Raw genomic sequence first — 57,671 nt, 5'->3', positions numbered from 1 at the left:
GAATGCGGTTGGTATGCGATGAGTCTTTAAATGCTTCTGCATTTCCTCGCACCATAATGCGTGGGTTAATTTGCCCAGCAGTGTCGACATAGGTTTGTGCGAGGTTGGCAATGATGCTTGGGTGTAAATAGTTGTTATCGAAAAAAGAAAGCTGTCTTAAGATTTTTTGTTGGGACTGTTCAATAATTTCAACGAATTTGGGGTTGCTATACACTTTCTTTTCGAGTTGTAAGAGTGCCATGGCATAGGTCATGGGAAGTTTAGCAGTAGATAATTTTGGAATTCGAGTTTTGGGTGAGGTATTAAAGGGCTGGGTAATGCTACTTTCTAAGGTTTTCAGTCCTAAGGAGATGTCCGCCAGCTGATGAAAGAAGTCTAAAGTTTGCCCGCTTTGGTTGCCCTTCGGTCGGATATTTAAACTGGCTTTAATCAACTGCTCTAAATAGAAGTTACCGCTTTCCCCAATACTTTGTTGACCGCTCAAGGCGGTCATATGCGTCAGTTGCGCGGACTGAAAAACAGCCGCCAACGCCAAAGCTCGGTTTTGGCGTTCGTTCAAAGTTTGAGGCTGTTGAAACGGTAACTCAGCCATGTCTTAAAATCCTTTAAATAAAATCAGGTTTAGGAGCATTGGTATGATGAATCACACCACCGCCTAAACAAACTTCACCTGAGTAGAATACGACACTCTGACCCGGAGTCACGGCACGTTGGGGTTCATCGAACTCAACACGTACGCCACCTGGGGTAGTCGGATCATTAAAGATCACACAATCTTGGTCATCTTGGCGATAGCGCGTCCGTGAGGTACAACGGAAACCTGTTTCAGAAATCTGCATTTCACCTGCGACCCAGTCAATCGTTTCACTCCAAAGCGCAGTGCTTTGCATCAGTGGATGTTCATGACCTTGACCAATCACCAAACGGTTGTTTTCAATATCTTTATGTAGAACGAACCATGCGCCTTCAGCTACACCTTTCAAACCACCAATACCAATACCACCGCGTTGACCGAGCGTATAGTACATTAAGCCGTGATGTTCACCAACCTCTTTGCCATCATCTAAGACGATTTTTCCAGCTTGTGCAGGTAAGTATTGTTTTAAGAAGTCATTAAAACGACGTTCACCAATAAAACAGATGCCTGTTGAGTCTTTTTTCTTCGCTGTGACTAAGTCATATTGTTCCGCAATTTTACGCACTTCAGGCTTTTCAATTTCACCGACAGGGAACAACGTCTTATTAATTTCACGGCCATGCACAGCATGTAAGAAATAGGTCTGGTCTTTGTTTTTATCTAAACCACGCAGTAAAGGTGCGTATTCCTCACCTTTAGAGTTGGTCATAGTTTCGCCGCGACGCGCATAGTGACCAGTCGCAATAAAGTCTGCACCCAGTTGCATAGCATGATCTAAGAACGCACGGAATTTGATTTCTTTATTACATAAAATATCTGGGTTTGGAGTACGGCCCGCAGCATACTCCGCTAAGAAATGCTCAAATACACGATCCCAATATTCCATAGCAAAGTTAGCGGTGTGTAGCTTAATCCCTAGTTTGTCACAGACGGCTTGAGCATCGGCTAAGTCTTCCATAGCCGTGCAGTATTCCGTACCGTCGTCTTCTTCCCAGTTCTTCATGAAAAGACCTTCAACTTGATAACCTTGTTGAAGAAGAAGAGCAGCAGAAACAGATGAATCTACACCACCCGACATACCGACGATGACACGTTGTTGCATAGGACTAGGCATCCAAACTTGAAATAAGGGGAGTATTTTGGTGCTCATAAACGAGCGATAAAGGATATTTTTGACCCGCGAGTGCGTCTTGAACCGCTTTAATCACCAATGGGCTACGTGCACGAGCCGTTTCGAGTAGTTCATCCAAAGTCATCCATACTGCACCCACGATACCCGTATCGAGTTCAGCGGTTGGACTGTGATGAAGTGACTGCGCTAAAAAGCAGAAACGATAATACGTGCGGTCTGGAAACATGGGTGGTGTATAGGTATAAATGCCCAATAACGCATCTATAGACACTTCATGTCCAGTTTCTTCCATAGTTTCACGAATGGCAGCTTCGATGAGTGTTTCACCTGATTCAACATGGCCTGCAGGCTGGTTAAATACAGTGTGTGTCACACCCGCAGTATGCTCTTCTACAAATAGAAATTTTCCGTCTTTTTCAACAACAGTTGCGACGGTGACGTGAGCTGTCCAAGCGGTCATGTAAAAGCACCATGGGGTAAAAGGAGTATTCTACAAAATTTAGCAGTGCGTGGCTATGGAGATTTGCTTTGGTTTGAGAAGTGTTGGGAAGTGGTTAAGAAAATAAAAAAATGACAAAAGGGCGCTTGTAAGGTAACACCACATAGACATTATGCAGCATCGACAAAATATTATGAGGCAGAATGCAAGCCAAGCGAGTGCTGAAACTGGGTTGGATTAGGGGAAATTTATCGTTTAAATATTTGTCTAACCCAATTTTCCAATTAACTCCACCAATATCTAAGTATATGAAAGAAAATAGGTGCAGAAAAGCAAATAGAATCAATGCGGTCTAGCATTCCGCCATGGCCATGAATGAGTTGCCCCCAATCCTTAACACCACGATCACGTTTAATCGCAGACATAACGAGACCGCCAAAAAAGCCAAAGATACAAACAACTAATCCAATACAAGCAGCTTGAACATAGCTAAACGGCGTTAACCAAGCCATTGCAGTTCCTAAAGCTGTGGCTAAGAAAATACCACCGAGTAGGCCTTCGACTGTTTTTGATGGGGATAAAACTGGTGCAACTTTGTGCTTGCCAATTAATTTTCCACACACATACTGCAACACGTCAGAGGCTTGAACCACCATAATTAACCAAATGGCTAGCCAAATCGGTTCACCTTTAAACTCTGGGAGTTTCAAATTCAACAATGCTGGAACATGTGAAATACAGAATACGCTGACCATGAGCCCCCATTGAATTTTTGAACTACGTTCTAGAAAATGGGTGGTGTCTTCTTGTTTTAAGCTGGCAATAGGAATTAATAAAAATACATAGAGTGGAATAAAGATTGAATACAGCCCATACCAGTCGGTATAAATCAAATAATATTGATAGGGAATAACAAAATAGAATGCAATTAGTAATGGAAAATAATCGCCCCGTCTGGTCGGCAGTAAGCTAATGAACTCACGTAGGGCAAACAAAGAGATAATTCCAAATAATACAATAAATGCGGTTTTTCCCAGTAAAACTGCAGCAGCAATCACGATGAGCATGACCCACCATGCATTGATTCGTGCATTTAAGTTATCGATAACTGGTGAAGATTGAGAGCTTACTTTTTGTTTGAGAATAAAACCAACAGTTGAAGCAAAAACTAAAATGCCTGCAAAAATAGCAAATAGGACATAGGTTTTATTAAGGTTGTCTAACATCATTGATTTTCAACCTCTTTTAATTTTAATAATTGTTTTTGCGCATAATCTATAAAGATGTCCTTATGCATGTCTAAATGTTGTTCTAAAGGGCAACCAAAACAAACTGTAGAAAGTAACGGTAGAGGGATAAATGCACCTTTGGGCATAACTCGTCTTAAATTTGAAATCCAAACGGGAACAATTTCAATGTCTGGAAACTGCTTGTGTAAATTGTACAAACCGCTTTTGAATGGTAGTAATTCAATATCATCATTCAGATTTCGAGTCCCTTCAGGAAAAAAGATAATCGAGTAACCTTGTTCAAGTGCATCTTTAACGGGTTGTAATGGATCAGTATGATCATCTCGGTTGCGTTGAATCGTTATACCATTGAAGGTATCTCTAATAAGGAATTGGCGAAAGCCATCTTTCAGCCAATAATCAGAAGCAGCCACTGGCTTGGTTTTCCGTCGCATGATTGTCGGCAAAGATGACCACAGCAGTATAAAGTCGATATGGCTATTGTGGTTGGCGTAATAAATCCGCTGTTTGGGCACAGGCTGACAACCGATCCATAAACTACGTGTACCCGTTAGCAGACGCGCTCCACGCCGTGTAAAAAATGCAATTAAACGGGCAATAGAATGAGTCGCAAAATGACTTTGAGTTTGCTCTAAAGCTGTTTTTTTCTCGTTTTGAAGCGGAGTTTTATTCATTGCATAAACCAATTTTATCAACAATTTCAATGGACTTTTAGCCAGTAGAAAGAGGTTTATTGTGTCAATAATTTATAAATTAGAATCATTAGAACTATATATTGTATAAACAATACAGTTATTTGCAGTTTAAACAAACGGAAACAGCCTGCAAAGCGCAAAGACCAATCTCGGCCCACTTTCGATTTTGGTATGAGCTTAAATTGCAGTAATGATTGATCAAACTGTTGCGTTAAGTCTTCGATGGCCACTGTATCAGATTGTTGCGCAATCACTTCAATGAGTTCAGCATCAAATTTCAACCTGAGTGCTAGGTAATGCTGTATCGCCATCAAACCGAAACATAAAAAAATTAATATCCAAAACTCAAGAGATTGCCAGCTTTTAAGTAGTATAGCCAAAATGGTTAAGACAAACGCGACATAGCCTGAAAATAACAAACCATACGTTGTAGATAAAAGTTTTGCCGCCACATAAAAGTGCATTTTCATGGGGCTGATCCTTTGAGTTTTAACTGATAAGTATTGAGATTTTTGATTTGTACCTCGTTCAGTCTAACCCATGGTCTAGCGGATTGAACTATTTGAATGGCCTCATTTACCTGTGTTGCAAGCTGCTTTTGCATAAGCCAAGCGCAGAGAATAGCACTACTTCTGGAATAACCCAGCGCACAGTAAATTAATACATGCTGTTGTGTGCTCTGGCTTGAAGCTGCTGCCATTAATTGGTTGAACACTTCAACCGCACGTTGAAGTTGGTCGGCCTGTAAAGGAATTAAGTCTAAACTTGAGTATTGAAAATATGAATTTTTTGAATTCACTGGCAACTCTGCAACACAATCAAAAACGGCCTGATATTTTTGTATTGTAGAACGTGTTGGGATGCGCCCTAAAAAAATGGTTGTGTTTTCAATTTTTAAAATTTGGGAGTCTTTGGGATGTTTCTTTGTCCAGATTCGACTGTTCAACCACGCAAAGATTAGGTAAGGGGCAAATAATATTGTAGCGGCAATGCTCAAACTTCCATCTGCTTGCTTTTGGAAGAAATGAGGGCGAACTAAATAGTAGCTTAAAGCAACGCCAAATAGACTGATTGCTGGATAAAGTAACCATAATCCCCAAGGTTGGAACAGATAGGCCAAGATTAGGAAAAGTAATGCGGCGCATAGGTAATAACTTCCTAACTTTAAATGCTTCGGCGTTAAAGTCTGCAAACCATCTTTTTTAAAGGGTGATTTTGCCGTAATTGGAAATAACTACAAACATAATGCACCTGCCAATAAACCTGTTGGAATATCGATAAAATGATGTTGCCATGTGGTGAGTACCGATATGCCAATTAAAAATGACCAAAGGTCGACAAAGTATCTCCACTGACCTGAGCTATGTCTGCGGAAGAAGTCCCAAAGGATGACCAATAAAACGATATGGAGAGAAGGTGCTTGGTTAAAAGGTTTATCAAAACCCATCAAAACATCAAACCATAGGCCAAAAAAGCCATCTAAAGGTGGTCGTTCAAAACTAAATTTGAGTGGAAAAAGAAGAAAGCAACTGATTGAAATGAGCTGTGTGCTAAATAGCCGAAGTGCATGCTGTTTCAGCTCAAATTTATTCCAACATAACAGCAAAGATAGACCGTAAAAAAGATCAATGGACCAATATGGCACGATGCTCCATGACCAAAGCGGGATGTGTTTTTCCCAGTCATAGACAATACTCGGCACATTGGGCAGTTGCGATGCATAGTGATTTGCAAATCCATAAGTGAGAAAGAAAAACGGTGCAAGGAAAATCAAACACAGGATTCCCCATTTCCAAGTGCCTGTTTCTTTTTTCAGTATTTGCATAAAACGTCCACAGATTATTATTTTAAAGTTTTACATGGATGACATGATCCAAAGACTGATCATGTCATCCTGTGATTTTAAAGCTTTTGGGCAACGGACACGGTAAATATTCCAAACTCATCGATACATTGATCCACTTTTTTAAAGCCTGCTGCTTCAACGAGGGCATCCATTTCAGCCTGAGAACGTAAACGCATGACCCATGCATCACCTTCACGATGTGAGGTTAGGGCGCGTGCAATAAATTCTTGCTGAGGATGCCAAATTTGACCTGTATAAATTAAATAACCATCTTTGAGGATGGCTTTGTTTAAGCCTTCCAGTGATTGTCTCAGCAGGTCATTATCACTAAACAATTCATATAAGCCAGAAACCACAGCCAACGTCGGTTTTGGTTTGACTGAGGCGAGTGATTGCGTATCAAAAGCATCTGCTTGTACAAATTCAGCGACATCACTTAAGCCTCGTTCTGCAATCATTTGTTGCCCAGCTTGGACATTAATATCACTATAATCGCGCAATAAAATCGAGTCTGGGCGTTTCGGAAGTTGTGTAACCGCATCTAAAATATAACGACCGTGTCCTGAAGCAATATCCATAATTCTGAGTGGTTTACGTTTTTTGATAAGAATGTCAGCGTATTTCTGCACCAGATGTTCAATGTTCTGTTTACGGACACGAATACCACGCCAACCAATCGCATTGAGATATTGTCGGTCAATGATTTTACCGATTGGGTTGCTACTTTCAGTTTGATTGCGATAAACGAAGTCTAAAGTGCTACCTGAGTCATAGCCTGTATCTTCGCCAATTTTTAAGCCTTTAGACAATTGGCTACCGATTTTCAAATTCTTTTTGGTGATTTCCCAAAATGCATTCTTCATGGATTTCACAGGCAATGGAGAACTTAAGTTTTCAGCAATGGCACAACTTGAACCAATTTTATCTGCATTTAAAAGATCAGGGGCTTGATATTCCACAGCAAAACATTGCTGAATAAAACGACGGATTTTTTCAGTCGCTATATGACGGTCTTTTTCACCCAAAGTATCGTGAAAGAAGCCATCTAATATATGAAATTCTTTTTTGGGATGCGGTAGTTTTTGATAAAACTGTTGCTGCGGTTTTTGGAAGACCACAAAATCTGAGCCTGAACATAAAACTTGTGTTGGAACAAAGATATTTTGTGCATCCGCGACAATACGCTTTGATGCATCATACAGCCCCAATAACATTCTCACTGAAATGGCTTTGGCAATTTTAGGGTCGGTATCATAACTCTGCGCGCGTTGTTTATCATGCGTGAGCATATTGGCTTTGACATAACTTTGTATAAAGAAATTACCACGCAACTTTGCCATAACTCTTAAGCTTGGTTCAGCAAAGGGTACATATAATTTAATATCAAAAGCAGGAGAGGCTAAGCAGAGTGCACGAATTCTAGGCGCATAATCATGCACCCAAGTTGCAGCTAAAACAGCACCAACACTTTGAGCGACTACGGCAATATTTTCCGCAGAAATGGCATATTGTTGTTCAATATGTTGTACGAAAGCTTGAATGTCTTTGACACATGTAGAAAAGCTTGGCGCATCACCACGTTCACCGGGCGAATGACCATGGCCGCGTGCATCCCATGCAAAGAAATCGAAATCTGGTAAATTAAGTTCGTTAACTAAATGCGCCATACGCCCCGAGTGTTCATGGCCACGGTGAAAGAGAATAATGGCTTTTTTTGTTGTAGATGGTGTAGCCGTTGCCCAGTGTTGGTAAAACAGTTCGGTCCCATCATGACTGGTAAAGGTGTGTTGACTATTGTTATACATCGATATTTACCCTAAATAATAATATTACGGAATTGTCTTTAAACTATTTTTAATTCGGTTAAATATGGTGAGCAGAAGCAGTAGAGCAATGAGAATAAGAATGCCATTACAAATTCTACCGAGAAGTTGTAAATTTGTACTGACGTATGGAAATATCACAATAATAATAGCAATTAAACTGAGCCAAAAAGCGCGATCACTTTTACCCATTGGGCCATCGTAACGTCGTTCTTGGCCAATAAGTGGCGCCATTACACCTGTATATTCGCTGAGCAGGGCAAGAAAAACGACAAGCAATAATAGTTTTGCATTAATAAAACCAAAGGCAATAAAACAAAGATAGAGTGCAGTATCGGAAATAATGTCACACAATTCATTATAATAAGCGCCCAAGTTGGACTGCTGTTTAAACTCACGTGCTAACATGCCATCAATTGCATTGAAGGCCATACGAATGAGCATCCACAGTGGAAATAACAACAATAACCATGAAATAGGATGAGTTAGATAATAGCAATATAAGAAATAGCCTAAGCAAATTGAAATAAACATCGCCAATAAAGTGACTTGATTTGCTGTAATTCCAGATTTATATAACAGTTGTACAAAAGGTCGTAATAGATTTTGAAATGCTGGTTTTAATTGATAGATAGATGGCATCGTTTTAATAATTAATAATAGTTGTTGAAATTCTAGTCAGATTGCACAAGGTTTATCAAGTTCTATTAAGAGGCTAAAAATTAAATGATTTCCTTGTATGAGTTTTCGGTGTTTATATTCACAGCATCGTCAGGCAATATGATATGCGAACAAAAAAGCTCAAAGGCTTTGCAGCAGATTCTAAGAACATTATTGTATCTGTCAAATGCGGGGGAAATACCCCCAATGATTATGACTCTAAATAATGCCCCGATACTTTGACATAGTTTTGTGCTGAATACGGTAAAAATGCCAACTCTTTTTCTGTCAGAGGTCGAACTTTTTTGGCAGGACTACCGACATATAAGTAGCCACTTTCCAACACTTTCCCTGGTGGAACCAGTGTTCCTGCACCAATCATAACATCGTCAGGAATGATGACATCGTCCAAAACAATGCTATTGATACCAATCAAAACACGGTTGCCGATGGTACAGCCATGTAAGGTGACATGGTGACCAATGGTAACATCTTCACCAATGATTAAAGGCGAGCCATTTGGTTTATCTGCTTTTTTATGACTAACATGCAGCATTGCATGGTCTTGTACATTCGAGTTTTTACCAATCCAAATATGATTTACATCACCACGAATCACAGCAAAAGGCCACACAGAAACATTTTCAGCCAAGATGACATCACCAATCACTACCGACATTTCATCGATATAGCAGTTGTTGCCAAGCTGTGGAGTGCTGTTCAAATAAGGGCGAATATTTTTAGCCATTTTGGTGTTCTGCCTTTGCGTAGGTGCCCATTATAAAATAAAAAAGCACCCAGACCGAGGTGTGGATGCTTTAACTTAAGTCTAAATGTTGCTTAGAATAAGTTTGAGAAGAATTGTTTGATGTGGTCAAGCATACGTGCAAAGAAACCTGCTTCTTCAACATCTTTTAGCGCCACAAGTGGTTTTTCAGCAATTACTTTACCATCAAGGCTTGCTACATATTTACCAACCACTTGACCTTTTTTCAACGGTGCAGTCAGTTTCGGTTGAACCACCAGTTGTGTTTTGATTGCGTTGGCTTGACCTTTAGGCATAGTCACGTTAAAGGTTTCAGCTAAACCAATTTGTACGTCACTTTCTTTACCAAACCACACTTTTGATTTTGCTAAAACTTGGTTCGCAGCTTGAACATTTTTAGTTTCAAAGTTTGCATACCCCCACGCTAAAATTTCACGTGTTTGCGTTGCGCGTTCTTGCATGCTTGGCGCACCAAAAATCACAGAAATCAAACGCATTGGGCCACGTTTAGCCGAAGTTGTTAAGCAATAACCCGCTTCGTCAGTATGACCAGTTTTTAAACCATCGACACTTGGGTCAGTATAAAGCAGGGCATTACGGTTGCCTTGTTTGATACCGTTAAAAGTAAATTCTTTTTCAGAATAAATCGGATAATATTTTGAACTGTCGTGAATGATGTGCTGTGCAAGCGTTGCCATGTCTTTAGCAGTGGAGTAGTGACCTTCAGCAGGCATACCTGTTGAGTTCATGAAGCTGGTATTGGTCATGCCAATACGTTTTGCTTCAGTGTTCATCATGTGAACGAAAGTACCTTCGTTCCCAGCAATGTGCTCAGCCATAGCTTTAGATGCATCATTACCCGATTGAATGATAATGCCGCGTAACATCTCTAATGCAGTCGCAGTACCATTTAATGGCACATACATACATGATTCTGAACTACTACCACGACACCAAGCAGACTCGTTCATCCGAACTTTTTCATCTTCGGTTAGCTCACCCGCCAACAACTTTTGCTCAATAATGAAACTTGTCATCATTTTTGTCATTGATGCTGGTGCTAATTTTTCATTTTCATTTTTAGATGCGAGGATTTGCCCAGTCTCATAATCCATCAGCACATATGATTTATTATTTAGTTCTGGTGGTGAAGATAAGACAGTTGCTGCAAATGAAATGCTTGGTACGAGTAATGCCGCAGCAAGGGCGCTTTTTTGAATCATTCTAAGGGGTTCCGATTTCTTTAGTATAAGCACGAGAGCTTTGCATTTTAGGACAAAGTTCTGCCGACTTCTACGGGAGAAATCGGCTTATTTCAAAGATATTGTAACCAATTGGTATTATTTGCTGTAAGTGCTCAATTCTTTACAAATTTCTTGGTTTTTCGCTTTGCCTGCTTTTTTCGCATCGGCTTGAGCTTCGGCTAAAATAGGCTTAAATTTTTTCTCTTTGCTAAGACTTTTAAGGTATTCAGTCGGGTTTTTCTGTTGCGGTAAATACTCTTTGGCCAAAGTATTGTAGCCATTTTCAAACTGACTCTGGTCTGAAACGAGACTTGGACAAACTTCTGATAGGACATAAATTGCAGCCAACTCTTGCTGCGTCACTTGTTGCAGTGGAGTCACTTCAATATTTTCGTCTTTATTGGCTGCATGAGCCGAACCGATGGCAATCAAAGAAGAACCACAAACTGCCAAAATCACTTTTTTCATTACATTCAAATTCATTCTAAACCCTAAGTGCATACATGTTGTTGCCATAATAGGATGAGCTTAAACAAATTTTAAGTAAATGTAAGCGCAAAAATGTATAGAAGCTGTTGAAGTCGCTTCATTGTTTTTACATTTTTCCGTCCAATAAAAAAAGGATGAATAACCCCATTATTCATCCTTTTTTGCGATATAGATGTAGAACTTGAATTAACCTTCAAAGTTTACAACGTCATCACATACTGACTTTTGTTCTGCTTTGTCAGTACCCTTTGCATCTGTACGAGCTTCTTTCAGAATCGACTGGTATTCGCTGTCTGACTGTAATTTTGCATAGGTCATCGACTTATCTGAGTAGTCTTGTAAATAGGTTTGAATTAAAGTTTGAATGTTGCTTTCAATTTTAGGGCCTTGACCCACCAAAGCAGGGCAAAATTCGGTCATGACTTGCGCTGCTGCAATATCTTCTTTCACGATGGTGTTGGCTTCTTCTGTGCTTAATCCCTCTAGTGCAAAAGCAGATTGAGAAATCATGATAGCCATGCCTAATCCGAAGAAATTACGTAATGTTAAGCTTTTAATCATTTCTAAAATCACATATTTATGGTGGATGCGGAGACTCAATATATATATTTTCAGTTAGAATTCAATGAAAAGTTCTGACCAGTCATTTTTTAATAAAGTTTTTTGTTTTGGACCTTTTAATCGCCGATGATCATCCTAACGACTTCTAATCTTCTGTTTTGGCGGTCTTTAGGATGAGCTGCTTGTTGGTGCAGGAATCATATTTAGGGATAAAAAATACTGACGATAGGTAAGCAGTGAATCCACAATAGCCCTTAGATGAGAGCTACTGAGTCTTGAGTTTGATAGTCACCATGTTCAAGATTGGAGAGCTAAAAAGCACTATAAGCTTCGAATAGCCGTAATCTCATCTTGTGTCATGTCGAGTGACTCTAAGAATTTTTGATGCCACTTAATCATATCTTCTTTTGATAAACCTGCTGCGATCATAATCTCTACCCATTTGGCTTTATTCACGAACTTTTCCTTTAATAAAATGGACTTTTTCAATAACTCAATGATAGCTTTTTGATGAGCTCTTAAGTTATTGATCTCTTGTTCCAATGCACGAAAATGATTTTCCAAGATCTGCCCTTGGGATATGCTAAGTGGTTCTAAAAGCAAACGAATATCTGAAATGGATAGTCTGTAAGAACGGTAGGAGATGATGCTTTTAAGACGCTCACTTTCACCGTACCACCGGTATCCATTTTCAGCGATTAAGCTTGGTTTTAATAAACCCTGTTTCTCATAACAGAGAATAGTCGTTCTGGATAACCCGAGTTTTTTCGCTAAGCGAGATACAGTAAGCATAGTTTCCATCATTCGTTCATTGTTCCATTAAGTTAAACCCTTTACTTATAGACGGGTCAATCAGGTAAATTCAAAAATATCGCAAATTAAATTGATGCGAACAGAACATTTGTCATGGCTTATTTTACAGCTGTCTTTACGAGTAGCGAGCGACAACATGAGCTTAGCTGTTTAACGCAACTCAGCTTGGTTTCATGGTCAATATACGATTTATAAAGCGAATAAAAAGTCTATAGATGTTGTGGTGTTGAAAGCCATAAACAGCCTTTATGGGCGAGGTCTTTGAAATTTAAGATTGATTTCAGTTGTGAGCACTATTATTCAGCATAGACAAAAGAATAAGGTTTGGTGCGTATCATGACTGAGGAAAAAACACTGCATGAGGTGCTGAGCAAAGTACCTGAAGTCACTTTGCTGTTTTGGATTATTAAAATTGCGGCAACAACACTGGGTGAAACAGCGGGGGATGCCTTATCCATGTCGCTTAATCTGGGATATATCGTAAGTACGGGTATCTTCGCCGTTATTTTTGCAATATTCGTCGCAGCACAGATTAAGGCCAAAAAATATAATGCATTTTTTTATTGGTCTACAATTATTGCAACAACAACTCTAGGGACAACTATAGCGGACTATGTTGATCGTACCTTAGGACTGGGCTATTTAGGTGGCAGTCTAATCTTATTTGGTTTACTTATTTTATCTTTATTGGCATGGTACTACAGCAGCGGGTCAATTGCGGTACAAAGTATTCAATCTTCTAAAAGTGAAGCGTTTTATTGGCTGACCATCATGTTTTCCCAAACATTGGGCACAGCGCTAGGGGATTGGACAGCAGATACGCAAGGGCTGGGCTATACCAGTGCAGCACTTATCTTTGGCGGTTTACTTTTATTGCTGACGATGCTTTATATGTGGACCAAAATCTCTAGAACTTTCTTATTTTGGGCTGCATTTGTACTCACGCGTCCATTAGGTGCCGTATTGGGGGATTTCCTAGATAAGCCCATTAGTCACGGAGGGTTGGATCTGAGTCGATTTGGCGCATCCTTTGTTCTATGTGCTTTTATCGTTTTTTGTTTGGTGGCTTTTAAACCCAAAGCAGCAGCGATTGCTCACTAAATAAGATATCAGGTTGAACATCTGCTCAATGGAAGATGATCAATACAAAAATCGCTATTATTCATTGTGTTTCTTAGTGCAGAACATTTTTAAATTTTATGATCTGAATAGAGAGGGCTTTCATTTGAGGGCTATTTCAAGTTTTAGTCATAGATGTGTCATTTTATAGCTAGAAACTTGAACCTTATTCACCCTCAGATATTTTGTACTGCCGTTTAATGTTTTGCGTTTTCACTCCCCAAATGGATGAGGCCGTTCTACTTTGGTGATGCTTAAAACTTTTTATGCTATCAAACACTTCCCGCACCTCCCAGATAAAAGGGTCGAGGCTTTGCTTGACCTCAAAAGAAATGCAACCTTCTTCTTGATGAGTTAATTCAATATGTGCTGGAAGGAGTTCTATCACCATACGGACTTCTTCTTTAGACACACAGATTAACAGGCCATTGAGTTTAACCATAGGACTCCTTATTGATCTCCGACATTGTTAGCGTTGGTTTGTTTAGCCGAATTCATCTCATGTCTGACGCGACTAATCTGGTCATATATGACTTTGCGCATTCGGTTTATCGCACCCAGTGGTTTATGTTCAGCTAATGCATGCCATGGTGTAAAGGATAGATTTTCACAAAACTTATTTTGCTCAGGGGTATCAAAAACTTGCTGAGGAATACGAATTGTAGCCACCTTATAGAAAGGAGCTTGGTCTTCTTTCCATTCCGTCATCGAGTCTTCAACAGACATTGAGCTGGATGTCCGATGTTGTACTAAAAACTCCATGCAAGCATCACGATCTTGTAAGGTCGTTCGAAGTGCCGCTCTTAAAAAGTCCTTTTGAGGAGTAGCTGGAATCGGGCTAACAACGCTTGAACATGCACGAGCAGAGTACTTTACTGCTTGACGATGCGTGCCGACTCCTAACTGATAGGGCACCATAGACCAGTATCTGGTTTGCAAAGGATTTGAAATTTTATTTCTAGTGCTCAAGGCAATCCAAGTTCCTTTGGCCCCTAATGCAAAAGGGACATGCAGTTTTTTTAGAAATCGATCGCTATTGATATCTTGCATAAATGATAGATAACGAGCGGGGTCATTTACAAAGAATACAGGGTGATTGATCATAACGAAATCTTGCGTAGACGCAGGTTCATCTAAAAGGTTTTTCTCTGGCACGGCTAAAAGTTTGATTGCCATGCCACGTGCATCTTTTTTTATATCCGCTTGTTTTGCATTACTCGATCCATTCGAAAAACGAATCCACGCTTGATAAGTTTTTCCCGGAATAAAAACACCATGGGCCATGTTTTGAGGCAATGTCTCATTTATCTTAAATTCTGCGCGTACGCAACCATGTGCTTTAGGATGCGCATCACGTAGCGCGATATCTGTGGAATATTGTTTTCGGATCGTCATTTCAATGATGTTCGCGATTTCCTTAGCGGTAGCGGCCTCATTCGGATAAAGACTTTCATTTAGACCATGATCTACATCTGGGTATATAAAATCTTTAGGAGAAGTCAAAATTACAGGTGGTGTATTCGCTTCTACGTTAGCGGTGATACCTGTGAGCAATATGGCTTGAAAAAGTAGACCTAAACGCATAGGTTTTGTGGAGTTAGGCATTGATTGTCTCCTTGCTCTAAAGCTGGATTTTTTAATTTTTAGCCTGATGATATGAACTTGTTTAGCCTTATTTAATACACAGAATCATGATTATATCTGTGGCATTTTTTTATTCCTGGCTACTGTCTAGAAAAATCTTAATGAGGGGCTACTCTGAGAGGTGATGAAAATTTGACATTGGTTTAAAATTTATTCGATGATGTTTATCTCCCCTAAAACTTATAATGATTATAAAAGAGAACGAGCATGAGCGAAAAAAATCAATGTCATGAATGTTTAGTCTGTGGGCAGAAACTCCTCATTAAAAACCTCATTCCTATGGAGGCAATACGAAAATCTATTACCGAAGAAATTTCACATGATTTTCCAGAATGGTCGCCTCAAAGTTATATATGCCAAGCAGACTTAACCAAATATCGAATTCAGTATGTTCATTCCCTGTTAAAGTCTGAAAAGGGGGAAGTGACTGATCTTGAATATGAGGTGATTAAAAGTTTGCAACAACATGAAGTGATCACCAAAAATGTTGAAAATCAGTTGGATCAAAATTGGACTTTAGGGGAAAGGCTGGCAGATAAAATTGCGACCTTTGGCGGTAGTTGGGCTTTTCTCATGTGCTTTGCGACTTTCCTAGCCATTTGGATTATTGTCAATACAGTGGTCATGGTTACGCACCCTGCCGATCCATATCCCTTTATTTTATTAAATTTAATTTTATCCTGTATTGCTGCGGTTCAAGCTCCTGTGATTATGATGAGCCAAAATAGACAGGAAGCCAAAGACAGATTGCGTTCGCAAAACGATTATAAAATTAATTTAAAGGCAGAGTTAGAAATTCAACACTTAAATGAAAAACTAGATCATCTGTTGATGCATCAGTGGAATAGGTTAGCCCAAATACAAGAAATACAACTGGATTTGTTATCCGAAATGAGTAAAAAACGCGAATAAATTGGCTTAATATCAAAACACTTAAAAGCACTTTCTGTAATAGAACGTATGCTTAGCTTCTTCTGTTTTTAGGCTCTCTCTTTTTTTGCACTCTGCTCATGCAAGATTAAAGTACTCACCCAGATCAATGATTTCATCTTTTCAGATTGCCTGATCTCAATGTATAGTCTTTCTGCATCGAGGACTCTATAGCTTTTCTTTTAGCTTTAACGATTTAGTTTTTTTTAAGCTACCCGTAAATCTACCTGTTTTAATTGCAGATTAAAAAGACGAAGACGAGTGCAAAATAGATGTATAAGGCTTTTACCGACTCATATAGATTTAAGAAGATCCATCAGTGAATATTTTAATAGCCAATGACGATGGTGTTTTTGCACCAGGTATTCAAGCGCTCGCACATGCTTTACGTCCATTAGGTCGCGTGGTGATTGTAGCACCTGAAAGTGAACGCAGTGGTTTTTCCAGTGCTTTGACTTTAGATCGCCCCTTACGTCCAATCGAAATTGCACCCGACATGTGGGCAGTCAATGGCACACCCGCGGACTGCGTCTATTTGTCCATGAATGGCTTATTTGACTTTGAGTTTGATCTGGTTGTGAGTGGCATCAATAGCGGGGCAAACTTGGGTGATGATGTACTCTACTCAGGTACAGTTGGAGCAGCATTTGAAGGGCGTCTAATGAAACAGCCAGCCATTGCGGTATCACTTGCGGGCCCTGAAGTGCGTTCGTACAATCGTCCAGAAGATTATCATCATGCTGCACAGTGGGTGCATGACTTTGTGAAACAAGGTTTGCCAGCACTGCCACCACGCCATATTTTAAATATTAATATTCCAGATGTCGCTGAGTTACAGGGCGCTAAAATTACTTATCAAGGACGTCGTCGTCAGTCTAAGCCGATTACCAGTCATGTTGACCCACGTGGTCGTCAAGTGTACTGGATTGGGCTTGCAGGTGAAGCTGTGGCAGAACCGAAAAGAGGCTATGATGAGGTGGAGTCAGACTTTTTCGCCGTGGCGAATGGTTTTGTCAGTATTACGCCTATTCAGATGGATGCAACCAACTATGAAGTTTTGCATGCATTACAAGGACAAATAAGTGCTTAAAAGGCACTACAGCTGAGCAATACAAGGAATGTATTCAGCTGTTTGTTATAACTTTGTGAAAATACGCGCAGAGATACTATTTTCACATACTTTTTTGCTAATCTTAGCGCAAATTAAACTGATTATTTTTTGTATTTTTAGAGAGTAAGATAAATGTCTGTGTTGTCTCAAATTCGTTTCATTGCAATTCCTACAGCACTACTGAAAACTGTCGTGTTATCCACAGCTGTAGTTTCAACTGTTATTTTGAGTGGTTGTGCTTCTAAACCACAGGTTAACAATGCAACACGTTTTGCGAAAGCACCAGACTATTATACAGTTCGTTCAGGCGACACGCTGAGCGGTATTGCAACTCGTTATGGGCTGAGTTATACCTCTGTTGCAGACATGAATGATATTGCTGCGCCGTATCGTATTTATGTGGGGCAGTCATTACGTTTAAAAGGCTCTGGTAGCCCACGAACAACTACGACGCAACCTATTACACAAACGGCTCCAATTCAACGTCAAAATATTGGTCTCCCGAGTCAAAATACGACCACCACAACTACAACAACTCCTGCTAAAGTACCGACCGCACCTGTTGCGAGCTCGAAAAGTTCAACTTTACGCTGGGTAAAACCAAGTATTGGCGCTGTTTTGCAAGGTTATAATTTAGCAAATAATGTAAAAGGTATTCGCTATGCTGGTAACCAAGGTGATCCAATTTATGCAGCAGCAGATGGCCAAGTGGTGTATGCAGCAGACGGATTGAAAGAATATGGAAACTTAATTTTGATTAAGCATATTGATGGTTATATCACAGCATATGCACACAACAGTGCAATGAATGTGAAGAGCGGTCAAAATGTGACGGCAGGGCAGAAAATTGCAGAAATGGGCTCCACAGGTGCAACACGCACCATGTTAGAGTTCCAAGTACGCTTAGATGGCAAGCCAATCAATCCGACTATAGTTTTACCATTAAATTAAAAAATCTGGATGCAACGCAAAAAATTCACCGTATAATACAATGAGTTGTTTTTATCAAATAGATGAAAACTTCTCATGAATCCAGAGAGAATTTTATGTTAGATCAACTACGGGCAATGGGTGTTTTTGCTTGTGTTGTCGAAAAGAGTTCATTTAGTGGTGCCGCGCGTGAGTTAGGCATCACTACAAGTGCTGTGAGTCAGCAAATTCGTTCTTTAGAGCAAGAGATGGAAGTTGTTCTTTTACATCGCTCAACAAGAAAGTTGAATTTAACTGAAGCAGGCCAGGCTTTTTTCCACAGCTGTCAAGAAATGCTCGCCGCTGCTGAACGTGGCAAAATACGTATCAATGAATTGCGCGATGATCTCGTGGGTGAGTTGCGAATAGCCACTACACCAGAGTTAGGTGCCAATCATGTGATTCCTGCTTTGTCGCATTGGATGTCTGCACATCGTGGATTATCTATTCATATTGAAGCAGATAATCATTATGTGGATTTGATGAATGGGCGAATTGATATTGCCCTCAGAATGAGCCCAACAGTTGATGATCAAAGTGTACATGTCGTGCCACTGGCGCGTGTGGAACAGATTTTGGTTGCTTCACCGAGCTATTTGAATCAGTCTGCACCAATTTCACGACCTGAAGATTTGAAAAATCATGATCTTATTCCGATCACGATTATGAAGAACAATCATGATTTTGATTTTAAAAATGTGGTGACAGGTGATGCGGTTAAACTTGAGATGAAATCAAGAGTAGCCAGTAATAATATTTTAGTGACAAAGACTTTATGCCAACATGGGCATGGGGTTGCACGTATTTTATATTTGGATGTGCAAAAAGAATTGGTTAACGGTTCTTTAGTGGAAGTTCTTCCAGAGTGGAAGCTCCCTAACTTTACGCTATATGCCATCATTTCAAAGCATGAACAACAGCCGATGAAGATCCATCGTTGTTTGGATGCATTGAAACAATACTTTTGCCAACTACCCGGCGGTCGTATTTACCAAGAAGCAAGCTAATTCGATAGAGATTGTAACTGAAGATCAGTCAACCCATACACATGCTTATAAATTTTAAATGACATAACTACATAATTTGAGTTAAGCGGTTCACATGGAACCGCTTAACATGGAGAGCAGTAGAGAAAGGCCAAAGCACTTGCGTCTGTTGCTCTTTATTTTTTCCTTCAAAAAAAGCAATACTTTTATTTCAAGCTCAAGCTATCGAAGCCTATTCAGCCTGATCTTGTGTTAATTCTAAAGCACGTTGGTAAGCAATTTTCTTTTTGATGCCGGTCAAATCAGCCGCTAACTGTGATGCAGCTTTCACTGACAAATCTTGTAAGAGACGCGTTAAAAGCTGGTCGAGTTTTTCTTGTGCCATATCTTTTTCAGTGGTCGCGCCACCAACAACCAATACAATCTCACCTTTTTGTTGATGATGATCGTTTGCAATAAATTCAACCAACTCACCTAATGTCATCTTTTTGATGGTTTCAAAGGTTTTGGTAATTTCACGGGCAAAACCGACAGGGCGGTCAGCACCAAAGACTTTAGCCATGTCACTGACACTGTCTAAAATACGATGTGGTGCTTCATAAAAAATAAGGGTTTGCGTTTCGTCTTTGAGCTTTTCCAAACTTGCCAGTCGTTGGGTTTGTTTAGAAGACAAAAAACCTTCAAAGCTGAAACGATCACTTGGTAAGCCCACTGAGCTTAAAGCTGCAATGGCAGCACATGCGCCCGGTACAGGGATTACACGGATATTATGCTCTTGTGCCGCACGAACCAATTTAAAACCTGGATCACTGATAAGAGGCGTTCCTGCATCACTGATAAGCGCCATATCTTCACCTTTCAATAAACGCTGAATAAGAATGTCAATTTTGTTGCTTTCGTTATGATCGTGGCATGCAGTAAGTGGAGTTTGAATATTAAAGTGTTTCAGTAATTGTGCTGAAGTTCGTGTATCCTCAGCAGCAATGATTTTGACTGATTTTAGTACATCAATTGCGCGGTAAGTCATGTCATCTAAGTGCCCAATAGGGGTTGCGACTACAAATAACTGGGCACTCATGGGTTTTCTCCGCGTTGCAAAATAATAAAATGATGGGTGAGGTTGGATGCTGTGTCGCATTCAACCGATACCGCGATAAGCATTCTACCTGAATTGTCCGTCGTGGCGTGAGCTAGAATGTTGTCGGCGATGGATTTGCAGGAGTCGGGAAGACATTCGATTGAAATCTAAACGCCAAGAAGGCTTTAAAACGTAGAATGAAATGAATTGTTTGGTTCGAGAGACTCACAGCAGTGGTTTTAAACATCAAGACGTAAGATTTTTGATCGAAATTGAGTTTTTCGAAATGTGATGATTAAAAAAATAAAAAACGAAATGGGGGACGATAAAGAGATGAAGCTGGGACAATGGGCAGAGCAACAAGCTTTGACTGTGTTAGAAGAACAGGGTTATGTTCATATACAGTCCAATTATCACTCGCGCTTTGGTGAAATCGATCTGATTGTACATAAAGGGCAGGAATTGGTTTTTGTGGAGGTCAAAGCACGCTCAAAAACGCGTTTTGCGCAGGCTATTGAAACAATTTCCTATTCAAAACAACGCAAAATAGCAAAAACGGCCATGTTATTTTTACAAGATCATCCACATTTCCAGCAATATTATTGCCGCTTTGATGTGATTTGTTTTGATTTTTTTAAAGAAATTGCAAAAACCATACAGCAAGATTTTTCAAAATTCACTTATGATCAGCAATGGATAGAAAATGCTTTTACTTTTGATCAAGACTTTATTAATCTTTGAACAAAATCAAAGCTGAAATGCTGAATTAAAATAGTTTGAAAAGTTGAGGAGTCTTGCTGAGTGTTCAATCGTATTGCAATGACCGTATTATGCGTCGCAAGTTTATCTGGATGTGCAAGTTTCATTTCGGGTGGGACAGGAACAGCCGCTGTAGGAACAGAAAGCGGTGCACGTTCATTAGGGCAGGTCTTTATTGACTCTTCAATTGAGCGTACTGCAAAAATTAACTTATATAAATTGGACAGTCGTTTTAAACAGTCACGTGTCAATATCGAAAGTTTTCATGGCAATGTCCTCTTAACAGGACAAGTACCCGATCAGCATTTACGTCAGTTGGCTGAAGACAATGTACGGGCGATGTCGGATGTCAAAACCGTGCATAACTACATTACAGTTGGAAACCAAATTAGTTATAGCACCATCATGCAAGATACCTCAGTTACGGCAAATACACGTGGCTTGATCATGAAAGCTGCTGTTGTTTCAGATGCGAAAGTGCGTATTCACACCGAAGATGGCGTGTTATATGTGATGGGACGTTTAAATGGTGCTGAAATTACCGATTTAAACCAAGTGTTACAGCAAGTGGGGAATGTGACTAAAATTATCACACTGGTGGATAATATAGAGCAACAGTCGCAAACGACCAGTGCATTTGCATCACCAATGATTAATTCAACACCGACAGAGCAAACGCCTGTTGCGATAGACCCAGACCAAGTTGAGCCAAATAATGTTCAATAAGCTTCAGCCTTTTGTTCAAAGACTGAATCGTTCGGTAGAGTATGCAAGATTACTCTATCGTGACTTTCGTATTTATGATGTCGGTAGTTATGCCCTAAACCGCTTAACACCGCGTAAGGGTTATTCGGTCCAAGAGAATGTGGCCTATGGGTTACGTGCGCGACACCGTTTAGATTTGTTTCGTACACAAACACCGCGTGAACACCGGCCTCTGATTGTATTTGTGCATGGCGGTGCATGGATGCATGGCGATAAAAAAGATTATCGTTTTATTGGTGAAGCCTTTGCCAAAGAAGGCTTTGATGTGGCGGTGATTAACTATCACTTGGCGCCTGAGCATATTTTTCCTGCCTCTATTGATGATCTCAGCTTGGCTTTAAATTATCTCAATGTACATCAACTTAAATATCAAATTTCGACTGAAAAAGTGGTGTTGATGGGGCATTCAGCAGGCGCATTTAATGTGATGTCTGCGCTCTATCATCCGAAGCCATATGAAATACAATGTCGCAGTCAAATTACCGCTATTATTGGTTTGGCAGGGCCTTATCATTTTGACTACAAAGGCGATCCAATTTGTGCAGATGCTTTTGATCAGAACAGACCTTATCAAGAAGTGATGCCATATTATTTCGTTGAGTCGAATACGGTTAAACATTATCTATTGGTTGCGGAGAATGATGATGTCGTCGGGTTGAGCAATGCTGTTGATTTGGATCGTAGGTTGAAAGAAAAAGGTAACTACAGTCAACTTTGGACGGTGCCACGCATCGGTCATATTTCAATGATTGGTTCAGTATCGAGTTTGTTTAGTCGTTACTTCACGACCAAGCAAAAAATTATGCAGGCGCTAGAGGATGCGCTTAAGCACTAATTGGGTTTTAAAGTGTATTTGTTGTAGAGATGGTGAGTGAGCTTACAGCCACTCACGTGTATCATCTGCGACCGTTGTGCCTTCTGTCGCATGCATGATCATGGCATGTGCAATGCTGCCCTTGAACGGAATTTCAGGCAGTTGATCAAACTTAAAGAATTGGGCATCACTGATTTCTTCTTCTTGTAAGCAAAGTTCACCCGATGCGTATTCTGCTTTAAACGCAATCATTAAGTTACTTGGGAAAGGCCAAGGCTGACTCGCCAAGTATTGAACATTTTTAACTTGAATGCCGACTTCTTCCAAGGTTTCGCGGCGTACCGCTTCTTCTAAAGTTTCACCGACTTCAACAAAGCCTGCAATCAAACCATACATATTGGTACGGGTATTACGCGCATTTTTTGCCAACAAAATTTCATCTTCACCTCGTGTAATGACGGTGATGACACAGGGTTGTACCCGTGGATACTGATGATAACCGCAGGCAGGGCAGATCATGGCATATTCGCTGGCATGTGCTTCTGTGGCGTGGCCGCAATGACTACAAAATTTATGATTGCGACGCCATTCTAGCAGTTGAATAGCTCGGCTGGCCTGTTCGAATTGTTTGGTGCTCCAGAGTGGAAGCAACTGGCGAATTGGGATGAGTTCTAAGCCTTCAGGAATCGGCTCATTGTCTAGCAGGTCTCGGGCAATCACTTGATCACCCGAGTGAAAACTTAAATCACTTGCTAGCTTTTCTACACGAGGCAATTGAAAGTTATGGTCCACCAACAATTGCTGTTGGTGGAAAATATAAGCAAGTGAAAGTTCTGACATTAGGCAACAATCTTTAGTTTTTGGCTACTGTTCAATGCTACATCAAACATACTGTGTAATACAGGCTGTTTGTTTTTTAAGTTATCAATCAGCATATCTGCACTTGCGAGTGCATCAAGTACATGATTCACCTGAGCAGCAGTGAGCGCAGTTTCAGCCGTGATTTGTTGTTGCACAAAATCTGCTGAAATATTCAGGGCTGTTTGACCATTTTCTGCGCCTAAGAACAACATTGCGCCCGCAACTTCACGTAGTTGCGCAGGAGTATTCTCAAGAACAGTTAAATCTTGCTCTTGCTGATATTGCGCCAACGCTTGACTACTTAAGTCAATAGACGTTTTAGCCTCAGTCAATAAAGCAGCATGGGCTTCATCTAAACGGTCTAGTGAAATATTCATGTTGTTCACACGAAGCTGTAGGCGGCTTGAAGTATGGTGACGTTCTAGCACGCCAATCGAGTTCATTGCCGACAAGATCACGTTCATCAACTGCTGCGCAAAACCTTCATCTTTCAGCATATCTGCTTGACTAAGTGATGCTGCTTGACGGTTTAAGTCATTTTGCGCTTCATTTAAGTTCAATACTTTGAAGATGTTCGCCAAATCGACCAGTTTTGCTTGGAGCTCTTGGGTTTTCTCAGGCGTCATGTTTTGATAGTTGTACTCAATGTCATTACGGATTTGCGACATTTCGCTGGTCACCAAATCACTAATGGTATGCATCGTGTCGAAATCAGGACCATACAGATGACGACTGAAAACTTGCAACTGCGTATCTGTGAGCAGGTCGTCGCCAATATTGAGTTTGCCACGGATGTGTTGAGACACTTCGTCTTCTTGGCTGATACACAGGCTGAGAATGTTGGCAAGATCCGTGAGGCTGGCTTTGAAACGTTCAGGCGCAGTAAGGAACTGTGCAATGTTACGTTCGATGCTAATCAAAGTACGTAAACGTGGTTCATTAATGAGTAATTGTTCAATTTGATTGAGTGCAACATAGACCAAGTTCCAATACTGTTTACTCGGTGTTTGTTCTGCTAGACCTGCTAAATAAGTGCCCACCAATTTCATCGCTTGTAAATCAAGTTCGCTTTCTTCTTGTTTCAGCATTTGACTTAAAGACAGCTTGTACAGGCGATGAACATATTGAGATTTTTCAAGACTTGGTGCTTGAGGGAGGCTGAAATCTGGGGTGATGCAGTCTAGTAATGACTCGATGTGCTGACCTTCTTGTGTTAAAGGCTTTGCTAATGCAATTTCAAGACGGTTTAAGGTATCGAGTAAAAACTGTGGAATTTTCACTTCTCTTAAGCAAATGAACTCAATATAGCGCTTCAGCATGGTCGTGCCTTCGCTGAGTGCAATCACATCTTGCGTATTAATCTGTGCAGGATTCCCCATGATCTTGCGCATAAGCTCTGCCGAATATTCAGCAATTTTGGCCAAGCTCGACATATCAATCAAGGCAAGCACTTGAGCACATTGCTCAAATTGGTTTAATGCATCGTCAATTCCAAAAGGTAAAGTCTGATCTTCTGCTAAGGTGCTCACAGCTGATTCAACCAGCTTAATGGAGTTATCCACTTCATTTTTTATTATCAGCAGCGCCGTTGGATCAAAATGAATAGAGGTTTGGTAAGACATTGATCTGCACCTATCCTAGTGTTTTATCGTGTTTATATGCGGCCCAAAGAAGGCATAGCAACTTGTTCATCACTATAGCCTAACTGAAAAATCTTGTAATACAAAAGTTAACAAAAACTTTAGAATTTATTTGGCAAAAAGGCAGGGTGTGCCATGTTTTTCTTGGTATTGTTTGACCCAAGTCTCATGTGCTTCAAGTTCTTTGGCTGAAGGGTGAATTACCGCCAGTTCAATATCCAGTGCTTGACGCTGACTTTGCCCATTTTGTTGTTCACTATGTGACAAGGCATCCATATCAAAGGAAACCTGACCACCCGTCATGGCCAAGTAAACATCGGCTAGAATTTCAGCATCCAATAAAGCACCATGGAAGGTACGGTCACGCTGTGGAATTTCGTAACGGCGAACTAAGGCATCGAGTGAGTTTTTCTGCCCCGGATGCTTAGATTTGGCCATCGCGAGGGTATCCGTCACCGCACAAACTTCAGAAAGTGCAACAAATCCTGCACGCTTGAACTCCATGTCTAAGAAGTTCATATCGAAGCTTGCATTATGCGCAATGATTTCCGCACCTTTGAGATAGGCAAATAATGTGCCAGCAATCTCTTGATACAGCGGTTTATCTTTTAAAAAGTCATCAGAGATACCGTGGACATTTTCAGAGTCGCCCACAGGTTTTTTCGGGTTGATGTAGATATGAATAGAGCTGCCTGTGAGCTTCCTGTTCACCATTTCAATCGCACCAACTTCAATAATGCGATCGCCATCTTGATAATAGAAACCGGTGGTCTCTGTATCGAGAATGAGCTGTCGAGGTCCAAAGACCTCAACCTTACGTGGAGTAATCACAATTTGTGGATGTTGTTTGAGTTGTGTTAAATCCACACTTGTTGCAACTTCAGGCGTTTGTTCAGTAGAACACTGAGTTGTTGTATCAAGTTCTGGTTCAGTGACTAAACTTGGCTCTTGTTCTGCAACGTCTATTTCACTTTCGGTTAAATCTTCGCTGTCATCGGCTTCTTCGTCATCGAAACCCAAACCAAAAGGGTCGTTTAACAACCAGTCTGGTTCAACTTTTTTTTTATCTACAGACGGTTCTGTTGTCGCTGTTTTAGACTGACGAAGTTGAGCCTGTGTTTGATCGGCACCGTGGTTCGCCAATTGATCTGCCATTTCATTACCTTCATGACCTGCATGGCCTTTGACCCAGTGCCAGTCGATATCACGGCCTTGGCAGGCTGCATCGAGTTTTTTCCACAAATCTGGGTTTTTAACATCTTTCCAGTTCTTCTTTTTCCAACCCGTAATCCACTCAGTAATGCCACGTTTGACATAGGTTGAATCTGTCCAGACAACCAACTTCGCGTCGGTTGGACAAAAAAGAATGCCTTCAATGGCCGCGGTCAGTTCCATACGGTTGTTGGTGGTGTTGTATTCACCGCCACACAGTTTATGTTCTTCAGTTTCTGTAATAATGTACGCGCCCCATCCCCCAAGACCAGGGTTTCCACGACAAGCACCATCGACATACAGGGTAATTGTTTGTGACATACACAACTTCCGTAAACTGAAAATAAAACTAAGCGGGCACCATTGTATAACGCAAATGCACTAGAGAAGTGTATAAGATGCAGCTTTTTTAATTTCTTGTAACATTTATACTGATTTGAAGTTAAATTAACGCCTTGTGTCTGCGGCGTGCTTTACTACAATGGCAGATCTAAAAAATAAATTTTATACGAGTTGTTTGGATTTTCTTATGTATAAGTCAGCTGCCATTTTTGGCCAACCGATGTTACCGACATTATTTAAAATTACAGTACTCGGTTCAGCACTTGCGACACTTGGACTGGCTGGTTGCTCCTCGACGCAAAGTGCAACGCAAACATCTAAATCCAAACAAGTCGGATCGAACTACTTAGACGCAAATAGTCTAGATTCTTTAGAAGATTTACTTTCTGCAACAGACATGCGTGCGGTGGAAGGGGATCGACTGTTGGTGTTAAAGCACGGTGACGTTTGGAAGCGTATGACCGTGGGCTTTAAAATGAACAGCGATCATTGGAATCCGCGTATTGATGCACAGCGCGGATGGTTCATTTCACGCCAACCGTATTTGGATCGTTTAAGTGCACGTGCTTCACGTTATTTGTATCACACCGTTAAAGAAGCCGAGCGTCGCGGATTACCAACAGAGCTGGCTCTACTGCCTGTGATTGAAAGTTCGTATGACCCTGCTGCAACCAGTAGTGCTGCGGCTGCGGGCTTATGGCAGTTTATTCCAAGTACGGGACGTATTTATGGCTTAAAACAAAGTAGCCAATACGATGGTCGACGTGATGTGGTTGAGTCAACGCGTGCCGCGTATGAGTTCTTGGGGAGTTTATATAACCAGTTTGGTTCGTGGGAACTTGCGCTAGCAGCTTATAATGCAGGTCCGGGCCGTATTCAACAAGCGATTAACCGCAATAAAGCAGCGGGTTTACCAACGGATTATTGGTCGTTAAAACTACCTGAAGAAACCATGAACTATGTGCCACGTTTCTTGGCGGTTGCGCAGATCATTAAAAATCCAAATGCCTATAACATTAATTTACCGCCGATTGCGAACCGTCCGCACTTTAGAGAAGTTACTGTGGGCGCGGTGAGTCTAAATGAAGTAGCGTCGATTACAGGTTTAAGTCGTGCCGAGCTGTATCAGTTAAATCCGGGACACCGCGGTGAATGGATTGATGGTACAAGTCCAATGCGGATTTTAATTCCTGCGGATCTGAGTCCTTCAGTGGATGTACGTTTGAAAAAATTACAGGGTGGTTCAGATGGCTTGTGGGCATCTGCAAATACCAAATTGCCTGAAAATAATCAAACGATTCAACCAAGCAAAATTGAACCACCGACGTTAAATACCAAATCGATCACACCGTCGAAAACTACACCACCTGTTTTAGCGACGACAACAACAAAAACTACAACAGGGAAGCCTACCACTTCATCTGCGGTTACGTCGTCGAGCAGTACTGCTATTGCGTCGCCGCCTCGTGGTTCAACGCCTAAGGGTTCTAATGCCCTCGCTGCTTTTGCTGCCAATAGCGATATTCCAAGTGCGCCGCGTATTCCCGTTGCGGTTACGCCAGCGACTCCAGTGAAACCAGTTTCCGTTGAACCACCAATTTCAGCAGCAGAGCGTGAGCAGTTAACCGCGGCAATTCAAGCCGAAGGTCAAAGCAAAACTGTCGATGAAGTTCTGAAACCCGTTGCGACGAAAGCAGAGCAAGCTGAAGTGGTAGCTGAAATTCAGGCTTTAGCCCCTCAAGGCACAGAAATTGTAGATCCTCTGGATGGTAAAATTAAGCTGACTGCAATTCAAACCAGTCAGTCAGTGGCTGAACTGCAAGGCAAAGAGTTAACCAAAGGTTTTGCTTATCCAAAGTCTGTGGCTGACAATACCCGCTTGGATTCAGATGAAGTGAAACGTAATCAAGGCAAAAACTTTGTTAAGACTGACTCTGAAATTGTGATTGTGCCACCAAAAGGTAAACGTTCAACTTATACCGTACAACCGGGTGATACTTTGGCGCTGATTGCGGCAAAAAATGGGGTGAACTGGCGTGATGTGGCGAAGTGGAACCAAATGGATGCCAATGCCACGCTTTATGTCGGTACATCGATTTATTTATATGATGCAAAACCACAAACTGAAAAAGTAGAAGTACGTTCTACCGTGAAAGCTGAGACTAAACCCGAGAGTTATACTGTTCGTGCCAATGATACCTTAACCGGTATCGCGGATGAATTTGGTTTAAGCTTAAAACAGTTGGCTGACTATAACGGTTTAAGCGTAACGAGTGGTGTACGTGTGGGGCAAAAGCTTTCTTTAAAAGAAACAGCTCAATCCCGTACTAAATCCAACGATGAAAAAACCAGCAGCCCAACCAAAGTGGCAACCCAGTCTTATACCGTGAAACGTGGTGAATATCTGAAATTGATTGCAGACCGTTATGCGCTGTCAAATCAAGAATTGGCTGATTTAACACCAGGTTTAAATGCGGGCAGCAACCTGTTGGTTGGACAAAAAATTAATGTGCCACTCAATGATGTCAAAGGCTTAACGACAAGTAGTGCCAAAGCATCTCCAGTTAAAGCCGAGCCACAGTTCAAAGTCGAAAGTTATAAAGTACAACGTGGTGATACATTGTATAGCATTGCATCACAGTCGAAGATGAGCCTGTCGGAGTTGGCTGATCTCAATAATCTGTCAACCAATAGCGGCTTGCAAGTGGGTCAAAGTATTAAGATCCCTGCGGGTTCAACCGTGCCAGATACTTATACCGTTCAGTCAGGAGACTCATTAACTGCGATTGCTTCGAAATATAATTTGGGTATGGATTATATTGCTGACCTCAACAACATGAGTCGTACAGCGGGCTTACGTGCAGGTCAAAAACTCAAATTAACCGGTGAAGTGCCTGCTGTTGAAACGCCGAAAACAGTCGAAAAACAAACCACTGCAAGTAATAACTCAACCGATATTCACGTTGTGAAATCGGGTGAAACCCTAAATAGCATTGCACGTAAATATCATTTGCAACTGAACTATTTGGCTGAATTGAACAACCTGAGTCGGACGGCGAATGTTCGTGTCGGTCAGCGTTTGAAAATTGAAGGTGATGTTGATTCAGCTCCAGTCAAAACAGAAACTGTGGCAGCAAAATCACAAGCAACTTCAGGTCGAGCAACTGAAGCTTATAAAGTGAAGTCAGGCGAGTCGTTAAACTCAATTGCAAGCCGTGCTGGGATGTCGGTGTCAGAGCTTGCTAGTTTAAATAACCTGAGTGCACGTGCAGGCTTACAAGTTGGGCAGACCATTCAAATCCCGAAACTGATTACGCAGTACACAGTAAAACGTGGCGATACCTTAATTGGACTGGCAAGTCGTTATGGTATGGACACTTCGCAATTGGCTGAGCTCAATGACATTAAACCGAATACGCAGTTGCGCATTGGCGATGTAATTAAGGTGCCGAACTAATATTGAGTTGAAATGCAATTTCAGAGAAAGCTTCGATGACGGTTAGAACAACACTCTTGCTGTTCAGCCTTGTAACGATTCCTTTAAAGGCATGGTCTGCACTGCAGACCATGCCTTTTATTGCACCTTATGGTACGCCGAAATACAGCCAATTGGATCATCTGCCTTATGCCAATGTGCAGGCACCGAAGGGTGGCGAATTAACACGTGCAGTCATTGGGAGTTTTGATAACTTAAACAGCATGAATGGTCGCGGTACTGCGGTTGAGGGAACCAACTATTTATTTGACTCACTTATGAGTAGTTCTTTGGATGAGCCTGCGGTGATGTATCCGTTGCTGGCAGAAAAGGTCAGCTATGACCCGAAAAATTTTAACGCTATCATTTTTCATTTAAACCCTAACGCACGGTTTAGTGATGGCAGTCTTGTTACCGCAGCCGATGTAAAGTTCAGTTTTGATATCTTTCAAAGCAAATCCAATTTTGGCTTACAGATGTATTTGTCAGATTTAGCCAAGACCGAAGTGTTGTCCAAATACAGCGTCAAAATGCATTTTAAAACCCGGAATAATGTGGAAATGCCTTTGATTGTGGCCAGAATGCCAATTTATTCCAAAAAAGACTGGCAAGGCAAAGATTTTAGTAAAACTTCAGTCAAGCCGATTTTAGGTTCAGGCCCTTATCTTTTAGAGAAAATCAATGCAGGGCAGCGCGTTGTTTATAAGCGTAATCCAAAGTATTGGGCCAGAGATTTAAAGGTTAACCAAGGGCGCTATAATTTTAACCGCGTGGGTTATGTGTATTATCGTAGCAAAGATATTGCTTTTACTGCGTTTAAGGCGGGTTTATATACCTTGCATGAGGAAGAGTCCGCACGACAATGGGTGACAGCCTATAACTTTCCCGCAGCGAAACAAGGTCTCGTTAAAAAATATCGATTTAAGCATTTCAATCCGATTCCAACGCAAAGTTTTGTGTTTAATACTCGCCGTCAGCCCTTTCAAGATATTTATTTTCGCCAAGCTTTAACCTATGCCTACGATTTCGAATGGCAAAACAAAGCGATGTTCTATGGGCAATATCAACGCCTACAAAGTTATTTTTCTAATAGTGAATTAGAGGCCAAAGGTGTGCCTTCGGCTGTTGAAATTAAAATTTTAAAGCCTTATTTAGCGAAATTGCATCCTGTGCAGCGAGAAGGTGTTTTAAAGAACTGGCGTTATTCAGCTTCAGATGGATCGGGCTATAATCGAAATAATTTACTCATTGCACGACAGATTTTATTAAAAAACGGCTATAGATATAATGCCAAAGGGCAATTGTTGGATCGGAAAAATAAGCCGATTCAGTTTGAGTTTCTGATTCAGCCGAGTGATGCTGTACGTGAAATTACGCCTTTTGTTCGCCATCTAAAGCGCCTAGGAATACAGCTGAACATTCGACAGGTTGATACACCGCAGTACTATGAGCGTATGCGGACTCAAGATTTTGATATGACCCTACAAACGATGCCACAGTCTTTGACACCGGGCAAAGAACAGGTGCAACTGTGGGGCGGTGCTTCAGCCCATCAGGTGGGAAATTATAATTATTCGGGTATTCAAAATCCGGTGATTGATCAGATGATCCAACAGTTGATTCAAGCGCCTGATCGTAAGCAAGTGGTGGTGCAGACGCGTATTTTAGATCGCTTGTTGCGTGCGGGTTATTATCAAATACCGACCTATGGTAAAGCGGATCAATGGTATGCCTATTGGAACATGTATCAAAAACCGGCACGGAGTCCACAGTTGCATGTCGGTTTGGATTATTGGTGGAGTGATGCCAAACAGGCGAAAAAGGTGAGTCAGTATTTAGGTCGGCCAGCCAAGCCATAAGCAGCCATAGGGGTTTTTGAGATGCGTATGTATATATTCAAAAGGCTGTTGCTGATCGTTCCGACCTTATTTCTGATTTTGCTGATCAATTTTGCTGTGATTCAAATTGCGCCTGGTGGTCCTGTTGAGCAAGCCATTCAACAAGCGGAAGCTATGCAAACTTTGGGTAATTTGGGCAGTGCAGGTGGAGGCTCAAATGTCTATCAAGGCGCGCAAGGACTCAGTGAAGAAATGCTCGCAAAGATCAAAGCACATTATGGTTTTGATCAGCCCATGCATATACGCTTTTTTGAAATGGTAAAAAATTATGCGCAACTGGACTTCGGTACGAGCTTTTTTAAAGACCAGCCCGTTACAGCGCTGATTAAGGATAAATTACCTGTATCGCTGTCCTTGGGGCTGTGGAGTGCTTTACTGATTTATCTGATTTCCATTCCTTTGGGCATCAAAAAAGCCCGATTGCACGGCACGGTGTTTGATCAGTCTACATCGCTACTGTTGGCAGTGGCCTATGCGGTTCCTGCGTTTATTTTTGCAATTCTCCTGATTGTCTTTTTTGCAGGCGGTTCTTATTTCCAATGGTTCCCCTTACAAGGTTTGGTCTCGGAAAATTTTGCAGACTTTTCACTATGGGGCAAAATTAAAGATTATTTTTGGCATATGGCTTTACCGCTTTTGGCGATGGTGATTGGAGGCTTTGCCACAGTGACTTATCTCACCAAGTATTCGTTTATGGAAGAGTTAGGCAAGCCCTATGTGCTGACAGCACGTTCTAAAGGCTTGACTGAGGCGCAAGTGTTATATGGCCATGTGTTTCGCAATGCGATATTGATTGTGGTGGCAGGTTTACCTGAAGCTTTAATCGCTTACTTCTTTGTGGGCAATTTATTTATTGAGATCATATTTAATCTGGATGGTTTAGGTTTATTGGGCTTTGAGGCGATTGTGCAACGAGACTATCCTGTGATTTTTGGCACATTGTTCATTTTTACTTTGTTGGGCTTACTGTTGCGTCTAATTGGCGATGTGTTGTATCAGTTGATTGATCCGCGAATACATTTTGATTCGCAAGGGAGAGGCTGATGTCACCCATTTTACAGGCAGGTTTCAAACGATTTAAGCAAAATAGGCTCGGTCTCAGTTGTTGTATTTTATTTATTTGTGTTTTTGTAGTGTCTTTAGCTGCAGAACTGATTGCGAATGATAAGCCGCTGTTGGTTAAGTATGATCAGACCTTATATTTCCCAGTATTGAAATACTATCCTGAAACGACTTTTGGCGGTGTTTTCGAAACTGAAACTGAATATAAAGACCCAGTGGTACAGCAGCTGATTCAAGCAAAAGGTTGGGCCATTTGGCCGTTGATTCAATATTCATATCAAACCCCCAATGTAGATTTGACGGTTCCAGTACCGTCACCACCCACGATGCAAAATTGGCTCGGGACAGATGACCAAGGTCGTGATGTTTTGGCACGAGTATTATATGGCTTACGTGTCTCACTACTGTTTGGTTTTATTTTAACTTTCAGCTCAGCAGTATTAGGTATTGTGATTGGGGCAATACAAGGTTATTACGGTGGTTGGATCGATTTAATCGGGCAGCGCATTTTAGAAGTGTGGGGCGGGTTACCCATGCTGTTCATGGTGATGATTTTAGTCAGTATGTTTAGCCCAAATATTTACTGGCTGTTTTTAATCATGCTGTTATTCAGTTGGACGATTTTGGTTCCACTGGTACGTGCTGAGTTTTTAAGGGCGCGCCAGTTGGACTATGTCCGTGCCGCGCGAAGTTTAGGTGTCACCAACCGAGCTATTATTTTTCGGCATATTTTACCTAACGCAATCAGCTCTAGCCTGTCACAACTGCCTTTTATTTTAACTGCCAATATTACAGCGCTAACCGCACTGGATTTCTTGGGCTATGGCCTACCGCCTGATGCGGCATCATTAGGTGAGCTTTTGTTACAAGGCAAGAATAATTTAAATGCACCATGGTTAGCTCTGTCTGGCTTTTTTAGCTTGGCTATTGTGCTTGCGTTGCTGATGTATATCGGGGAGGCTTTGCGCAATGCATTTGACCCTAGACGCCAATAGAACAGCTCCGATACTTGAAGTGAATGCCCTGAGCATTCACAGTTCAGAACGGCTATTAGTCGATCAGCTCAGTTTTGAACTACGTGCTGGGCAGACTTTGGCGCTGGTTGGAGAGAGCGGTTCAGGAAAATCGGTCAGTGCTTTAGCCTTGATGGGTTTATTGCCGAAAGATTTACAAGTGCAAGGCTCAGTACTATTAGACGGAAAAAATCTCTTAAAGCTGAGCGATGCGCAACTTAGGCCGATTCGTGGGCAAAAAATCGCGATGGTTTTTCAAGAGCCAATGACCGCTTTAAATTCTTTGCATCGGGTGGAAAAGATCATTGCCGAGACTTTATGGTCACAGGGTTGGTCTAAAACACAAGCGCGACAACGAGTAATTGCCTTGCTAGAAGATGTGGGCATTCCAAATCCTGAAAGTGTGTTACAGCGTTTTCCTTATGAGTTGTCTGGCGGGCAGCGTCAGCGGGTCATGATTGCCATGGCACTGGTGCAAGAGCCTGATATTTTGATTGCTGATGAGCCCACCACGGCATTAGATGTCATGTTGCAAGTTCAAATTTTAGACTTGCTGAAGTCTTTACAACAGCGCCATAACATGGCCATGATTTTGATTAGCCATGACCTCAAATTAGTGAAACACTATGCTGATGATGTCGTGGTCATCCATCAAGGTAGGGTCGTAGAGCAAGGGGCGGTTGCGCAGATTTTTGAGCAGTCGCAGTCTGCTTATACTCAAAACTTACTCAATCATTCTTTTGGTCAAGCCATTAGCGTACAAGATGCTTTGCCTTTACTGAGTTTAAAGAAACTCGAGGTCCAATTTCCGATTAAAAAAGGCTGGTTGAACCGAACGACGCAGTATCTTGCTGCGGTTGAAGCTTTAGATTTGAGCTTGGCTCAAGGGCATTCTTTGGGAGTGGTGGGGGAAAGTGGTGCAGGCAAAAGTTCTTTGGCACTGGCTGTAGCAAGGCTGATTGAAAGTCGAGGACAGATCCAGTTTGGAAAACATGATTTAAACCAACTCTCGCAAAAGGCATTACGTCCGCTACGTCGTGATTTTCAAATCGTGTTTCAAGACCCGTTCGCAAGTTTGAACCCACGCATGAGTGTTGAACAAATCATTGCAGAAGGTTTGGCTTTAAAGCCTTTGTCTTTGTTTGAGAGGACACAACATGTTGAGAATGTCTTAACTCAGGTGGAGTTGCCTGTCACATTTAAAAGCTATTATCCACATGAGCTATCCGGTGGACAGAGACAGCGTGTGGCTTTGGCACGAGCCTTGGTACTTCAACCTAAACTATTGATTTTAGATGAACCAACTTCGGCCTTAGACCGAAGTACGCAGCGTTCGATTGTGGCGTTATTACGCCGCCTACAACACGAGCAGGGTATCAGCTATTTGTTTATTAGCCATGACTTACAAGTGGTACGTGCACTCTGCCAACAAGTTTTGGTTTTGCGACATGCTAAAGTGGTGGAGTTGCAAGCCACTGAACAACTTTTTGAGCAACCGCAGTCTGACTATACGCGTCAATTGATTCAAGCCAGTCAGTATCAGTAAAATCATTTTGCTAAATAAAAGCTTAGAGAATTTGACAAAATGAATTGTCAAATTCTCTTGACTGTAGCCAAAAAACACATAGAGTAAAAACACTAAAAAATATTAAAGGATGAATTTTCATGAGCCAGCTTGCAAGCGTAATCGACATTAGGCAGGTCCATTTTAAAAATAAGATGATTAAAGGGGCGATGAGTGAAGCACTCGCCAATCATGTAGGCCAGCCGAATCATTTGCACTTAGGCTTGTATGAGGCTTGGGCAAAAGGAGGCCTAGGCTGTGCTATTACAGGCAATGTGATGGTGGACTTTCGAGCTAAAAATGAACCAGGCGTGGTGGTGATTGAAACTGAACGTGACTTAGAGCCACTAAAACAATGGGCTGCGATTGGTAAAAAATATGACATGGTGCAATTGGTGCAGTTGTCACATCCGGGCCGTCAGTGTCCTAAGGGTTTAAATAAGGAAACGGTTGCACCTTCAGCAGTACCGTTTAGTCCCGCTTTATCAATGAGTTTTGGAACGCCGCGAGCGCTTCGTGAAGATGAAATCCTTGATATTATCCAGCGCTTTGCAACTTCAGCTGCCATTTGTGAGAAAGCAGGCTTTGAAGGCGTGCAATTACATGGTGCACATGGTTATCTCATCAGTCAGTTTTTATCGCCGTTGACCAATAAACGCCAAGATCAATGGGGGGGCTCTGCTGAAAACCGCATGCGTTTTTTATTGGAAATTTATAAAGCAGTACGTGCAGCGACTTCAGAGCAGTTTGTTATTTCGGTCAAACTTAATTCAGCAGATTTTCAGCGTGGTGGAATCTCGGAAGAAGATGTCATTGCGACATTTAAAGCTATTGATGCGGCTGGGATTGATTTGATTGAAATTTCAGGTGGTAGCTATGAAGCACCTGCCATGGCTGGGGTGAAGCAAGAAAAACGTAAAGCGTCGACCATTGCACGTGAGGCTTACTTCTTAGAGTTTGCTGAAAAAATTCGTGAACAAGTCCAGTGTAAGTTGATGGTGACAGGCGGTTTTCGTACTGCTGCGGGTATGAACGCAGCCTTAGAAAGTGGCGCGTGTGACTTTATTGGGATGGCGCGTCCATTTGCGGTAGAACCCGACGTGACCAATCGTTTAATTGCAGGGCAAGATGTACGTTATGCAGTCGATAAGATCAAAACAGGCATTTCAATGATCGATAAAATGGCGATTATGGAAGTGATCTGGTATGCCGCGCAATTTAAGGATATCGCAGAAGGTAAACAACCAAATCCGAAACTGTCACCGCTTAAAGTGTTTTTTAATTATTTAAAAGGCAATGTAAAGGCGGTGATTAAAGGGCAAGTCAACTCTAGAAAGTCAGCTTAAGCATAGCATCACTGAGTGATAGACCAATAGTATTCAAAATAAGAAGCAGACCAGTGCCCATGTGCCATAGCAGCGCTGAAGGCAGGTCTGCTTTGTATTTGGGTAAAATAGTGTTGAATGGCCTTATACTGAGCAAACTGCGGAGTGGCATAACTGGCCGTATAGAGTGGAAACCACATCAATATATCCGCATAACTAAACACATCACCTGCAAAGTATGAATGCGTGCTTAAGTGAATATCAATTTCTTTCAGTTGTCGATGTAGCTCAGGGTTTAAATAAGCGCGATTGAACGCGCTTTGAAAGGCCAAACTCAAAAAGCGCACAACCAAAGGTGTTTGTTGTTTAATGTGTTGGAAAACTTGTTTCAATGCCAAATTGGGCATGAGACTGGCATCGCTATAATGGCTATAAAAACAGAAGTTCCAATACTGTGTATGCTTATGAGGAATAATCAACTTCTGCTGTAGTTGGCATAAATACTCTACGATTGCACTGCTTTCCGTAAGTTGTATCGTCTGAGTATTATGTGAAATGTCGAGCGTTGGAAATTTCAGATTTGTTTGTTTAGCTTGTGCTGTATAATAAAGTTTGAGTTCATAAGATAGCTCAAGTTCCTCAAGTAGCCAAAGAATACGTTGTGAACGCGAGTTTTGAAGATGATGTAAGATCATAAATATTTTTAGTTTTAAGTAATTGATCGTATCTATAAAAAGAAGAATAAAGGAAATCTAGGATGAAAAATAGAAATGTTGCGATTTTAAGTGCTGTTTTACTGTTGGTAAGTCCTCAGCTGCTATGGGCGAATATGTCCTATCAAACGGGCGATATTATTTTTCATGTTTCGAAGTCTCAGCAAAGTTTAGGAATACAAAAAGCGACCAAGTCCCGTTATAGCCATATGGGTTTAATTGTTAATAGAAATGGAAAAGCATGGGTTTTAGAGGCGGTTCAGCCTGTGAAATATACTGCACTTCAGCAGTGGATTGATCGCGGGGTTGAACGGCATTATGTGGTGAAGCGCTTTAAAACGAATTTGACTGTTCAGCAAAAGCAGCACTTGATCAAGAACGCAGAACAATACTTAGGCCAGCCTTATGATCTTTATTTTGAGTGGGACAATCGTGCTTTATATTGCTCAGAAATAGTCTGGAAGGCCTATCATGATGCTTTAGGCATTGAGTTGGCGCCGTTATCCAAACTGAAGCAATTTAATTTAAGTTCGCCTGAAGTCAAGCAACTCATGCAACAGCGATATGGGAAAAACATTCCCTTGAATGAAACTGTGATTGCGCCACAGGCCATTTTTGCCTCGACCGCTTTAATTGAAGTTGATCGTAAATAGACAAGCAATAAAAAAGCCCAAGTCATAATGCTTGGGCTTTTTTGTGAGATGACTTTAGAAAGAATCAATCTCGAATATGGCGTCCCTACGGGGATTCGAACCCCGGTTACCGCCGTGAAAGGGCGATGTCCTAGGCCTCTAGACGATAGGGACAGTACAGAAGTGATGTTTTAAAACCAATTACTTTTGATCTTAAGTAATGGCGTCCCTACGGGGATTCGAACCCCGGTTACCGCCGTGAAAGGGCGATGTCCTAGGCCTCTAGACGATAGGGACTTAATAAAACTTTACTTCTGAAATTGGCGTCCCTACGGGGATTCGAACCCCGGTTACCGCCGTGAAAGGGCGATGTCCTAGGCCTCTAGACGATAGGGACGTTTCAGAGGTGGGCGTATATTAGGGCGAAAATAGAGGGGTGTCAAACGCTTTTCTCTAAATAATTCTAGTTTTAAGTGTTGAGTGCATAAATTTAAAACAATCTAGATAAAATGATTAAAAATCATATGATTTAAGCCGATTTTTTAAGCAACTTAAGCAAGTTGTTGATGAACTCGGGATGGCGTAAATAGCCTTCGATCAGATGAGGATGAGCAAGATCGGTGGTGATTTGCTTGTTGATAATGGCGGGAGTAAAAGCAAACGGTTTTTGGTTCAGTGGAAAAGCACTCAGAAAATCAGCATCTGAATAAAAATTGATCCAATCGCCACATAAAGCTGCAGGCCGTTGAATAGGTTGTTGTAAATGGCACTGGATAACGCGAAAAGCAAGTGGTGAACCGAGGGTAATTAGTGCTTGAATCTTAAGTTCAGGGTGTCGAATTAAATAATTATAGGCAATCACGCTGCCTAAAGAGTGGGCAATCACAATATTGGGTTTCGTACCGTGTAAGTGCTCATGCAGACGCGTATGCACGGTGTGGATGAAGTGTGGATTGCATAAATATAGATACGCTTCCATCAAAAAACGATGAATAAAGCTACTATGCAGTTCTGGGAAGTGGTTGATTAAACTAGCTAAGTCGCGTAAGGCCAGATCTTTGCCGAGGAGGCTGATGTATTTAATTTTATTATTGAATGAGAGTTCATCTGAAATGGTGAGCTGGGGGGTTTTAGAAATTTCAGCTTGATGTTCGATATTGGGTGCAGCGGTGTGCGTCAGGTGAATAGGATGTAAAAAAGAAAAAGGAGACCAATGTTGTGGCATGAGGGTGCTGGCATTGAGGGTGTTTTCTAAATGCTGACGTGTTAGAAGATCTCCATAAAAGGCCAGCCGACTGTGCCGCTGAAGATAGGGAAGGTCATCTGCGCGGCCAAGTTCGCTCAGTACCTGTTGTAAGATCACAAGCCAATGTTGAAGCAGGGTACGTGCAGTCTTGTGCTGCTGATTCATCCCATGAATCCATACAATATTCATCGTGTATGCACCGATGATGTACTTGATAAAAACAGTATAAAAAAAAGAGCGACCGAAGTCGCTCTTTTTAACAATACGGATTAAGATTTCTTGTGATAAAAGGTGTAATAACTGGCATAACATACTGCAATAAACAGTAAACAACCAAAGAAGCTAATACGCATACTTGGATCAAACACCATACTGACGCAGGTGATAAAGCAGAAGATAAAGCCAAGGATTGGCACAATAGGAAACAGGGGTGCTGCAAAACCTAATTCTTCTTTTTTACGTCCTTGTTTATACCATTGGCGACGGAAGTTAAATTGGCTTAAGCAAATACTCATCCAAACGACGACCATGGTAAACGCTGCAATACCTAAAAGGTTTGTAAAAATGGCTTCAGGTGCAAACTGTTCAGACAGTAAACCCGGCATACCGCCAATCATGGTCACGATGACTGCCATGTAAGGGACACCACGTGCATTGATTTTTGAGAAGACTGTTGGCAACTGTTTTTGGTAAGACAACGACCACATCATACGCGAAGCGGCAAATAGTCCTGAGTTCGCAGCAGATAGCAACGCAGTGATAATCACAAAACGAATGATATCTTCAGCATAAGGAATGCCAATGTGCTGGAATACGGTTACAAATGGACTGCTACTCACGCCTTCAGCTGCTAAACCTGCCTCTTGATGCGGAAGGAGTGAAGTCACGACCAATATGGTACCCACAAAGAAAATCAATAAGCGGAAAATCGCAGTATTGATGGCTTTGGGTACATTCTTAGCAGGATCTTTGGTTTCACCCGCAGCAACACCAATCAGCTCTGTACCAGAAAATGCAAAGTTCACGATCAACATGGTGGTAAAGATAGGGAACAAGCCTTCTGGGAACCAACCCTGAGCTGTTAAGTTGCTAAATAAAGGCGCAGCTTCATAGCCTCTGTAGCCAATCACGCCAAAAATAGCGAGTAGACCCAATAAAATAAAAATAACAACGGTGATAACTTTGACTAAAGCCAACCAAAACTCAGATTCAGCGAACCATTTGGTCGAAATCATATTTAAACTAAATACAAATGCACCAAAAATTAGAGTCCACATCCACATTGAACTATCTGGAAACCACTCCTGCATGAGCAGTGCGGCAGCTGTAAACTCGGTTCCTAGCGTGACGGACCACGTTAGCCAGTACAGCCATGTGATGGTATAACCTGTACCTGGTCCGATATAGCGTTTGGCATAGGCGCCAAATGAGCCAGACTCAGGCATATGAACAGCAAGTTCCCCTAAACACAGCATGACCATATATGCAATGATCCCGCCGAGGAAATAAGAAATAATGGCACCTACAGGCCCCGTTTGTGCAATGACTTCACCCGATCCTAAAAATAGGCCAGTCCCGATTGCGCCACCAAGCGAAATCATAACCAGATGTCGAGTACTCATAGCGCGTTTTAAAGGCGCAGAATTGCCCTGATGCGAAGCATCATTCGGAGATGAGTGCATAAGCGTTAATAAGTTCAGGAATGAAGCGGGCTATTGTAGTGAAAAACTGCAAATCTGCAATGAAATAATAGTAATTATGAATAAGTGTTGATCGGATAAGATCAAGAGATGGCGTCCCTACGGGGATTCGAACCCCGGTTACCGCCGTGAAAGGGCGATGTCCTAGGCCTCTAGACGATAGGGACGTTGCGAGGTGATGCATATACTAAAGATAAAAATCCTGTTTGTCAAAATAGAGTTTCATTGTTATATTCTAAATGTATATAAATGACACAAAAAACAGAATTTATTAATGAAAAATAATTTTAATGAGTTTATTTCTGCAATTCCATTTGAAATTAATCAATTTAATGCGGGAAAAGTCCATGAAAGATTCAATATCGTTCTATTGAATTATTTACATTGGTTCGAGTTTTATCCCAATCATTTCTCCTTGTTTATTGGTAAATCAGAATTTGAAAGAATTATTGATGAACTTATATTTAGAGATTTTGATGGAGCGAATAGAAGCACATATAATCACCTTAAATCATTAGATAATTCTCATTACTGTTTGGATATTCAGAGCTTTTTTAAACTGTATTTAATCTTAAAGATTCGAAGATATCAGTTGTGTAGCGATAATATTGAACTTGAGAAATTAGAACAAAAGTTAGATGCTTTTTTTGAGCCTATGTCGTGGTGTAAAGACAAACAAGATCTGTTGGCTATTGATAGGGACTTGCCAGAATTCAAAAAAGAAATGAATTCCAATCGGATGGTTTTACCATTTTCGTTAATGGTTGTTAATTTCACTATAATTGCATTAATACCCAATGCAAGTTTGAGAATAACTATCCAATTATTTCTCTTTATTCTAGCTGTTTTTCTTTTATCTAATGGCGCTAAAGTGACAAAATCTGAAAAAGACTTATTGGAGTTGAAAGTATGGGATTATATATTAATGATGAGTCAGGATAAAAATTCGTTGAAGAAAAGCAGTTGAATTATTTCCTTAGATTATCACTCGTATAGTGTTTTGTGGATTAAAATTTATCCATAAATCATGGATGAATTAGAATGAAAGCCTTTATTCTTCTTTTATTAGGTATTTGAATGATTTTATTGTTGCAAAAGTGAGCTCAAAAAATAAGCTTGAGCTCACTTTGCTGAAGATGCTTAGTTTTTATTGTGATAGAGCCAATAGTAACTGGCATAGCAAGCGGCCATAAAGAGCAAGCAGCCAATAAAACCTGAAAGCATTTCAGGGTCTGCCGCCATACTTAAACCTGTCGCAGTACAGCAGATAAAGCCTAGGATCGGAACCAACGGATACCAAGGGGTACGGAATTTCAGCTCCGATAAAGCATGGCCTTGCTTTAACCATTGGCGACGGAAGTTAAACTGACTCCAGCAAATACTCATCCAGACAATCACCATGGTAAAAGCTGCAATACCCATTAAGTTCTTAAAAATGACATCTGCACCAAATTGCTCAGAGAGCAAGCCCGGCAAGCCACCAATCATGGTGACCCAAATGGCAATATAAGGCACCCCAGATTTATTACTTTAGCAAAAAGCTTGGGCAATTGGTTTTGTGAGGACAGGGCCCACATCATGCGTGATGCAGCATATAAGCCTGAGTTTGCGGTTGATAATAATGTCGTGATAATCACAAAACGGATAAAATCCTCGGCATAGGGAATGCCCATTTGGGTGAATACAGTCACAAATGGACTGCTGCTTAAGCCGCCATGCCCGCCCACTTGCAAACCAGTGTTGCTATAGCTGAACAGGGAACTAATGACAATGATAGTACCAACAAAGAAAATAATGAGGCGCCAAACCGCGGCATGAATGGCTTTGGGTACATTTTTTTCTGGGTTTTCAGTTTCACCTGCGGCAATGCCAATCATTTCTGTGCCATTAAAAGCGAAATTCACAATTAATAAGGTGGTAAACAAAGGAATAAGGCCATTCGGTAGCCAGCCTTGTGCAGTCAAGTTGTTAAATAAGGGTGCAGATTCATACCCCTGAAAAGGGATAACACCGAAAATACAAGCAAAGCCTAATAGAATGAAAATGAGTACAGTTGTGACTTTGATCATGGAGAGCCAAAACTCAGACTCTGCAAAGGCTCGGGTTGAACTGAGGTTTGAAATCAGTACGCCACTGGCAAAGATTAACGTCCATAACCAGATCGACGTCTGTGGGAACCATTCCTGTACCAAAATAGCTGCTGCGGTAAATTCGGTACCGAGTGTTGCCGACCAGCCGAGCCAATACATCCACGACACCATATAACCTGTGCCAGGGCCAATATAACGTGTTGCAAAGGCACCAAATGAACCAGAAACAGGTAAATGTACTGCAAGCTCTCCAAGGCAAAGCATGACCATATATGCAATCAACCCGCCAATAATATAAGCCAGCACAGCACCAAGAGGGCCTGCTTGAGAGATCACTTCGCCTGAGCCCATGAATAGACCTGTGCCAATGGCACCACCAAGCGATAGCATGATCAGGTGGCGCGTGCTCATGGCACGTTTTAATGAGGTATTTTGCGGTGAATCAGTTGAAGACTGCGAAGGCGGCGTTGCAGATTGCATAGAAAATCAAACAATGGGCTTAAAGTTATATTCTAGTTTTTAATAAGATGAAAAATCACGTGAATTGAAATTATCTGATGAACTATCGGTATCAATTTAAAAAACAAATGCTTAAAGACTATTTTTTAGTGGTCGGGTGTTGGATAAGAAGAGCTGTTTTCAGCAATTGAATGTATTTCTTGTACAACAGGGTCTTGTTTGGTGCCTTGTTGGACAAACCATAGGTAAAAAATAGAAGGCGATAGAATCAATAAAAAGATTAAAGATTTTTTAAGCATAGCAATCAACCTTGAAAAACACGAAGCATCGTATAGCGAGTGCATGGTTAAAATTGAAATGAAATATCGGTGGTCAATCAGAACCGATTAAATGAAAAGTGTTGTTTTGAATAAATAGAATAAGATGGCGTCCCTACGGGGATTCGAACCCCGGTTACCGCCGTGAAAGGGCGATGTCCTAGGCCTCTAGACGATAGGGACGTTGCGAGGATGGCGGTATCTTATTGATCCGCCACCAGAGTGTCAAGTAAGTGTGGCGCGAGTTTGTTCAAAATATAACAGAACAGTTCGGCGGTCTTTTGAGTGTCGTATAAAGCCGAGTGGGCCTCTCTACCATCGAACTCAATCCCTGCTTGAATACATGACTTCGCAAGAACAGTTTGACCAAACATCACAGCACTTAAGGTGACGGTGTCAAATACTGAAAAACTGTGAAATGGGTTTTGATTTTTAGTCCCTGTACGTGCAATCGCTGCCTGTACAAAGCCTAAATCAAAGTGGGCGTTATGACCGACCAAGACCGCATGTGTACAGTTCTGTTGGCGACGAACTTCATTGACGGCTTTAAAAATACGTTTTAATGCTGTTTTTTCGTCTTCAGCCATAGCCATGCGCATGGGGTTAAAGGGATCAATACCAATAAAGTCCAATGATCGACGGTCTAGATTTGCACCTTCAAAGGGGTTGATATGCGCATGATGTGCAGGACCCGGTACAAATTGACCTTCTTCATTATAAATAATCGGAATTGCAGCAATTTCCAATAAGGCATCGGTCTGTGCATTAAAACCTGCTGTTTCGACATCGACAACAACAGGTAGAAAACCACGGAAACGCTGACCAATCATTGGCAATGTTTCATTTGTCACACTTTTCTCCATTGAATGGTTTTACCCGCATACAGCGGAATAATGTGTTCACCATCCAAATAGTCTAAACTCTCAGGGATGACTTGGTCTTCTTTTACCAGTGTAATTGTTGAAGTATTGCGCGGTAGACCGTAGAAGTCTGCACCAAAGTGGCTGGCAAAACCTTCAAGGCGTTCAAGCTTACCCACTTGATCGAATGCTTGAGCATAAAGTTCAATTGCCGTTGGCGCGCTGTAGCAGCCTGCACATCCACATGCATTTTCTTTGGCATTTTTAGAGTGCGGTGCACTGTCTGTACCTAAGAAAAACTTAGGGTTGGCACTGGTCGCAACTTCGAGCAAAGTTTGCTGATGGGTTTGACGTTTTAAAATCGGTAAGCAATAGAAGTGCGGTTTAATGCCACCAACCAACATATCATTACGGTTAAACAGTAAATGCTGTGGAGTAATGGTTGCAGCCACATTGCGGTCTTGTTCTAAAACAAAGTTGGCCGCTTCACTAGTCGTAATGTGTTCTAAAACCAATTTCAGTTTTGGAAATTGTTTCAGCAACGGAGAAAGAACTTCGTCTAAGAAGCGCTTTTCACGGTCAAAAATATCGACATGATTGTGCGTAACTTCACCATGCAACAGTAATGGAACCTGATGCTCTTCAAGTTGCTCAATGACAGCATAGACTTTACGAATGTCGCTTACACCATTGTCTGAGTTGGTGGTCGCACCAGCAGGGTAGAGTTTAATCGCGTTTACAAACTCAGAATTTTTAATTTTCTTGACTTCTTCAGGCGAAGTTGTGTCAGTAAAATACAACACCATGCGTGGGTCGAAGGCATTGCCTTCTGGTACATGCGCCATGATGCGTTCTCGGTACGCATTCGCTTCCTCAACCGTTTTAACGGGAGGTACGGTATTTGGCATACAAATAGCGCGTGAAAACTGTTGGGCTAAATCGGGAACCGTACGTTGTAATGCAAGACCATCACGAAGGTGAGCGTGCCAATCATCTGGCTGGAGAATCGTAATCGTATTCAAGGCGATTTCTGTCAAAGAAATAAAACAGATGATAATGCATATGCGCCAAAAATGGTAATGACAAATAAAGGCATCTTGTCTGATTATTATGATTTATCTTTGTAATTTTGTGTTATTTTTAGGCAACTACAAGAATTAAATCTGGTCTGGTATGGAATATAAATACAACCTCGCCAAACTTCAGTATGACAAAGAAAAAATGGAAGAGCTGATTACACGACACAACCGTCGCATTGGTCAGGTTTTTCCTCAGAAATTAGAACAAGAGTTTTGGCGATTAAACTTAGAGCGCGCGCGTCGCAATATTAATGACTTTCTTTGGTCTGGTGTTTTGGCTTATTTTATTTTCGCCATTTTAACGATTCCGGGGGATTACTGGATTATTGAGCAGTCTCATTTTAAACAAGATTTTATCCATTGTTTACTGGGGCTACTAAATGGTGCTGTTTGTCTTTTATTCCTTTATGTTTTTTCACATTTTACCAAACTAAAGCCTTTTTTTGCCTATGCAGCCATGTTTGCTGTGTTTTGGGCTGTGGTCTCGACGACTTGGTTGACCATGTCGGTACATACCGAAGCTTTGCGCCATCAAGCAATGATGATTATCTGCATGATTTATGTCTTGGGGTATTTGCTGACTGGGGTAAAGCCGGGATATGTTTTTATGACTGGTGTAGCAGCCGCTGGGGTTTCATTTTTAGTCCTGATTTCGACTCTAGTCAAGTTTGACGCGATCGTGATGGGGCGTGTGATGTTTGGTAGCTGTTTGCTGGGGTTTATCATTAGTCGTATGATCTACGCCCGCGAGCGCATCATTTTTTTAAATATTCGTCGTGCTAAAATTAGTGAAAAAATACATCGAATACATACTTCAGAATTGCTGCATTTGAGTCAGAATGATGAGCTGACAAAGATCTCAAATCGGCGTAATTTTGACGAAATGATGGATACCTATTATGAGCAATCACGTCAGGATGAAACACCCTTATCGATTTTGTTTATCGATGTTGATTTTTTCAAAAAATATAACGACTGTTATGGTCACCAAAAGGGCGATGATGTGATTTCATCGATTGCAAAATCTATTAAAAATGCGATTCGACATATGGATTTTGTGGCGCGTTATGGCGGCGAAGAGTTTGTGGTGTTATTGCCAGAAACCGATGCACATGGCGCTTATGCGGTTGCTTCGAATATTTACCGAGCGATTGAGCGTTTGGAAATTCCGCATGAAATGTCTGAAGTGTCTCCATTTGTCACCATTAGTTTAGGGATTACAGTCTTTAAAGGCGAGGTGGATTTGAGCAAAGTCGAATTATTGGGTATCGCAGATCAGGCTTTATACCGTGCCAAGCAATTGGGGCGTAATCAGATTTATTATCAGCCTTTAACCACATCGACGTGTATAGAATGAATCGCTAAAATAAAAAAACCGCTCTTATGAGCGGTTTTCTTGACATTCAACAAACTTATTTGTTTTTGTCTTTTAACTGTGGAACAGCAGAACCAGTACCTACAGCTAATAAACCAGTATTGGTATAAATACCAAGTTTCGCACGAGTATCGGTAATGTCCAAGTTACGCATAGTTAACTGACCAATACGGTCCATTGGCGTAAACATTGAATCACCTTTCTCCATCGTCAAACGCTCAGCTTCATAAGTGAGGTTTTCAGACTCAGTGTTCATGATGGTGTAGTCATTACCACGACGTAGTTCTAAAGTCACAGTACCTGTGATGGCTTTAGCAACCCAACGTTGCGCAGTTTCACGAAGCATTAATGCTTGAGAGTCGAACCAACGACCTTGGTAAAGTAAACGACCTAAACGTAGACCGTTAATACGGTATTGTTCAATCGTGTCTTCGTTATGAATACCAGTCACCAAGCGCTCATAAGCAATATGTAGAAGTGCCATACCCGGTGCTTCATAAATACCACGAGATTTTGCTTCAATAATACGGTTTTCGATTTGGTCAGACATACCTAGACCATGACGACCACCAATACGGTTGGCTTCAAGAATGAACTCAACAGGGTCTTCAATGCGTTGACCATTGATTGCAACAGGGAAGCCTTCTTCAAAAGTAATCGATACTTCTTCAGCTTTAACTTCTACGTCGTCTTTCCAGAATGCAACGCCCATGATTGGGTCAACAATTTTGATACCTGCATTGAGGTATTCAAGATCTTTTGCTTCGTGGGTCGCACCCAACATGTTTGAGTCAGTTGAGTAAGCTTTTTCTTTTGACATTTTGTAGTCAAAGCCGTTGTCGATCAAGAATTGCGACATTTCAGCACGGCCACCTAATTCATCAATAAACGTTTGGTCTAACCAAGGCTTATAGATTTTAAGTGCAGGGTTGGTCAATAAACCATAACGGTAGAAACGTTCAATATCGTTTCCTTTATATGTTGAACCATCACCCCAGATGTTGACATCATCTTCTTTCATTGCGGTAACAAGCATAGTCCCTGTTACTGCACGACCCAATGGCGTCGTGTTGAAATACGGTACACCACCAGTTGAAATGTGGAACGCACCACATTGAATTGCAGCAATACCTTCAAGTGCAAGCTGTAAACGGCAGTCAACTAAGCGAGCTTTTACTGCGCCATACGCTTCCGCTTTTTTTGGAATCGCATCGTAGTCGTCTTCATCAGGCTGACCTAAGTTTGCTGTATAAGCATAAGGTTCTGCGCCTTTTTGTTTCATCCACAAAAGTGCAGCTGAAGTATCTAGACCACCAGAGAAGGCAATACCAACTTTTTTGCCAACTGGGACATTCTGCAAGATAGTTGCATTATCAGTCATTGTTAATCCTAACGATATAAATATAGGCACCGAGAATGGGTGGCCTGAAAGAATACATATATCCGCGATTGTAGCACTTTTCCAAATGGTTTTTCTAAAAAATCATAGGGCTTTAAAAATATTAAGGCTCATGTGCATATCGATACTGTTGAAAAATTTCTGGAGAAAATCGGTTTCTATATTGTGTGCTCACTTTTTGTCTTTTTAGAAGATGTTTAGGCTGTAAATTAATCAGAAAAGTGGGGGAGTTAGTTTGGTTTTAAATTGGTATGACCAATATTGTGTGATTTTTCCATTTTTTGAGTATTAAGCTGGATTTAAGTTGGGTGATTATTTTTTATATTATTAGACTAAAGTCTAAAATTGGCATTATTTTAATAAAAATATCATTAAAAACAATGATATTAATTTGATTGAAATATGATCTAGTTTATAAAGGTGACTCACATTGGTCATACCAATAATAACTTTTAATTGAAGTTTTACTTCATTTTAAATCAAAATAAGCCAAGTATAAGTCATTATTGGTTTGTTTCTCTTTACGGTTGCTTATATTGGTCTGTCCAATATTGGTAAAAGTGCCAATAATATGCTCAAAATTAAATCTTAGTAAGCATTTCAAGGAGATGACAATGCTTCAATGGCAGCAAATGTATGACCCAATGGGGAATATTTGGATTTCAAGTCTAATTGCACTGATTCCGATTATCTTCTTCTTTTTGGCGCTCGCGGTATTTCGTTTAAAAGGCAGTGTGGCGGGTACGATCACCGTTGTACTTGCACTTCTTGTCTCTTTATTTGCCTATAAGATGCCGGTGCTGATGGCATTCGCATCGATGGCTTATGGTTTCCTCTACGGTTTATGGCCGATTGCATGGATCATTATTGGTGCGGTATTCCTGTATAAAATTTCAGTGAAGACAGGCCAGTTCGACATCATTCGTTCTTCTATTCTCTCAATTACTGAAGACCAGCGTTTACAAATGCTGTTGGTGGGCTTTGCTTTCGGTACCTTCTTAGAGGGTGCGGCAGGCTTTGGTGCTCCTGTGGCAATTACCGCTGCACTATTAGTAGGTTTAGGCTTTAAACCTTTATATGCAGCAGGTCTCTGTCTAATCGTAAACACAGCACCTGTGGCTTTTGGTGCGATGGGTATTCCAATTATCGTTGCTGGACAAGTCTCTGGTGTCGATACGATGGAAATCAGCCAAATGGTGGGCCGTCAGCTACCATTTATGGTGCCAATCGTGTTGTTCTGGATTATGGCAATCATGGATGGCTGGCGCGGTGTTAAAGAAACATGGCCAGCAGTTGTGGTGGGTGCTAGTAGCTTTGCAATTGCACAATACTTAACTTCTAACTTTGTTGGTCCAGAATTACCCGATATTACGGCTGCAATTGCATCCCTGATTTCTTTAACAATTTTGTTTAAATACTGGCAGCCGAAGCACATTTTCCGTTTTGCAGATCAAGACGCAACGATGAGTGAAGATGTGGCTGCACAAAAACAGCAAAAATACACTGTAGGACAAATTGCAAAAGCATGGTCTCCATTCGCGATTTTAACTTTGATGGTGACGATCTGGAGTGTGAAACCGTTTAAGGATTTATTTGCTAAAGACGGTGCATTGCATGATCTCGTGATTTCAATCAAAGTGCCATTTTTGCATCAAATGATTCAAAAAATGCCACCCGTGGTTGCTGAAATTAAAGACTATGACGCGATCTACAAGTTTGATTGGATCTCGGCTACAGGAACTGCGATCTTTATTGCAGCATTGATCACCATTGCCTATTTGAAGATGAAACCGAAAGATGCTGTGGTAACTTTTGGTGAAACCCTGAATGAGTTGAAAGTTCCCATTTATTCAATTGGTATGGTGTTATCTTTTGCTTTTATCGCAAACTATTCGGGTATGTCTTCGACCTTGGCTTTAGCCCTTGCACATACAGGTTCGGCATTTACGTTCTTCTCACCTTTCTTGGGTTGGTTGGGTGTATTCCTCACGGGTTCAGATACTTCTGCCAATGCACTGTTTTCAGCGCTTCAAGCCACTACAGCTCAGCAAATTGGTGTGCCAGAAGTTTTACTGGTGGCAGCCAATACCAGTGGTGGTGTGACCGGTAAGATGATTTCACCTCAATCGATTGCGATTGCGTGTGCGGCGGTAGGACTGGTTGGTAAAGAGTCTGATTTATTCCGTTTTACCTTAAAACACAGTATAACGTTCACAATTATGATGGGTATTATGATTACTCTACAAGCCTATGTGTTCCCATGGATGATTCCATAACACAAATTGTGTATCAACGTTAAGGAAAGCAGATGAAAGTCTCCGATAAAGCTGTACAAAGCCTGCGTGTATTGATTGAACAAAGCAATATGCAAGTTGGAGACCGTCTGCCTGCTGAAAGAAAACTGTGTGAACAGCTTCAAGTCTCTCGCTCTTCTTTAAGAGAGGCCATTTCGCAGTTGACCAGCATGGGTATGTTGGTCAGCAAAGTGGGGGCGGGGACTTTTTTAAAACAATTACCAGCAACGTGGTCCAGTTATCAAATCGTACAACCGATTAGTAATTTGATGAGTGAAGATCCTGCTTACCGATTTGATGTGCAAGAGGCGCGCATTATTTTAGAAGGTGGAACAACTTGGTATGCAGCACAACGCGCAACCCAAGAAGATCTGGTGAACATCAGACATCATTATGATCAGATTAACCATTTTCAGGCTTTGGGAAATGATGACGAGGCGGCTCGTGCAGATGCGAAATTTCATTTAGCGATTGCTGAAGCATCTCATAATTTGGTTTTGATTCAGATGATGCGTGGTCTGTTTGATTTGTTGCAGTTCAACGTCGCTTTGGGACGCCGAAAAGTCTATAGCGAAGCACACCGTTTTGATCAATTGCATGATCAGCACTTTCAAGTCATGAATGCAATTGAACGCCGTGATCCAGAAGCTGCACGTAAAGCAGTCTGTGGACACATTGAGTTTGTAGTACAACAGGTGCGAATGATTGATGAAGAAGAAGCTCGTCGTCAGCGCGCCAGTCGATTAAACAGGATATAAGCATGATTATTTCTTCTGCCAATGACTACCGTGAAGCGGCACGACGTCGTTTACCGCCATTTTTATTCCATTACATCGATGGTGGTGCGTATGCAGAATATACCCTGAAGCGCAATGTAGAAGATTTATCAAAAATTGCTTTGCGCCAGCGTGTACTGAACGACATGTCACAGTTAAGTTTAGAAACCAAACTGTTTGATGAAACTTTGTCGATGCCTGTTGCATTATCGCCTGTGGGTTTAACAGGCATGTATGCACGCCGCGGTGAAGTTCAAGCTGCTGTCGCTGCAGATAAAAAGGGTATTCCGTTTACACTGTCTACCGTTTCAGTATGTCCAATTGAAGAAGTGGCACCTGCGATTCAGCGTCCAATGTGGTTTCAGCTTTATGTACTACGTGACCGTGGTTTCATGAAAAATGCTTTGGAGCGTGCTAAAGCGGCAGGCTGTTCAACCTTGGTGTTTACTGTGGATATGCCTGTTCCGGGCGCGCGTTACCGTGATGCCCACTCGGGTATGAGTGGCCCAAATGCAGCAATGCGCCGTTATATGCAGTCGTGTTTCCACCCACACTGGGCGTGGAATGTCGGCATGATGGGACGTCCGCATGACTTGGGCAATATTTCTAAATACTTAGGTAAGCCTACAGGCCTAGAAGATTATATTGGTTGGTTAGGTTCTAACTTTGATCCGTCTATTTCATGGAAAGACCTTGAGTGGATTCGTGAGTTTTGGGATGGGCCAATGGTCATTAAAGGAATTCTGGATCCTGAAGATGCCAAAGATGCAGTGCGTTTCGGTGCAGATGGGATTGTGGTTTCAAACCACGGTGGTCGTCAGCTGGATGGCGTTTTATCTTCTGCACGTGCACTTCCGCCAATTGCAGATGCAGTCAAGGGTGATATTAAAATCCTCGCGGATTCGGGTATTCGTAATGGTTTAGACGTGGTACGTATGCTGGCGTTGGGTGCGGACACGTGTATGCTCGGTCGTGCTTTTGTTTATGCACTCGGTGCAGCAGGCGGTGAAGGTGTTTCAAATCTATTGGAACTGATTGATAAAGAAATGCGTGTGGCAATGACTTTAACAGGTGCAAAAACCATTGCTGATATTACGTCTGACTGTTTAGTGAAGTTAGAGCGAGAGTTGGCTGAGTAAGTTTTTAATAATTTCTATTGTATGAAAATGGATAGTGTGAAGTTGTTTTAATTCACAATGTAAATCTCCCCTGACCCCTCTTTATAAAAGAGGGGAATGTTGCAAATTAATTGATTGTAAAATTTGCAATACTCTCCCTTTGTAAACGGAGGGGCTTGTTTTTACTTGAATTGATCTAGGTAAAAGAAAAGTCCCCTTTTGGAAAAGGGAGATATAGGGGGATTTCAAATATGGAATTGATCTTTGCACTTTGAATTTGAATATAAGAAGTTAAATAAATGAATAAATAAACATTATTCCTTAATTAAAATTTGGAATAGGAAAACTCCTTATGCAAACTCAATTATCTCCACAGCAAACTATTCAAAAACTCATCACCATTGTTGGTAAACAACACGTTTTAACTGACGATAAAGACACACGTTTATACCGCCAAGGTCGTCGTTACGGTGCAGGAAAAGTACTGGCTGTTGTTGCACCTGGGTCATTACTGGAACAGTGGCAAGTATTGCAAACAGCTGTTGATGCAGATTGTATTGTAATTATGCAAGCAGCCAACACAGGTTTGACTGGTGGTTCAACACCTTTTGGCGATGAATATGACCGTCCTGTGGTTTTGATCAGCACGCGTCGTTTGGTTGGCATACAGGTCATTAATGACGGTCAGCAAGTGATTTGTCTACCCGGTGCAACACTAGATCGACTTGAAAAAGAATTGGTGCCATTTAATCGGGAACCACACTCGGTGATTGGTTCATCGTGTATTGGAGCTTCAGTTTTAGGTGGTGTCTGTAATAACTCAGGCGGTGCTTTGGTGCGCCGTGGTCCTGCTTATACTGAGCTGGCATTGTATGCCCGTGTCAATGATGATGGTCAGTTAGAGTTGGTGAATCATCTAGGGGTAAATCTCGGAGAAACACCTGAAGAAATTCTAAGCAAGCTTGAAACGAAAAATTATCAAATCGGCGATATTATCAATAACTCAGGCTGCTGCGCATCGGACCATCGTTATGGACATGATGTTAAACAAGTTGACGAAAATACGCCTGCACGTTTTAATGCCGATCCGTCTCGTTTATATGAAGCATCGGGTTCGGCAGGTAAAGTGTGTGTTTTTGCCGTACGTTTAGATACCTTTGAAAAAATTCCAAGTCAAGTGTTCTATGTGGGTACAAACTCACATGATGATTTGACTGAAATCCGCCGTTTTTTACTAAAAGATTTGCCGCGATTGCCGATTGCAGGGGAATACATCCACCGTGTGGCTTATGATATTGGGGCGGAGTACGGTAAAGACACCTTCATGTTCATTGAAAAACTCGGTACAGCCAAAGTACCTGCCGCATTTGCAATGAAAGATAAGGTCGATGCGTACTTAGAAAAATTTGGTATGAAAGGTCTGTCAGATAAAGTCCTGCAATTGATCACCAAATTTTTGCCCAATCATTTACCGAAACGGATGAATATTTTTCGTGATCTGTATGAACATCATTTGGTTATTCGGATTGAAAATCAAGATGTCGAGCAAGTTGAAAGCTTTTTAAAATGTTATTTTCAAGATAAAACCTCAGGTGATTTTTTCCACTGTACCGAGGAAGAAGGACGTAAAGCATTTTTACATCGCTTTGCCGTTGCAGGTGCAGCAATTCGCTATCGGGATACGCACCGTTCAGAGGTTGAAGATATTGTGGCTCTGGATATTGCATTACGTCGTAATGATCGAGAGTGGGTGGAAACCCTACCCAAAGAGATGGATGATCTGATTGTTCATAAACTCTATTATGGTCACTTTTTATGTCATGTGTTTCATCAGGACTATATTGTGAAAAAAGGCGTAGATCCTTTGGCGATGGAACACCAAATGTGGCATTTACTTGATGCGCGTGGGGCAGAATACCCAGCTGAGCATAATGTCGGACATTTATATGTAGCAAAACCTGCGCTACGAACACATTATGAAAAGCTTGATCCAACCAATAGTTTTAATGTAGGTATTGGACAAACCAGTAAGTTGAAGCATTGGCAGTAAAGGATATTGGTCTAAAAAAACTAAACCAGTGACGGCAACATCACTGGTTTTTTTATTGCCCTATGTTTTTGAGAGCTCAGCTGAATTGACCGGAGATACCAAGAATTTTTTATAAATTGTCATCCCAATATTTTAAAAAACAGCTAAAGTAGTATGCAACAAGTTGCAAAGCCAAAGATAAGGATTCATGATGACAACCAATAGCTATGCACATATTTTAAAACCCTTACATTTGGGTTTTACCACCATTAAAAACCGTGTGGTGATGGGCTCCATGCATACGGGCTTGGAAGATCGTTTTTATAATTATCCAAAATTGGCAGCATACTTCGGTGAGCGTGCTAAAGGCGGTGTCGGTCTGATCATTACAGGCGGGATTTCTCCAAACCGTCAAGGTTGGCTTCTTCCTGCGGGTGGGACAATGAATACGTTGGGAGATATTGCTCCGCATCGTTTAGTGACCCATGCAGTACATAAGCATGGCGCAAAAATTTTAATGCAAATTTTGCATGCGGGACGTTATGGCTACCAACCCTTTGTAGTTTCTGCCAGCCCAATCAAGTCACCGATTTCGCCTTTTAAACCGCGTCAAATGTCTGAAAAACAAATTTTGAATACCATTGATGACTATGCTAAATGTGCCAGTCTTGCCAAAAAGGCGGGCTATGATGGTGTAGAAATTATGGGTTCAGAAGGTTATTTACTGAATCAATTCTTAAGCCGTCATGTGAACCAACGTGAAGACCGTTGGGGCGGGCCGATTGAAAACCGTATGCGTTTTGCGGTCGAAATTGTCAAAGGGATACGTGCACAAGTCGGCGAGAAATTTATTATTTGCTTCCGTTTGTCATTGCTCGATTTGGTGCATGACGGCAATACCATGCAAGAAGTGGTTACGATTGCGCAAGCACTAGAAAAAGCAGGCATTACCTTATTGAATACAGGAATTGGCTGGCATGAAGCGCGTATTCCGACCATTGTGACTTCGGTGCCACGTGCTGCTTTTGTTGACTATACTGCGGAAGTGAAAAAGCACGTGGCTGTGCCAGTGATTGCTTCAAACCGTATCAATATGCCAGACACGGCAGAAGAGATTTTGGCATCGGGCAAAGCCGATATGGTGCAAATGGCGCGTCCGTTATTGGCTGATGCTTTTTGGGTGAATAAAACAGCGACCAATCGTGTCGATGAAATCAATACGTGTATCGCTTGTAACCAAGCATGCTTAGATCATACCTTTAAAAACCAACGTGCTACTTGTTTAGTTAACCCGCGTGCAGCGTTTGAAACTGAGTTGGTTTATTTGAAAGTGAAACAACCGAAACGAGTTGCGGTTGTGGGTGGTGGCGTCGCAGGTATGTCAGCCGCGACAGTTGCAGCCAGTCGTGGACACCAAGTGACTCTGTTTGAAGCAAGTCATGAAGTGGGTGGACAGTTCAACTTGGCAAAAGTTGTACCCGGTAAAGAAGAGTTTCATGAGACCATTCGTTATTTCAAAGTACAGATTGAAAAAACTGGCGTCGACTTACGTTTAAACACCAAGGTGAATCGTGAGCAGCTTGAGCGTGAAGGCTTTGAAGTAATTATTATAGCTACAGGTGTTGTGCCACGTGCATTACGTATCGAAGGGAGTGATTCACCGCAAGTCTTGTCTTATGCAGAAGTGTTACGCGGTGCACCTGTCGGTCGAAAAGTTGCGGTGATTGGTGCTGGAGGGATTGGTTTTGATGTGTCTGAGTATTTATTGAAACCAGAGCATCAACCTCAGCCACAACCACTTGCAGATTGGCAACGTGAATGGGGCGTAGATCCAAACCCGAATTATGTCTCTGAAGGAGGCACGCAGGCCGCAGAAGTTCATCCGCCTGTTCGTGAGATTTATTTATTACAACGTAAAACCTCTGTACTTGGAGCAGGTTTAGGTAAAACTTCGGGTTGGGTACACCGTGCACAGTTGAAAAAGCATGCAGTACGTATGTTACGTGGCGTTCAGTACAAAGCTGTGACTGATGAAGGGCTTTGGGTGGATATAGCAGGACAAGATCAATTGCTACGTGTCGATACCATTGTTGTGTGTGCAGGGCAGGAGTCAGTGAAAGACCTGATGCCAAGTGCTGAGCAAAATACACTAGCGAATTACCACATTATTGGTGGTGCTAAATTGGCTGCTGAGCTAGATGCGAAGCGTGCGATTCGTGAAGGTGCTGAAATCGCCTCGAAATTATAAACTTTTGATGAAACAATATGCAGTTGATTGCTTTGACGGTAAGTTTTACTTGTCATCAAAACAAAAGCTCCGTATGATGGCGCACATGGAAGCGTGGCAGAGCGGTTTAATGCACCGGTCTTGAAAACCGACGAGGGCTTATACCCCTCCGTGAGTTCGAATCTCACCGCTTCCGCCAAATTTGAAAAGCCCTCTGTAGTTACAGGGGGCTTTTTTTAATTATACTTACATCATCACGCATACATTAAGTAATGAATTTGAAAAGAAAAAATGATGCTGAAAATAGAAAAATATTTAATAATTTTTTTTTAGAAATAGATTAGACCTCTTTCATAAATCATTTTTTACTCAGTTCCAAATTATAGATCCCAGCAATTAGATTGAACCTCAATCCCAATCTTTTTCCTCGATTGC

48 protein-coding genes, 6 tRNA genes and 2 pseudogenes (1 of these 56 running past the window's edge) are annotated in these 57,671 nt (G+C 41.4%); 23 read left to right on the top strand and 33 right to left on the bottom strand.

Annotated features, from left to right (window positions below; genetic code table 11):
- The 14 genes and pseudogenes from hflD to AXW61_RS12055 form a co-directional block, all read right to left on the bottom strand.
- On the bottom strand, positions 1–592 hold the 5' portion of the coding sequence (hflD, locus tag AXW61_RS12120; protein ID WP_004980842.1) for a high frequency lysogenization protein HflD. It extends 140 nt beyond the left edge of the window; 592 of the gene's 732 nt are visible here — the first part of the coding sequence; it begins with the start codon at positions 590–592; its stop codon lies off the left edge, out of view.
- 13 nt (positions 593–605) lie between these two features.
- Positions 606–1,739 (bottom strand): tRNA 2-thiouridine(34) synthase MnmA, encoded by a 1,134-nt coding sequence (mnmA, locus tag AXW61_RS12115; RefSeq protein ID WP_004980838.1) that lies wholly within the window; start codon positions 1,737–1,739, stop codon positions 606–608.
- A gap of 4 nt (positions 1,740–1,743) precedes the next feature.
- Positions 1,744–2,229: an NUDIX hydrolase gene (locus AXW61_RS12110; RefSeq protein WP_062034488.1), complete on the bottom strand. Its 486-nt coding sequence runs from the start codon at positions 2,227–2,229 to the stop codon at positions 1,744–1,746.
- 263 nt (positions 2,230–2,492) lie between these two features.
- Entirely contained in the window at positions 2,493–3,437 is a 945-nt protein-coding gene (locus AXW61_RS12105) for a phosphatidate cytidylyltransferase (protein WP_062034487.1), read from the bottom strand.
- Positions 3,434–4,132, bottom strand: coding sequence for a lysophospholipid acyltransferase family protein (locus AXW61_RS12100; RefSeq protein WP_062034486.1), 699 nt, complete (start codon positions 4,130–4,132; stop codon positions 3,434–3,436). Before AXW61_RS12100 ends, AXW61_RS12105 begins: the two co-directional genes overlap by 4 nt.
- A gap of 56 nt (positions 4,133–4,188) precedes the next feature.
- Positions 4,189–4,623 carry a hypothetical protein gene (locus AXW61_RS12095; RefSeq protein WP_062034485.1) on the bottom strand — a complete coding sequence of 145 codons (435 nt, stop codon included), beginning with the start codon at positions 4,621–4,623 and terminating at the stop codon, positions 4,189–4,191.
- A pseudogene (locus tag AXW61_RS12090) lies at positions 4,620–5,978 on the bottom strand (phosphatase PAP2/dual specificity phosphatase family protein). Before AXW61_RS12090 ends, AXW61_RS12095 begins: the two are co-directional and overlap by 4 nt.
- 77 nt (positions 5,979–6,055) lie before the next feature.
- Positions 6,056–7,804, bottom strand: a complete 1,749-nt coding sequence (locus tag AXW61_RS12085) for a bifunctional alpha/beta hydrolase/class I SAM-dependent methyltransferase (protein WP_062034484.1) — start codon at positions 7,802–7,804, stop codon at positions 6,056–6,058.
- Positions 7,805–7,828: 24 nt separating this feature from the next.
- Positions 7,829–8,464, bottom strand: a complete 636-nt coding sequence (locus AXW61_RS12080) for a CDP-alcohol phosphatidyltransferase family protein (RefSeq protein WP_062034483.1) — start codon at positions 8,462–8,464, stop codon at positions 7,829–7,831.
- A gap of 229 nt (positions 8,465–8,693) precedes the next feature.
- Positions 8,694–9,230 carry a gamma carbonic anhydrase family protein gene (locus AXW61_RS12075; RefSeq protein ID WP_062034482.1) on the bottom strand — a complete coding sequence of 179 codons (537 nt, stop codon included), beginning with the start codon at positions 9,228–9,230 and terminating at the stop codon, positions 8,694–8,696.
- 92 nt (positions 9,231–9,322) lie between these two features.
- Positions 9,323–10,471 (bottom strand): D-alanyl-D-alanine carboxypeptidase PBP5/6, encoded by a 1,149-nt coding sequence (dacC, locus tag AXW61_RS12070; protein ID WP_004694204.1) that lies wholly within the window; start codon positions 10,469–10,471, stop codon positions 9,323–9,325.
- Positions 10,472–10,588: 117 nt separating this feature from the next.
- On the bottom strand, positions 10,589–10,975 hold the full coding sequence (locus tag AXW61_RS12065) for a hypothetical protein (protein WP_004694202.1): 387 nt from the start codon (positions 10,973–10,975) through the stop codon (positions 10,589–10,591).
- Positions 10,976–11,167: 192 nt separating this feature from the next.
- Entirely contained in the window at positions 11,168–11,542 is a 375-nt protein-coding gene (locus tag AXW61_RS12060; RefSeq protein WP_010326344.1) for a hypothetical protein, read from the bottom strand.
- A 321-nt stretch (positions 11,543–11,863) separates the two neighbouring features.
- Complete coding sequence (locus AXW61_RS12055; protein ID WP_081408300.1) at positions 11,864–12,346, bottom strand: MerR family DNA-binding transcriptional regulator; 483 nt, start codon at positions 12,344–12,346, stop codon at positions 11,864–11,866.
- A 345-nt stretch (positions 12,347–12,691) separates the two neighbouring features.
- Between AXW61_RS12055 and AXW61_RS12050 the strand changes: the two genes are divergently transcribed.
- Positions 12,692–13,456 (top strand): hypothetical protein, encoded by a 765-nt coding sequence (locus tag AXW61_RS12050; RefSeq protein ID WP_062034481.1) that lies wholly within the window; start codon positions 12,692–12,694, stop codon positions 13,454–13,456.
- A 184-nt stretch (positions 13,457–13,640) separates the two neighbouring features.
- Here the strand turns inward: AXW61_RS12050 and AXW61_RS12045 are convergent, their stop codons facing one another.
- Together AXW61_RS12045 and AXW61_RS12040 are read right to left on the bottom strand one after the other, a co-directional pair.
- Entirely contained in the window at positions 13,641–13,916 is a 276-nt protein-coding gene (locus AXW61_RS12045; RefSeq protein WP_062034480.1) for an antibiotic biosynthesis monooxygenase, read from the bottom strand.
- Between the two features lie 8 nt (positions 13,917–13,924).
- Positions 13,925–15,079 (bottom strand): catalase family protein, encoded by a 1,155-nt coding sequence (locus AXW61_RS12040; protein ID WP_062034479.1) that lies wholly within the window; start codon positions 15,077–15,079, stop codon positions 13,925–13,927.
- Between the two features lie 246 nt (positions 15,080–15,325).
- On the opposite strand from AXW61_RS12040, the gene AXW61_RS12035 reads away from it, so the two are divergent.
- The 4 genes from AXW61_RS12035 to AXW61_RS12020 all read left to right on the top strand — a co-directional run bounded on the left by AXW61_RS12035 (position 15,326) and on the right by AXW61_RS12020 (position 19,135).
- Positions 15,326–16,030, top strand: coding sequence for a DUF1003 domain-containing protein (locus tag AXW61_RS12035; protein WP_062034478.1), 705 nt, complete (start codon positions 15,326–15,328; stop codon positions 16,028–16,030).
- 337 nt (positions 16,031–16,367) lie between these two features.
- Positions 16,368–17,138: a 5'/3'-nucleotidase SurE gene (gene surE / locus AXW61_RS12030; RefSeq protein ID WP_058869283.1), complete on the top strand. Its 771-nt coding sequence runs from the start codon at positions 16,368–16,370 to the stop codon at positions 17,136–17,138.
- Between the two features lie 153 nt (positions 17,139–17,291).
- Positions 17,292–18,110 (top strand): peptidoglycan DD-metalloendopeptidase family protein, encoded by an 819-nt coding sequence (locus tag AXW61_RS12025; protein WP_062034477.1) that lies wholly within the window; start codon positions 17,292–17,294, stop codon positions 18,108–18,110.
- A 95-nt stretch (positions 18,111–18,205) separates the two neighbouring features.
- On the top strand, positions 18,206–19,135 hold the full coding sequence (locus AXW61_RS12020; RefSeq protein ID WP_010326350.1) for a LysR family transcriptional regulator: 930 nt from the start codon (positions 18,206–18,208) through the stop codon (positions 19,133–19,135).
- A gap of 211 nt (positions 19,136–19,346) precedes the next feature.
- On the opposite strand, the gene rsmI is transcribed toward AXW61_RS12020, so the two are convergent.
- A complete protein-coding gene (rsmI, locus tag AXW61_RS12015; RefSeq protein ID WP_062034476.1) occupies positions 19,347–20,192 on the bottom strand; it encodes a 16S rRNA (cytidine(1402)-2'-O)-methyltransferase in 846 nt (281 codons plus the stop codon).
- A gap of 333 nt (positions 20,193–20,525) precedes the next feature.
- Here rsmI and AXW61_RS12010 point away from each other — a divergent pair, with 333 nt between their 5' ends.
- The 3 genes from AXW61_RS12010 to AXW61_RS12000 are packed head-to-tail and all read left to right on the top strand — an operon-like array spanning position 20,526 to position 22,551.
- The gene (locus AXW61_RS12010) at positions 20,526–20,933 is read left to right on the top strand and encodes a YraN family protein (RefSeq protein ID WP_062034502.1); all 408 of its coding nucleotides are present in this window, start codon (positions 20,526–20,528) and stop codon (positions 20,931–20,933) included.
- Positions 20,934–20,993: 60 nt separating this feature from the next.
- The gene (locus AXW61_RS12005) at positions 20,994–21,677 is read left to right on the top strand and encodes a BON domain-containing protein (protein ID WP_005399779.1); all 684 of its coding nucleotides are present in this window, start codon (positions 20,994–20,996) and stop codon (positions 21,675–21,677) included.
- Positions 21,667–22,551, top strand: a complete 885-nt coding sequence (locus tag AXW61_RS12000; protein ID WP_062034475.1) for an alpha/beta hydrolase — start codon at positions 21,667–21,669, stop codon at positions 22,549–22,551. Before AXW61_RS12005 ends, AXW61_RS12000 begins: the two co-directional genes overlap by 11 nt.
- A 42-nt stretch (positions 22,552–22,593) precedes the next feature.
- On the opposite strand, the gene nudC is transcribed toward AXW61_RS12000, so the two are convergent.
- From nudC to dnaQ, 3 genes are all read right to left on the bottom strand, one after another.
- Positions 22,594–23,370 carry an NAD(+) diphosphatase gene (gene nudC, locus AXW61_RS11995; RefSeq protein WP_062034474.1) on the bottom strand — a complete coding sequence of 259 codons (777 nt, stop codon included), beginning with the start codon at positions 23,368–23,370 and terminating at the stop codon, positions 22,594–22,596.
- Entirely contained in the window at positions 23,370–25,013 is a 1,644-nt protein-coding gene (locus AXW61_RS11990; protein WP_062034473.1) for a hypothetical protein, read from the bottom strand. Before AXW61_RS11990 ends, nudC begins: the two co-directional genes overlap by 1 nt.
- Positions 25,014–25,139: 126 nt before the next feature.
- Positions 25,140–26,564 (bottom strand): DNA polymerase III subunit epsilon, encoded by a 1,425-nt coding sequence (dnaQ, locus tag AXW61_RS11985; protein WP_062034472.1) that lies wholly within the window; start codon positions 26,562–26,564, stop codon positions 25,140–25,142.
- Positions 26,565–26,772: 208 nt separating this feature from the next.
- Between dnaQ and AXW61_RS11980 the strand changes: the two genes are divergently transcribed.
- The 6 genes from AXW61_RS11980 to AXW61_RS11955 all read left to right on the top strand — a co-directional run bounded on the left by AXW61_RS11980 (position 26,773) and on the right by AXW61_RS11955 (position 36,943).
- Positions 26,773–30,042 carry a LysM peptidoglycan-binding domain-containing protein gene (locus AXW61_RS11980; RefSeq protein ID WP_062034471.1) on the top strand — a complete coding sequence of 1,090 codons (3,270 nt, stop codon included), beginning with the start codon at positions 26,773–26,775 and terminating at the stop codon, positions 30,040–30,042.
- 35 nt (positions 30,043–30,077) lie between these two features.
- Positions 30,078–31,919 carry an extracellular solute-binding protein gene (locus AXW61_RS11975; protein ID WP_062034470.1) on the top strand — a complete coding sequence of 614 codons (1,842 nt, stop codon included), beginning with the start codon at positions 30,078–30,080 and terminating at the stop codon, positions 31,917–31,919.
- 21 nt (positions 31,920–31,940) lie between these two features.
- Positions 31,941–33,002 carry a microcin C ABC transporter permease YejB gene (yejB, locus tag AXW61_RS11970; RefSeq protein ID WP_062034469.1) on the top strand — a complete coding sequence of 354 codons (1,062 nt, stop codon included), beginning with the start codon at positions 31,941–31,943 and terminating at the stop codon, positions 33,000–33,002.
- The gene (locus AXW61_RS11965) at positions 33,002–34,015 is read left to right on the top strand and encodes an ABC transporter permease (RefSeq protein ID WP_062034468.1); all 1,014 of its coding nucleotides are present in this window, start codon (positions 33,002–33,004) and stop codon (positions 34,013–34,015) included. The genes yejB and AXW61_RS11965 overlap by 1 nt, the downstream gene beginning before the upstream one ends.
- Positions 33,990–35,579, top strand: a complete 1,590-nt coding sequence (locus tag AXW61_RS11960) for a dipeptide ABC transporter ATP-binding protein (RefSeq protein WP_062034467.1) — start codon at positions 33,990–33,992, stop codon at positions 35,577–35,579. The genes AXW61_RS11965 and AXW61_RS11960 overlap by 26 nt, the downstream gene beginning before the upstream one ends.
- A gap of 119 nt (positions 35,580–35,698) precedes the next feature.
- Complete coding sequence (locus tag AXW61_RS11955; protein ID WP_062034466.1) at positions 35,699–36,943, top strand: NADH:flavin oxidoreductase/NADH oxidase family protein; 1,245 nt, start codon at positions 35,699–35,701, stop codon at positions 36,941–36,943.
- 8 nt (positions 36,944–36,951) lie between these two features.
- Here AXW61_RS11955 and AXW61_RS11950 read toward each other — a convergent pair whose 3' ends face one another.
- Positions 36,952–37,617 carry a glutathione binding-like protein gene (locus AXW61_RS11950; RefSeq protein ID WP_062034465.1) on the bottom strand — a complete coding sequence of 222 codons (666 nt, stop codon included), beginning with the start codon at positions 37,615–37,617 and terminating at the stop codon, positions 36,952–36,954.
- A 62-nt stretch (positions 37,618–37,679) separates the two neighbouring features.
- Here AXW61_RS11950 and AXW61_RS11945 point away from each other — a divergent pair, with 62 nt between their 5' ends.
- Complete coding sequence (locus tag AXW61_RS11945; RefSeq protein WP_062034464.1) at positions 37,680–38,288, top strand: YiiX family permuted papain-like enzyme; 609 nt, start codon at positions 37,680–37,682, stop codon at positions 38,286–38,288.
- Between the two features lie 77 nt (positions 38,289–38,365).
- On the opposite strand, the gene AXW61_RS11940 is transcribed toward AXW61_RS11945, so the two are convergent.
- The 6 genes from AXW61_RS11940 to AXW61_RS11915 all read right to left on the bottom strand — a co-directional run bounded on the left by AXW61_RS11940 (position 38,366) and on the right by AXW61_RS11915 (position 41,380).
- A tRNA-Glu gene (locus AXW61_RS11940) sits at positions 38,366–38,441 on the bottom strand.
- A gap of 47 nt (positions 38,442–38,488) precedes the next feature.
- A tRNA-Glu gene (locus tag AXW61_RS11935) sits at positions 38,489–38,564 on the bottom strand.
- Positions 38,565–38,588: 24 nt separating this feature from the next.
- Positions 38,589–38,664: transfer RNA gene (locus AXW61_RS11930), tRNA-Glu, on the bottom strand.
- A 132-nt stretch (positions 38,665–38,796) separates the two neighbouring features.
- The gene (locus AXW61_RS11925; protein ID WP_062034501.1) at positions 38,797–39,702 is read right to left on the bottom strand and encodes an alpha/beta hydrolase; all 906 of its coding nucleotides are present in this window, start codon (positions 39,700–39,702) and stop codon (positions 38,797–38,799) included.
- Between the two features lie 80 nt (positions 39,703–39,782).
- Positions 39,783–41,195 carry an amino acid permease gene (locus AXW61_RS11920; protein ID WP_062034463.1) on the bottom strand — a complete coding sequence of 471 codons (1,413 nt, stop codon included), beginning with the start codon at positions 41,193–41,195 and terminating at the stop codon, positions 39,783–39,785.
- Between the two features lie 109 nt (positions 41,196–41,304).
- Positions 41,305–41,380, bottom strand: a tRNA-Glu gene (locus AXW61_RS11915).
- A 107-nt stretch (positions 41,381–41,487) separates the two neighbouring features.
- Here AXW61_RS11915 and AXW61_RS11910 point away from each other — a divergent pair.
- Positions 41,488–42,180 carry a hypothetical protein gene (locus AXW61_RS11910; RefSeq protein WP_062034462.1) on the top strand — a complete coding sequence of 231 codons (693 nt, stop codon included), beginning with the start codon at positions 41,488–41,490 and terminating at the stop codon, positions 42,178–42,180.
- Positions 42,181–42,353: 173 nt separating this feature from the next.
- Here the strand turns inward: AXW61_RS11910 and AXW61_RS11905 are convergent.
- From AXW61_RS11905 to pyrC, 5 genes and pseudogenes are all read right to left on the bottom strand, one after another.
- Positions 42,354–43,783, bottom strand: a pseudogene (locus tag AXW61_RS11905) (amino acid permease).
- A gap of 125 nt (positions 43,784–43,908) precedes the next feature.
- Positions 43,909–44,061: a hypothetical protein gene (locus AXW61_RS17620; RefSeq protein ID WP_171254079.1), complete on the bottom strand. Its 153-nt coding sequence runs from the start codon at positions 44,059–44,061 to the stop codon at positions 43,909–43,911.
- A 125-nt stretch (positions 44,062–44,186) separates the two neighbouring features.
- A tRNA-Glu gene (locus AXW61_RS11900) sits at positions 44,187–44,262 on the bottom strand.
- Positions 44,263–44,282: 20 nt separating this feature from the next.
- Positions 44,283–44,942, bottom strand: a complete 660-nt coding sequence (rnt, locus tag AXW61_RS11895; protein ID WP_081408298.1) for a ribonuclease T — start codon at positions 44,940–44,942, stop codon at positions 44,283–44,285.
- Positions 44,927–45,961 (bottom strand): dihydroorotase, encoded by a 1,035-nt coding sequence (gene pyrC, locus AXW61_RS11890; RefSeq protein ID WP_062034500.1) that lies wholly within the window; start codon positions 45,959–45,961, stop codon positions 44,927–44,929. Before pyrC ends, rnt begins: the two co-directional genes overlap by 16 nt.
- 151 nt (positions 45,962–46,112) lie before the next feature.
- Here pyrC and AXW61_RS11885 point away from each other — a divergent pair, with 151 nt between their 5' ends.
- Positions 46,113–47,375, top strand: a complete 1,263-nt coding sequence (locus tag AXW61_RS11885; protein WP_062034460.1) for a GGDEF domain-containing protein — start codon at positions 46,113–46,115, stop codon at positions 47,373–47,375.
- 55 nt (positions 47,376–47,430) lie between these two features.
- Here AXW61_RS11885 and argG read toward each other — a convergent pair whose 3' ends face one another.
- Positions 47,431–48,774, bottom strand: a complete 1,344-nt coding sequence (gene argG / locus AXW61_RS11880) for an argininosuccinate synthase (protein WP_004694013.1) — start codon at positions 48,772–48,774, stop codon at positions 47,431–47,433.
- A gap of 626 nt (positions 48,775–49,400) precedes the next feature.
- Between argG and lldP the strand changes: the two genes are divergently transcribed.
- The 6 genes from lldP (at position 49,401) to AXW61_RS11850 (ending at position 57,435) form a co-directional block, all read left to right on the top strand.
- Positions 49,401–51,068, top strand: coding sequence for an L-lactate permease (gene lldP / locus AXW61_RS11875; protein ID WP_171254078.1), 1,668 nt, complete (start codon positions 49,401–49,403; stop codon positions 51,066–51,068).
- Positions 51,069–51,100: 32 nt separating this feature from the next.
- Positions 51,101–51,844 carry a transcriptional regulator LldR gene (lldR, locus tag AXW61_RS11870; protein WP_004694009.1) on the top strand — a complete coding sequence of 248 codons (744 nt, stop codon included), beginning with the start codon at positions 51,101–51,103 and terminating at the stop codon, positions 51,842–51,844.
- 2 nt (positions 51,845–51,846) lie between these two features.
- Positions 51,847–53,001 carry an FMN-dependent L-lactate dehydrogenase LldD gene (gene lldD, locus AXW61_RS11865; RefSeq protein WP_062034458.1) on the top strand — a complete coding sequence of 385 codons (1,155 nt, stop codon included), beginning with the start codon at positions 51,847–51,849 and terminating at the stop codon, positions 52,999–53,001.
- Between the two features lie 331 nt (positions 53,002–53,332).
- Complete coding sequence (gene dld, locus AXW61_RS11860) at positions 53,333–55,030, top strand: D-lactate dehydrogenase (protein WP_062034457.1); 1,698 nt, start codon at positions 53,333–53,335, stop codon at positions 55,028–55,030.
- A 190-nt stretch (positions 55,031–55,220) separates the two neighbouring features.
- The gene (locus tag AXW61_RS11855) at positions 55,221–57,257 is read left to right on the top strand and encodes an NADPH-dependent 2,4-dienoyl-CoA reductase (RefSeq protein WP_062034456.1); all 2,037 of its coding nucleotides are present in this window, start codon (positions 55,221–55,223) and stop codon (positions 57,255–57,257) included.
- 87 nt (positions 57,258–57,344) lie between these two features.
- Positions 57,345–57,435 (top strand) — tRNA-Ser (locus tag AXW61_RS11850).
- Positions 57,436–57,671 lie beyond the last annotated feature (236 nt).

The organism is Acinetobacter sp. BMW17, from assembly GCF_001592855.1.
GTDB lineage: Bacteria > Pseudomonadota > Gammaproteobacteria > Pseudomonadales > Moraxellaceae > Acinetobacter > Acinetobacter johnsonii.
The sequence above is the reverse complement of the archived record's forward strand: the minus strand, read 5'-3'. Positions and strand labels throughout refer to the sequence as shown.

Excerpts from the sequence above, each read along its gene's own strand:
- AXW61_RS11980 (WP_062034471.1), top strand. The coding sequence starts at position 26,773 with ATGTATAAGTCAGCTGCCATTTTTGGCCAACCGATGTTACCGACATTA.
- AXW61_RS11920 (WP_062034463.1), bottom strand. The coding sequence starts at position 41,195 with ATGCACTCATCTCCGAATGATGCTTCGCATCAGGGCAATTCTGCGCCT.
- AXW61_RS12050 (WP_062034481.1), top strand. The coding sequence starts at position 12,692 with ATGACTGAGGAAAAAACACTGCATGAGGTGCTGAGCAAAGTACCTGAA.
- rnt (WP_081408298.1), bottom strand. The coding sequence starts at position 44,942 with ATGGAGAAAAGTGTGACAAATGAAACATTGCCAATGATTGGTCAGCGT.
- AXW61_RS12060 (WP_010326344.1), bottom strand. The coding sequence starts at position 11,542 with ATGATTAAAAGCTTAACATTACGTAATTTCTTCGGATTAGGCATGGCT.
- dld (WP_062034457.1), top strand. The coding sequence starts at position 53,333 with ATGCAAACTCAATTATCTCCACAGCAAACTATTCAAAAACTCATCACC.
- nudC (WP_062034474.1), bottom strand. The coding sequence starts at position 23,370 with ATGTCAGAACTTTCACTTGCTTATATTTTCCACCAACAGCAATTGTTG.
- AXW61_RS12035 (WP_062034478.1), top strand. The coding sequence starts at position 15,326 with ATGAGCGAAAAAAATCAATGTCATGAATGTTTAGTCTGTGGGCAGAAA.
- AXW61_RS12065 (WP_004694202.1), bottom strand. The coding sequence starts at position 10,975 with ATGAATTTGAATGTAATGAAAAAAGTGATTTTGGCAGTTTGTGGTTCT.
- AXW61_RS12080 (WP_062034483.1), bottom strand. The coding sequence starts at position 8,464 with ATGCCATCTATCTATCAATTAAAACCAGCATTTCAAAATCTATTACGA.
- AXW61_RS11885 (WP_062034460.1), top strand. The coding sequence starts at position 46,113 with ATGGAATATAAATACAACCTCGCCAAACTTCAGTATGACAAAGAAAAA.
- dnaQ (WP_062034472.1), bottom strand. The coding sequence starts at position 26,564 with ATGTCACAAACAATTACCCTGTATGTCGATGGTGCTTGTCGTGGAAAC.
- AXW61_RS12100 (WP_062034486.1), bottom strand. The coding sequence starts at position 4,132 with ATGAATAAAACTCCGCTTCAAAACGAGAAAAAAACAGCTTTAGAGCAA.
- AXW61_RS12095 (WP_062034485.1), bottom strand. The coding sequence starts at position 4,623 with ATGAAAATGCACTTTTATGTGGCGGCAAAACTTTTATCTACAACGTAT.
- AXW61_RS11910 (WP_062034462.1), top strand. The coding sequence starts at position 41,488 with ATGAAAAATAATTTTAATGAGTTTATTTCTGCAATTCCATTTGAAATT.
- AXW61_RS12000 (WP_062034475.1), top strand. The coding sequence starts at position 21,667 with ATGTTCAATAAGCTTCAGCCTTTTGTTCAAAGACTGAATCGTTCGGTA.
- lldP (WP_171254078.1), top strand. The coding sequence starts at position 49,401 with ATGACAATGCTTCAATGGCAGCAAATGTATGACCCAATGGGGAATATT.
- AXW61_RS12040 (WP_062034479.1), bottom strand. The coding sequence starts at position 15,079 with ATGCCTAACTCCACAAAACCTATGCGTTTAGGTCTACTTTTTCAAGCC.
- AXW61_RS12025 (WP_062034477.1), top strand. The coding sequence starts at position 17,292 with ATGTCTGTGTTGTCTCAAATTCGTTTCATTGCAATTCCTACAGCACTA.
- dacC (WP_004694204.1), bottom strand. The coding sequence starts at position 10,471 with ATGATTCAAAAAAGCGCCCTTGCTGCGGCATTACTCGTACCAAGCATT.
- rsmI (WP_062034476.1), bottom strand. The coding sequence starts at position 20,192 with ATGAGTGCCCAGTTATTTGTAGTCGCAACCCCTATTGGGCACTTAGAT.
- AXW61_RS11965 (WP_062034468.1), top strand. The coding sequence starts at position 33,002 with ATGTCACCCATTTTACAGGCAGGTTTCAAACGATTTAAGCAAAATAGG.
- AXW61_RS12020 (WP_010326350.1), top strand. The coding sequence starts at position 18,206 with ATGTTAGATCAACTACGGGCAATGGGTGTTTTTGCTTGTGTTGTCGAA.
- AXW61_RS11955 (WP_062034466.1), top strand. The coding sequence starts at position 35,699 with ATGAGCCAGCTTGCAAGCGTAATCGACATTAGGCAGGTCCATTTTAAA.
- AXW61_RS11855 (WP_062034456.1), top strand. The coding sequence starts at position 55,221 with ATGACAACCAATAGCTATGCACATATTTTAAAACCCTTACATTTGGGT.
- AXW61_RS12010 (WP_062034502.1), top strand. The coding sequence starts at position 20,526 with ATGAAGCTGGGACAATGGGCAGAGCAACAAGCTTTGACTGTGTTAGAA.
- AXW61_RS11925 (WP_062034501.1), bottom strand. The coding sequence starts at position 39,702 with ATGAATATTGTATGGATTCATGGGATGAATCAGCAGCACAAGACTGCA.
- AXW61_RS17620 (WP_171254079.1), bottom strand. The coding sequence starts at position 44,061 with ATGCTTAAAAAATCTTTAATCTTTTTATTGATTCTATCGCCTTCTATT.
- AXW61_RS12055 (WP_081408300.1), bottom strand. The coding sequence starts at position 12,346 with ATGATGGAAACTATGCTTACTGTATCTCGCTTAGCGAAAAAACTCGGG.
- mnmA (WP_004980838.1), bottom strand. The coding sequence starts at position 1,739 with ATGCAACAACGTGTCATCGTCGGTATGTCGGGTGGTGTAGATTCATCT.
- AXW61_RS11945 (WP_062034464.1), top strand. The coding sequence starts at position 37,680 with ATGAAAAATAGAAATGTTGCGATTTTAAGTGCTGTTTTACTGTTGGTA.
- lldD (WP_062034458.1), top strand. The coding sequence starts at position 51,847 with ATGATTATTTCTTCTGCCAATGACTACCGTGAAGCGGCACGACGTCGT.
- AXW61_RS12045 (WP_062034480.1), bottom strand. The coding sequence starts at position 13,916 with ATGGTTAAACTCAATGGCCTGTTAATCTGTGTGTCTAAAGAAGAAGTC.
- AXW61_RS12075 (WP_062034482.1), bottom strand. The coding sequence starts at position 9,230 with ATGGCTAAAAATATTCGCCCTTATTTGAACAGCACTCCACAGCTTGGC.
- AXW61_RS11950 (WP_062034465.1), bottom strand. The coding sequence starts at position 37,617 with ATGATCTTACATCATCTTCAAAACTCGCGTTCACAACGTATTCTTTGG.
- argG (WP_004694013.1), bottom strand. The coding sequence starts at position 48,774 with ATGACTGATAATGCAACTATCTTGCAGAATGTCCCAGTTGGCAAAAAA.
- AXW61_RS11975 (WP_062034470.1), top strand. The coding sequence starts at position 30,078 with ATGACGGTTAGAACAACACTCTTGCTGTTCAGCCTTGTAACGATTCCT.
- AXW61_RS11960 (WP_062034467.1), top strand. The coding sequence starts at position 33,990 with ATGCATTTGACCCTAGACGCCAATAGAACAGCTCCGATACTTGAAGTG.
- AXW61_RS12110 (WP_062034488.1), bottom strand. The coding sequence starts at position 2,229 with ATGACCGCTTGGACAGCTCACGTCACCGTCGCAACTGTTGTTGAAAAA.
- AXW61_RS12105 (WP_062034487.1), bottom strand. The coding sequence starts at position 3,437 with ATGATGTTAGACAACCTTAATAAAACCTATGTCCTATTTGCTATTTTT.
- AXW61_RS12085 (WP_062034484.1), bottom strand. The coding sequence starts at position 7,804 with ATGTATAACAATAGTCAACACACCTTTACCAGTCATGATGGGACCGAA.
- AXW61_RS11990 (WP_062034473.1), bottom strand. The coding sequence starts at position 25,013 with ATGTCTTACCAAACCTCTATTCATTTTGATCCAACGGCGCTGCTGATA.
- lldR (WP_004694009.1), top strand. The coding sequence starts at position 51,101 with ATGAAAGTCTCCGATAAAGCTGTACAAAGCCTGCGTGTATTGATTGAA.
- yejB (WP_062034469.1), top strand. The coding sequence starts at position 31,941 with ATGCGTATGTATATATTCAAAAGGCTGTTGCTGATCGTTCCGACCTTA.